General features: G+C 70.2%; 54 protein-coding genes and 1 pseudogene (1 of these 55 cut by a window edge). 25 read left to right on the forward strand and 30 right to left on the reverse strand.

The features are described 5' to 3' along the window. From Amac_RS19840 to Amac_RS19870, 7 genes are all read right to left on the reverse strand, one after another. A partial coding sequence (locus Amac_RS19840) for an FAD-dependent monooxygenase (protein ID WP_174900194.1) occupies positions 1–285 on the reverse strand: 285 nt, incomplete at its 3' end. Between the two features lie 369 nt (positions 286–654). After that, positions 655–2130 carry an MFS transporter gene (locus tag Amac_RS19845; RefSeq protein WP_155355870.1) on the reverse strand — a complete coding sequence of 492 codons (1476 nt, stop codon included), beginning with the start codon at positions 2128–2130 and terminating at the stop codon, positions 655–657. A gap of 25 nt (positions 2131–2155) precedes the next feature. After that, positions 2156–2893, reverse strand: a complete 738-nt coding sequence (locus Amac_RS19850) for an SRPBCC family protein (protein WP_155355871.1) — start codon at positions 2891–2893, stop codon at positions 2156–2158. 11 nt (positions 2894–2904) lie between these two features. Further along, the gene (locus Amac_RS19855; protein WP_218041180.1) at positions 2905–3219 is read right to left on the reverse strand and encodes a hypothetical protein; all 315 of its coding nucleotides are present in this window, start codon (positions 3217–3219) and stop codon (positions 2905–2907) included. Positions 3220–3313: 94 nt separating this feature from the next. Continuing rightward, positions 3314–3886 carry a PadR family transcriptional regulator gene (locus tag Amac_RS19860; protein WP_155355872.1) on the reverse strand — a complete coding sequence of 191 codons (573 nt, stop codon included), beginning with the start codon at positions 3884–3886 and terminating at the stop codon, positions 3314–3316. Positions 3887–3899: 13 nt separating this feature from the next. Next, positions 3900–4622, reverse strand: a complete 723-nt coding sequence (locus Amac_RS19865) for a DUF8817 family protein (protein WP_155355873.1) — start codon at positions 4620–4622, stop codon at positions 3900–3902. Positions 4623–4852: 230 nt separating this feature from the next. Then, the gene (locus Amac_RS19870; protein ID WP_155355874.1) at positions 4853–6034 is read right to left on the reverse strand and encodes an FAD-dependent monooxygenase; all 1182 of its coding nucleotides are present in this window, start codon (positions 6032–6034) and stop codon (positions 4853–4855) included. 57 nt (positions 6035–6091) lie between these two features. Here Amac_RS19870 and Amac_RS19875 point away from each other — a divergent pair, with 57 nt between their 5' ends. The 3 genes from Amac_RS19875 to Amac_RS57360 all read left to right on the forward strand — a co-directional run bounded on the left by Amac_RS19875 (position 6092) and on the right by Amac_RS57360 (position 12695). Beyond that, positions 6092–6649 carry a TetR/AcrR family transcriptional regulator gene (locus Amac_RS19875; protein ID WP_170322565.1) on the forward strand — a complete coding sequence of 186 codons (558 nt, stop codon included), beginning with the start codon at positions 6092–6094 and terminating at the stop codon, positions 6647–6649. Between the two features lie 172 nt (positions 6650–6821). Continuing rightward, positions 6822–7943 (forward strand): HupE/UreJ family protein, encoded by a 1122-nt coding sequence (locus tag Amac_RS19880; RefSeq protein ID WP_170322566.1) that lies wholly within the window; start codon positions 6822–6824, stop codon positions 7941–7943. 33 nt (positions 7944–7976) lie between these two features. Beyond that, positions 7977–12695, forward strand: coding sequence for an outer membrane protein assembly factor BamB family protein (locus tag Amac_RS57360; RefSeq protein WP_155355877.1), 4719 nt, complete (start codon positions 7977–7979; stop codon positions 12693–12695). 105 nt (positions 12696–12800) lie between these two features. On the opposite strand, the gene Amac_RS19890 is transcribed toward Amac_RS57360, so the two are convergent. The 3 genes from Amac_RS19890 to Amac_RS19900 all read right to left on the reverse strand — a co-directional run bounded on the left by Amac_RS19890 (position 12801) and on the right by Amac_RS19900 (position 18336). Next, positions 12801–15956 (reverse strand): FG-GAP-like repeat-containing protein, encoded by a 3156-nt coding sequence (locus tag Amac_RS19890; protein WP_155355878.1) that lies wholly within the window; start codon positions 15954–15956, stop codon positions 12801–12803. 289 nt (positions 15957–16245) lie between these two features. Then, positions 16246–16752: a ricin-type beta-trefoil lectin domain protein gene (locus Amac_RS19895; RefSeq protein ID WP_170322567.1), complete on the reverse strand. Its 507-nt coding sequence runs from the start codon at positions 16750–16752 to the stop codon at positions 16246–16248. Positions 16753–17769: 1017 nt separating this feature from the next. Continuing rightward, complete coding sequence (locus tag Amac_RS19900; protein ID WP_155355880.1) at positions 17770–18336, reverse strand: TetR/AcrR family transcriptional regulator; 567 nt, start codon at positions 18334–18336, stop codon at positions 17770–17772. 123 nt (positions 18337–18459) lie between these two features. Here Amac_RS19900 and Amac_RS19905 point away from each other — a divergent pair, with 123 nt between their 5' ends. Beyond that, complete coding sequence (locus tag Amac_RS19905; protein ID WP_155355881.1) at positions 18460–19575, forward strand: saccharopine dehydrogenase NADP-binding domain-containing protein; 1116 nt, start codon at positions 18460–18462, stop codon at positions 19573–19575. Between the two features lie 28 nt (positions 19576–19603). Here Amac_RS19905 and Amac_RS19910 read toward each other — a convergent pair whose 3' ends face one another. Further along, positions 19604–20806 (reverse strand): benzoate/H(+) symporter BenE family transporter, encoded by a 1203-nt coding sequence (locus Amac_RS19910; protein WP_246268502.1) that lies wholly within the window; start codon positions 20804–20806, stop codon positions 19604–19606. A gap of 86 nt (positions 20807–20892) precedes the next feature. Here Amac_RS19910 and Amac_RS19915 point away from each other — a divergent pair, with 86 nt between their 5' ends. Both Amac_RS19915 and Amac_RS19920 read left to right on the forward strand, forming a co-directional pair. Continuing rightward, the gene (locus tag Amac_RS19915; protein ID WP_174900195.1) at positions 20893–21444 is read left to right on the forward strand and encodes an XRE family transcriptional regulator; all 552 of its coding nucleotides are present in this window, start codon (positions 20893–20895) and stop codon (positions 21442–21444) included. Positions 21445–21496: 52 nt separating this feature from the next. Then, positions 21497–22069 (forward strand): DUF302 domain-containing protein, encoded by a 573-nt coding sequence (locus Amac_RS19920; protein WP_155355883.1) that lies wholly within the window; start codon positions 21497–21499, stop codon positions 22067–22069. On the opposite strand, the gene Amac_RS19925 is transcribed toward Amac_RS19920, so the two are convergent. Together Amac_RS19925 and Amac_RS19930 are read right to left on the reverse strand one after the other, a co-directional pair. Beyond that, the gene (locus Amac_RS19925) at positions 22021–23247 is read right to left on the reverse strand and encodes a TolB-like translocation protein (protein ID WP_155355884.1); all 1227 of its coding nucleotides are present in this window, start codon (positions 23245–23247) and stop codon (positions 22021–22023) included. The genes Amac_RS19920 and Amac_RS19925 overlap by 49 nt on opposite strands. After that, on the reverse strand, positions 23244–23774 hold the full coding sequence (locus tag Amac_RS19930; RefSeq protein ID WP_155355885.1) for a SigE family RNA polymerase sigma factor: 531 nt from the start codon (positions 23772–23774) through the stop codon (positions 23244–23246). The genes Amac_RS19925 and Amac_RS19930 overlap by 4 nt, the downstream gene beginning before the upstream one ends. Positions 23775–23980: 206 nt before the next feature. Here Amac_RS19930 and Amac_RS19935 point away from each other — a divergent pair, with 206 nt between their 5' ends. The 3 genes from Amac_RS19935 (at position 23981) to Amac_RS19945 (ending at position 25443) form a co-directional block, all read left to right on the forward strand. Beyond that, positions 23981–24490 (forward strand): DUF5994 family protein, encoded by a 510-nt coding sequence (locus Amac_RS19935; protein ID WP_155355886.1) that lies wholly within the window; start codon positions 23981–23983, stop codon positions 24488–24490. Continuing rightward, positions 24487–24810: an STAS domain-containing protein gene (locus Amac_RS19940; RefSeq protein WP_155355887.1), complete on the forward strand. Its 324-nt coding sequence runs from the start codon at positions 24487–24489 to the stop codon at positions 24808–24810. The genes Amac_RS19935 and Amac_RS19940 overlap by 4 nt, the downstream gene beginning before the upstream one ends. 156 nt (positions 24811–24966) lie before the next feature. Next, positions 24967–25443, forward strand: a complete 477-nt coding sequence (locus tag Amac_RS19945; RefSeq protein ID WP_155355888.1) for a hypothetical protein — start codon at positions 24967–24969, stop codon at positions 25441–25443. A gap of 114 nt (positions 25444–25557) precedes the next feature. Here the strand turns inward: Amac_RS19945 and Amac_RS19950 are convergent, their stop codons facing one another. After that, the gene (locus tag Amac_RS19950) at positions 25558–26970 is read right to left on the reverse strand and encodes an amidase (protein ID WP_155355889.1); all 1413 of its coding nucleotides are present in this window, start codon (positions 26968–26970) and stop codon (positions 25558–25560) included. A gap of 208 nt (positions 26971–27178) precedes the next feature. On the opposite strand from Amac_RS19950, the gene Amac_RS19955 reads away from it, so the two are divergent. After that, the gene (locus Amac_RS19955) at positions 27179–27889 is read left to right on the forward strand and encodes a class I SAM-dependent methyltransferase (protein WP_155355890.1); all 711 of its coding nucleotides are present in this window, start codon (positions 27179–27181) and stop codon (positions 27887–27889) included. Positions 27890–27957: 68 nt separating this feature from the next. Further along, positions 27958–28488 (forward strand): hypothetical protein, encoded by a 531-nt coding sequence (locus Amac_RS19960; RefSeq protein ID WP_218041181.1) that lies wholly within the window; start codon positions 27958–27960, stop codon positions 28486–28488. Between the two features lie 31 nt (positions 28489–28519). On the opposite strand, the gene Amac_RS19965 is transcribed toward Amac_RS19960, so the two are convergent. Then, positions 28520–29095: a PadR family transcriptional regulator gene (locus Amac_RS19965; protein WP_155355892.1), complete on the reverse strand. Its 576-nt coding sequence runs from the start codon at positions 29093–29095 to the stop codon at positions 28520–28522. A gap of 31 nt (positions 29096–29126) precedes the next feature. Between Amac_RS19965 and Amac_RS19970 the strand changes: the two genes are divergently transcribed. Further along, positions 29127–29273 carry a hypothetical protein gene (locus tag Amac_RS19970; RefSeq protein ID WP_155355893.1) on the forward strand — a complete coding sequence of 49 codons (147 nt, stop codon included), beginning with the start codon at positions 29127–29129 and terminating at the stop codon, positions 29271–29273. Here Amac_RS19970 and Amac_RS19975 read toward each other — a convergent pair. Further along, positions 29221–30261, reverse strand: coding sequence for a DMT family transporter (locus Amac_RS19975; protein ID WP_155355894.1), 1041 nt, complete (start codon positions 30259–30261; stop codon positions 29221–29223). The two genes, Amac_RS19970 and Amac_RS19975, sit on opposite strands and share 53 nt — an antisense overlap. Before the next feature lie 269 nt (positions 30262–30530). Beyond that, positions 30531–31457 carry an SDR family oxidoreductase gene (locus Amac_RS19980; RefSeq protein ID WP_155355895.1) on the reverse strand — a complete coding sequence of 309 codons (927 nt, stop codon included), beginning with the start codon at positions 31455–31457 and terminating at the stop codon, positions 30531–30533. Positions 31458–31587: 130 nt separating this feature from the next. On the opposite strand from Amac_RS19980, the gene Amac_RS19985 reads away from it, so the two are divergent. Then, positions 31588–32172: a TetR/AcrR family transcriptional regulator gene (locus Amac_RS19985; protein WP_155355896.1), complete on the forward strand. Its 585-nt coding sequence runs from the start codon at positions 31588–31590 to the stop codon at positions 32170–32172. 324 nt (positions 32173–32496) lie between these two features. On the opposite strand, the gene Amac_RS19990 is transcribed toward Amac_RS19985, so the two are convergent. Genes Amac_RS19990 through Amac_RS20000 form a run of 3 tightly spaced genes read right to left on the reverse strand, consistent with a single transcriptional unit; the run spans position 32497 to position 35668 of the window. Continuing rightward, positions 32497–33273 (reverse strand): ABC-2 transporter permease, encoded by a 777-nt coding sequence (locus Amac_RS19990; RefSeq protein WP_155355897.1) that lies wholly within the window; start codon positions 33271–33273, stop codon positions 32497–32499. Continuing rightward, the gene (locus Amac_RS19995; RefSeq protein ID WP_155355898.1) at positions 33270–34751 is read right to left on the reverse strand and encodes an ABC transporter permease subunit; all 1482 of its coding nucleotides are present in this window, start codon (positions 34749–34751) and stop codon (positions 33270–33272) included. The genes Amac_RS19990 and Amac_RS19995 overlap by 4 nt, the downstream gene beginning before the upstream one ends. Further along, complete coding sequence (locus Amac_RS20000) at positions 34748–35668, reverse strand: ATP-binding cassette domain-containing protein (RefSeq protein ID WP_155355899.1); 921 nt, start codon at positions 35666–35668, stop codon at positions 34748–34750. The genes Amac_RS19995 and Amac_RS20000 overlap by 4 nt, the downstream gene beginning before the upstream one ends. 119 nt (positions 35669–35787) lie before the next feature. On the opposite strand from Amac_RS20000, the gene Amac_RS20005 reads away from it, so the two are divergent. The 4 genes from Amac_RS20005 (at position 35788) to Amac_RS55275 (ending at position 38230) form a co-directional block, all read left to right on the forward strand. Next, positions 35788–36999 carry a sensor histidine kinase gene (locus Amac_RS20005; RefSeq protein WP_218041182.1) on the forward strand — a complete coding sequence of 404 codons (1212 nt, stop codon included), beginning with the start codon at positions 35788–35790 and terminating at the stop codon, positions 36997–36999. Beyond that, on the forward strand, positions 36996–37673 hold the full coding sequence (locus Amac_RS20010) for a response regulator (protein ID WP_155355900.1): 678 nt from the start codon (positions 36996–36998) through the stop codon (positions 37671–37673). The genes Amac_RS20005 and Amac_RS20010 overlap by 4 nt, the downstream gene beginning before the upstream one ends. 182 nt (positions 37674–37855) lie before the next feature. Beyond that, complete coding sequence (locus tag Amac_RS55270; RefSeq protein WP_281356314.1) at positions 37856–38032, forward strand: glycoside hydrolase; 177 nt, start codon at positions 37856–37858, stop codon at positions 38030–38032. Next, positions 38033–38230: a hypothetical protein gene (locus Amac_RS55275; RefSeq protein ID WP_218041184.1), complete on the forward strand. Its 198-nt coding sequence runs from the start codon at positions 38033–38035 to the stop codon at positions 38228–38230. It begins immediately after the preceding gene. Between the two features lie 137 nt (positions 38231–38367). Here Amac_RS55275 and Amac_RS20020 read toward each other — a convergent pair whose 3' ends face one another. After that, complete coding sequence (locus tag Amac_RS20020) at positions 38368–39381, reverse strand: fibronectin type III domain-containing protein (protein WP_155355901.1); 1014 nt, start codon at positions 39379–39381, stop codon at positions 38368–38370. Positions 39382–39613: 232 nt separating this feature from the next. On the opposite strand from Amac_RS20020, the gene Amac_RS20025 reads away from it, so the two are divergent. Both Amac_RS20025 and Amac_RS20030 read left to right on the forward strand, forming a co-directional pair. Continuing rightward, entirely contained in the window at positions 39614–40705 is a 1092-nt protein-coding gene (locus Amac_RS20025; protein WP_155355902.1) for a MerR family transcriptional regulator, read from the forward strand. Between the two features lie 6 nt (positions 40706–40711). Further along, complete coding sequence (locus Amac_RS20030; RefSeq protein ID WP_155355903.1) at positions 40712–41971, forward strand: MFS transporter; 1260 nt, start codon at positions 40712–40714, stop codon at positions 41969–41971. A gap of 10 nt (positions 41972–41981) precedes the next feature. Here Amac_RS20030 and Amac_RS20035 read toward each other — a convergent pair whose 3' ends face one another. After that, a complete protein-coding gene (locus Amac_RS20035; protein WP_155355904.1) occupies positions 41982–42911 on the reverse strand; it encodes a sulfite exporter TauE/SafE family protein in 930 nt (309 codons plus the stop codon). Positions 42912–43066: 155 nt separating this feature from the next. Here Amac_RS20035 and Amac_RS20040 point away from each other — a divergent pair, with 155 nt between their 5' ends. Then, on the forward strand, positions 43067–43471 hold the full coding sequence (locus Amac_RS20040) for a VOC family protein (RefSeq protein ID WP_155355905.1): 405 nt from the start codon (positions 43067–43069) through the stop codon (positions 43469–43471). On the opposite strand, the gene Amac_RS20045 is transcribed toward Amac_RS20040, so the two are convergent. From Amac_RS20045 to Amac_RS20060, 4 genes are all read right to left on the reverse strand, one after another. Beyond that, the gene (locus tag Amac_RS20045) at positions 43464–44465 is read right to left on the reverse strand and encodes an alpha/beta fold hydrolase (RefSeq protein ID WP_155355906.1); all 1002 of its coding nucleotides are present in this window, start codon (positions 44463–44465) and stop codon (positions 43464–43466) included. The genes Amac_RS20040 and Amac_RS20045 overlap by 8 nt on opposite strands. 100 nt (positions 44466–44565) lie before the next feature. Continuing rightward, positions 44566–46410, reverse strand: a complete 1845-nt coding sequence (locus tag Amac_RS20050; RefSeq protein ID WP_155355907.1) for a helix-turn-helix domain-containing protein — start codon at positions 46408–46410, stop codon at positions 44566–44568. A 1-nt stretch (position 46411) separates the two neighbouring features. Next, positions 46412–46822 carry a hypothetical protein gene (locus Amac_RS20055; protein WP_155355908.1) on the reverse strand — a complete coding sequence of 137 codons (411 nt, stop codon included), beginning with the start codon at positions 46820–46822 and terminating at the stop codon, positions 46412–46414. Then, the gene (locus Amac_RS20060) at positions 46822–47067 is read right to left on the reverse strand and encodes a hypothetical protein (protein WP_155355909.1); all 246 of its coding nucleotides are present in this window, start codon (positions 47065–47067) and stop codon (positions 46822–46824) included. The genes Amac_RS20055 and Amac_RS20060 overlap by 1 nt, the downstream gene beginning before the upstream one ends. A gap of 447 nt (positions 47068–47514) precedes the next feature. Here Amac_RS20060 and ribB point away from each other — a divergent pair. Both ribB and Amac_RS20070 read left to right on the forward strand, forming a co-directional pair. Continuing rightward, positions 47515–48114 (forward strand): annotated as a pseudogene (ribB, locus tag Amac_RS20065) (3,4-dihydroxy-2-butanone-4-phosphate synthase); the annotation flags it as partial. A 20-nt stretch (positions 48115–48134) separates the two neighbouring features. Next, on the forward strand, positions 48135–48788 hold the full coding sequence (locus Amac_RS20070; RefSeq protein WP_170322568.1) for an HAD family hydrolase: 654 nt from the start codon (positions 48135–48137) through the stop codon (positions 48786–48788). A gap of 168 nt (positions 48789–48956) precedes the next feature. On the opposite strand, the gene Amac_RS20075 is transcribed toward Amac_RS20070, so the two are convergent. Beyond that, on the reverse strand, positions 48957–49532 hold the full coding sequence (locus Amac_RS20075; RefSeq protein WP_155355912.1) for a hypothetical protein: 576 nt from the start codon (positions 49530–49532) through the stop codon (positions 48957–48959). A 263-nt stretch (positions 49533–49795) separates the two neighbouring features. Between Amac_RS20075 and Amac_RS20080 the strand changes: the two genes are divergently transcribed. Further along, positions 49796–50467 (forward strand): response regulator, encoded by a 672-nt coding sequence (locus Amac_RS20080; RefSeq protein WP_155355913.1) that lies wholly within the window; start codon positions 49796–49798, stop codon positions 50465–50467. A 63-nt stretch (positions 50468–50530) separates the two neighbouring features. On the opposite strand, the gene Amac_RS20085 is transcribed toward Amac_RS20080, so the two are convergent. Next, complete coding sequence (locus Amac_RS20085; protein WP_155355914.1) at positions 50531–50962, reverse strand: hypothetical protein; 432 nt, start codon at positions 50960–50962, stop codon at positions 50531–50533. A 117-nt stretch (positions 50963–51079) separates the two neighbouring features. After that, positions 51080–51448, reverse strand: a complete 369-nt coding sequence (locus Amac_RS20090) for a VOC family protein (RefSeq protein ID WP_155355915.1) — start codon at positions 51446–51448, stop codon at positions 51080–51082. 105 nt (positions 51449–51553) lie between these two features. Between Amac_RS20090 and Amac_RS20095 the strand changes: the two genes are divergently transcribed. Both Amac_RS20095 and Amac_RS20100 read left to right on the forward strand, forming a co-directional pair. Further along, positions 51554–51919 carry a YciI family protein gene (locus tag Amac_RS20095; RefSeq protein WP_155355916.1) on the forward strand — a complete coding sequence of 122 codons (366 nt, stop codon included), beginning with the start codon at positions 51554–51556 and terminating at the stop codon, positions 51917–51919. Further along, positions 51916–53151, forward strand: coding sequence for an RNA polymerase sigma factor (locus Amac_RS20100; RefSeq protein WP_155355917.1), 1236 nt, complete (start codon positions 51916–51918; stop codon positions 53149–53151). Before Amac_RS20095 ends, Amac_RS20100 begins: the two co-directional genes overlap by 4 nt. Before the next feature lie 5 nt (positions 53152–53156). On the opposite strand, the gene Amac_RS20105 is transcribed toward Amac_RS20100, so the two are convergent. Continuing rightward, positions 53157–56119, reverse strand: the 3' portion of a protein-coding gene (locus tag Amac_RS20105; RefSeq protein ID WP_170322570.1) for an ATP-binding protein. The gene runs 136 nt beyond the window's last position; only the last 2963 of its 3099 coding nucleotides appear in the window; its start codon lies beyond the right edge, outside the window; its stop codon occupies positions 53157–53159.

A 56119-nucleotide genomic window follows, 5' to 3' on the forward strand; every position in this document is an offset into this window, starting at 1 on the left:
TTTGGGGATGGCGGCGAAGATACCGCCGACCGGACGCCGTCTTCCGCGTTCGAGAATGCGATCCATCAGCTCGAGACTGCGAATATGCAGACCGACTATGCGGACGAACGAGGCGGGCTCGGTTTCCTTCTCCAGGACGAGTACCCGCACATCGTGCAGCCGCAGTTCGGCGGCCAGCATCGCACCGGTCGGCCCGCACCCGGCAATGATCACATCGAACACGGGGACGTCGCGCTCGACCCTGTCGTTCGACGACGGCTCGGCGGTGACCTGCGGAAAGTTCATAGGTGTTGCCTTTCGGGAGTGCCTTGTTGGCGAGGCGCTCCCGGCGACACCTACGTCAATCGCCCGACCGTGACGGGAAGGGGGAGCACCCACATCGATACAGCGTTCATGGGTCTCACCTCCTCGGGCGATGTCTCGGTCAACTGCAAGCTACAAGCCCGGGCATCACCCCGTCCAACCCTTTCCCAGCCACGTGATCACGACTCCAAACGGGCCCGTTCGACCGCACGTCTCGGCATGGGACGCGTTCGGGAGCGGGGGTCGCTGCGATTGCCGAGCCGGTCGCGAATCCTGTGGAGCGCGTAGTCGTGACCCGCGACAGTGCCGCCTCTCCAACCGGGTGGGGGAGGCGGCATTGTGGAGAACTCGTCAGGCGTCGACGGTGACCGGCGCCGGTTCCGTACGGAGGGTGACCGCGGCGGCGACCGCGAGGCCGAGAAAGATGACCGCCCCGACGGCGCCGACCACGTTGAGCCCGCTGGTGAAGGCGGTCCGCGCCGCGTTGAGCAGCCCGGGCACGTCGTCGGCGATCGCGACCGCGGCGGTCAGGCTGCTCTTGGCCGCCGCCGGGGCCCCGTCCGGCAGGTCCAGCACCGAGCGGTACACCAGGGTGCCGAGGCTGCCGAGCGTCGCGATGCCCACCGCGATGCCGAACTCGCCGCTGGTCTCCGAGATCGACGCGGCCGAACCGGCCTTCTCCGGCGGCGCGGCGGCGAGGATCAGGTTCATGGTGAGCGCCATCGGGAAGGAGATCCCGGCCGAGGCGAGCACCAGCCCCACCACCAGCAGACCGGCGTCGCCGCTCTCGACCTGGGTGACCACGAGCAGGCCGAGGCCGGCGAGGGTGAGCCCGAGAGCGGTGACCGTGGCCGACGGCAGCTTCCTGGCGAGCGCCGGGGCCACCATCGAGCCGATGACCATCGCCACGTTCTGCGGGATCAGCCGTACGCCGGTCGCGAGCGGCGACAACCCGGCCACGTCCTGCAGGAACAGGCTGGACAGCAGCGACAGGCCGGCCATCACGACCCCGCCGAGGAGCATGATGCCCAGGGCGGTGCTGAAGACGCGGTTGGCGAACAGCCGCAGGTCCAGCAGCGGCTCGGCCAGGATGCGCTGGCGGCGGACGAACACCGCGCCGAACGCGACGCCGACGGCGACCGCGGCCAGCGCCGGGGCGTGCCAGCCGTCGCGGGCCAGGGCTTTCAGGCCGTAGATGACCGGCAGGATCGCGGCCAGCGACAGGGCCACGCTGGCCAGGTCGATCGGGTGCTCCGGCCTGGCCGGCTTGTATTCGGGCAGCAGGATCGGGCCGGTGACGAGCAGCAGCACCATGAACGGCACGCCGAGCAGGAACGCCGAACCCCACCAGAAGTGCTCGAGCAGCAGGCCGCCGACGAGCGGGCCGAGCGTCATGCCGCCCATGAAGCAGCTGAACCAGACGCCGATGGCGACCCCCATGCGCTTCGGGTCGGGGAACATGTTGCGGATCAGGGCCATCGTGGACGGCATCAGCGTGGCGCCCGCGATGCCGAGCAGGGCGCGCGCGGCGATGAGCAGGGCCGGGCTCGTCGCGTACGCGGCCACGATCGACGCGACGCCGAACGCGGCGGCGCCGATCAGCAGCAGCCGGCGGCGGCCGATGCGGTCGCCGAGGGCGCCCATCGTGACGAGGAAACCGGCGAGCATGAACGAGTAGATGTCCAGGATCCACAGCTGCTCGGTGGCGTCGGCGCGCAGGTCGGCGCTGAGTTGCGGCAGGGCGACGTACAGGACGGAGACGTCGAGGGCGATCAGCAGCGTGGGCAGGGCGAGGACGGCCAGGCCGACCCAGGGATTGGTCTTCACCGGTCTTCTCCGTTTTACGTGCCGGCTATGCCAGCGCCGCGGCGAGCCAGTCGCCCCAGATACGTTCGGCGTCAGCCTGGTCCACGTCGCGGAAGATGTGGTGGCCGGTGAGCACCATCCCGCCGCCGCCGACGAACCGCAGCAGCGCGTCGTCGGTGCGCACGCCCAGGAACGACGGCTCCAGCACGGTGTCGACCACGCCGTCGATCGCTTCGCCGTCGACCGTAAAGTGCACCTCGTCGCCCTCGCGGACGTCCTTGGACAGCCCGGTGGCGCGGGTGACGGCCGCCCAGACCGTGTCCTGGTCGGGCTGCTGCGGGCCGAACGCGGCGACCGGCACCGCCGTACGGCCCGGGAAGTGCTTGACGTACTGGGCGAGGGTCCGCAGGTAGAGGGGGTTACCCTTCTTCAGCGCGTCGTACTCGGCCTCCCAGTCGCCGGTCAGGATGCCGCTGTGCACGAACCGCAGCGTGGTGGTGCCGTCGTCGCGGCCCTCGATGAGGTACTCCATGGCCATGAACGAACCGTCTTCCGCGGCCTTGCCGCGATAGGCGAAGCGGCGGCCCGGTTCCCAGGCGGTGACCGTGGACTCGCCCGTGAAGCCGGGCATCGTCATGGTGGCGACGCCGCCCTCGCGGGGTTCGACCTCGTTGCGGCCCATGAACCAGGAGTCGATGCCCGGTCCGGTGGCGATGGCGGCCCACACCTGCTCGGGGGTGGCTTCGAGGTCGATGTCGTGGGTCAGCTGGAATTCGTGCGACATGTCGGGACTCCTTATTTTTCGTTGGTCTTCTCGAGGCCTGCCGGGCTCTCCGGCTTGGCTCTCGGGTGGATGGCGACGATGACCCGGTGGTCACGGCCGTTCTCGTCGTGGTAGCGGCTCACCAGGGCGGTGATCTCGGTGGTGAGCTCCTGGACGAAGGCGGCGCGGTCGGCGGCGGAGGCGAACCGCACCGTGCCGTCGAGCGCGAACGTGGCGACCGGCTTCCCGGCACGCGAGGCGCCGGTGATGAGCTGGCCGACCTCCTTGACCAGCCGTGCGGCGATGGCCAGCAGCCAGCGCGCGGAGAGCCGGTCGGGGTCGAACATGCCTTCACGCTAGCCACCGACAACTAGAACTGTCAAGGACGAAAAAAATTGTCGGTTCTAGGCAGCGCCTGGCGCGGCACGGGGGTTCGAAAGATCACGCCGAAGGTAGGTCGTCGGCCATGTGGTAGGCGCCCTCTTCGAGGCGCGCGATGAGCCGGTGCATCCAGGCGGTACGGCTGTCGGCGGTGTGCAGCCAGAGTTCGATGACGGCGCCGACCGGCCCCCAGGTCTCCAGGTCGGTGCCGGGCGGGAGCTCGCTGGTGATGCTGTCGCGCCACTGGTCCATCACGAGGGCGCGCCGCCGGAGCAGGTCGATCGCCTCGGCGCGGGGGAGGTCGTCGATGAGGCCGACGGCCGCGGCGAGCAGGTCCAGCCGGGGGTCGCGGCTGGAGAGCGCCTCGCGGAGCAGGGTGAAGTAGGTCTGCTCGCCGTCCTCGGTCAGCTCGTACTCCATGCGTGGGGGCCCGCCCGCCTCGCTGGGGGAGGTCTCATGGGCGAGGAGCAGGCCTTGGCCGGTCATGGATTTCAGGGCGTGGTAGATCGAGCCGGAGGTGGCGCTGGACCATTCGTGCGCGCCCCAGGACTCCAGGTCGGCGCGTACCAGATAGCCGTGGGAGCGGCCGCGCCGCCGGACCGCGCCGAGCACCAGCAGCCGGACCACGGACATGCGCTGTTCCCTTTCAGGCCGGAGGCAGCGTGGCCGCCAGGTCGTCGAGGCCGGCGAGAGTGCCGGCGAGCGTTTCCCGGTCGGCGTCGGACAGGGGGACCTCGCCGGCGCTGGCGAGGAGGTCGCGGGCGAGTGCCGGATCCTCGGCCCGCAGCGCGAGTTCGGCCCGGTAGGCCAGGGCTTCCAGCAGGTCGGCCGGTGACGCGGTGTCCTGCTCCCGGCGGAGCGCCGTGTCCAGAATCCTGGCCGCCTGGAGGTGGTCGCCCTTGGAGTCGCCCAGGACTACGGCGTTCCGCAGTGTGGTGGCGAGCTTGCCCAGGGCCGGTTCCGGTTCAGCCGGCCCGGCCGAGGCGGCGAAGATCCTGATCCAGTTGCCGCCCGGGTCGACGATCGTGAACCCGGCCATGTCGCCGGAGTTCTTCCGCTTGCGCGGCCGGGTCATCCGGGGAATCCCGGACACCAGGAGCTTGCCGTAGGCCGCGCGCATCCCCTCGGCGAACGCCGCGTACAACGCGCCGGTGTCAGGCACCAGCACCAGGCACGATCCGTAAGAGTCCTCGGGCTTGAAGTCCGGCATGCCGAAGAAGCCCAGCTGGAGATCCTCGCGCTTCAACGACACGTACGGATTGGGGCGTACCTGGTAGTAGGTCTTGACGAAGCCCAGCGCGCCGTAGAACTCCACGATCTCGTCGACGGACCGGCAGGGCAGCAACGGCACGGTCTTCTCGTGAGCCATTCATCCCCCAACTAGCCAAATTTGGCTACTGCGCTTCCAGCGTACCAGGGGGGGTCGCTAAGCACCCAGAACTCGCCTGGGCCGTCGTACAGGCTCCAAGCAAGACGGCGCCGGCGGTCGCGATCGATCCGGACAGCAACGTCCGCCTCGATCATGGGATCAACGCTAGGAAGCCAGCGTTCGTAGGGCGACGCTCCGCGGACTGATCTCCAAACGCCGGGCTGTACGACTCAGGTCTGACGTCGGTCCACCCGCGGGGTGTACTCGGGCAGGGCTGGGGGCTTGGCCTGCACCAGGCGTTCCAGCGTGCTCATCACCCGCATCAGCGGCAGCCGGGCGACGGTGTCACGCAGCCGCCTGCCGCCCGAGGTCCTGGGCACCATGAGGCGGACGTTCGTACCGATCCGCTGTTTCTTTTCGACCAGGGCGCGGTGGCCGGCATGGTAGGCGGGGAAGGCGATCCGGTGATCGCCGCCGGCCGCCGCGAGCTCTCCGGCGAGCCGGTAGGCGCCGATCAGAGCCAGTTCGGCGCCCGCGCCCGAGGCGGGGGAGGCGCACCAGGCGGCGTCGCCCACCAGCGCGACCCGGCCGGTGGACCAGGAGTCCATCCGCACCTGGCTGAGCGCGTCGAAGTAGAACTCCGGGTCGGCCAGCGCGGCGCCGAGCAGTTCCTGGACGTGCCAGGAGGTGTCGCTCGCGAACGCCTGGCTCACCAGGCGCTTGTGCCGGCCGACGTCGCGGAAGTCGTAGCTCAGGGGCGCGGAGCGGAAGATGAAGTACGCCTTGGCCTGGGCGTGGTTGCCGGAGCGGTAGATCCCGGCCATCTTGCCCGGCGTGTTGTACATCGTCACCCACCGGTCCTCACCCAGCGCGGCGTCGGCGTCGGCGAAGGCGAAGTAATGGTCCTTGAACCGGACGAACCGCTCCTCGGGGCCGAAGGCCAGCCGCCGGACGTTGGAGTGCATGCCGTCGGCGCCGATGACCAGGTCGAAGCGGCGGCCGCCGGCGTGGTCGAAGGTGACGGTCACGCCGTCGCTGTCCTGCGCCAATGCCCGGATGGAGTCGCCGAAGAGGTATTCGATGTCGGTGTGCCGGTGCAGGAGCGCCACCAGGTCGCCACGCATGAGCTCGACGCCGCCGGGGTCCTGGATGCCGATCCGGGCCACCGCCCGGTCGCGGGCGTCGACGAACTTCATGCCCCGCACGTCGGTGGCGGCGGCCCGGATCTCCGGCAGGATCCCCATGCGCTCGGCGACGCCGATGGCCTGGTCCCGTACGTCGACGCCGTTGCCGCCCGCGCGCGGCCCGCACCCGGATTCGACCACGGTGGGCTGGAAGCCGTGCCTGGCCAGCCAGTGCGCCAGGGTCAGCCCCGCGATGCTCGCTCCCGAGATCAGGATCCGCTCGTTCATCGGGTGTCTCCCATGAAGTAGAATGCCTATTCCACTTATATGGAAGGCGCATTCCAGATGTCAATGCCGGGCCGCCGGGCCGATGCCGTACGCAACCGACAGCTCGCCCTGGAAGCGGCCACCGCGTTGCTGGCCGAACCCGACGCCGCACTCACCGTCGAGGCCATCGCCAAGAAGGCCGGCCTGGGAGTGGGAACCGTCGTGCGCGCCTTCGGCGGCAAGGACGCACTGCTGGACACCGCCGTCGCGCACCTGCTCGAACCGGTGGTACGGCGGGGCCGCGATCTGCTCCAGCAGTACGGCTCCGAACAGGCACTACGCGCCTTCCTCACCGAACTGATCGCCTTCCAGGCCGCCCACCACCCCATCAGCGACCAGCTGCGCGGCCTGACCACACCCGCCACGACCGCGCTGCGTGCCGACCTCGTCCAGGTCGTGGCGGAGATGCTCACCGGAGCCCGGCAGGACGGCGTCATCCGCACCGACATCGACCTCGCGACCACCACCGCCCTGATCAGCCACCTGGCCTTCGCGATCGCCCGCGCGCAACCCGGGAACCCGCAACTCGCCGACGCCTTCATCACCGTCGTCATGGACGGACTCCGACCCTCGTAGCCGGGCCCAGAAAACCGGATTTCGCCGCCCAGAAACCCATCTTTCGGCCAGCGGGTAACCGCCAGCGGAAGGGTCGGTGAATTGGATCGTCGCGTATTGCCGGGTGTGGAGCGATCACTGCAGGGTTGGGGAACGACCGCCGTTTTCCCCCCAAAGACGGAAGTGCTTCCCCGTGCGTCTACTGGCGTTCCTCGCCGCCCTTGTTGTCACGCTCCTCGCCGCGGCTCCGGCGCAGGCGCACGTCCGCGCGACCACGGTCGCGGTCGACCTGCGCGGCCAGGGCGACGGCGTCACGGCCGTCGTCGACGTGGAGTACGACGTCCTGGCCCGGCTGCTGGGTCTCGACGGTGTCCTGAGCCCGGACGCGGACGGCGCCGCCGTCGAGGTGCCGACCGAGGTGCGGCGCGGTTCGCTGGACGCGCACGCGAGCGACGTGGCCGGGTACGTCGGCGAAGGGCTGCGCCTGAGCCGCAGCTCGATCGGGTGCACCGCGGCGGACGGCGCCCGCGTCGAACTCGCCGACTCCGGCGCGGTGCGGATCGCGCTTGCCTACGACTGCCCGGCGTCCGGCGCGCTCACCGTCCGCAGCGACATCTTCCGCGCCTCCGACGGCGTCGTCGACGACACCCGCACGATCGTGGCCTACGACGTCGACGGCCTCCGCGGTTCGACGTTGCTCGACACCGCCCACACCAGCGTCACGGTGGGCAACACCGACCTGCTCAGCGAGATCCCGCGGTTCGTCCGGCTCGGGGCGGAGCACCTGCTCTTCGGGCTCGACCACGTGTTGTTCCTGCTGGCGCTGCTGCTGGGCGCGAAGCGGCTGCGCGACGTGGTCGAGGTCGCCACGGCCTTCACGGTCGCGCACTCGGTGACCCTGGTGCTGGCCGCGATCGGCTGGGTCGGCGTGCCCGGGTGGATCGTCGAGCCGCTCATCGCGCTGTCGATCGCGTTCGTCGCGCTCGACAACCTGCTCTCGCCGAGGACGAGCCACCGGCTGCCCGTGGTCTTCGGCTTCGGGCTGCTGCACGGGCTCGGCTTCGCGGACGCGCTCAGCGTCGACGGGCCGCTGTCGGCCTCGACGCTGGCCGGCCTGGTCTCCTTCAACGTCGGCATCGAACTCGCCCAGTTGACGATCATCGCGCTCGCCTTCCCGGCGCTGCTGTTCCTGCGCAGGGCCGCGACCAGGCCGGTCGCCGCCCGCGCTCTGACGCTCGGCACCGTCGCGGCGGCCGTCGCCGTCGCCGGTGCCGGTCTGGTCTGGTTCGTGGAACGCTCCCCGCTTCTGACCTGACACCCACCTCTCCTCACCCCCCGAAGGATCCTGATGTCCGCGTTAACATGGACGCGCGCGCGCCTGCGCGTCGTCCTGTACACCGTCACGCTGGGGCTCGCCGCCAGTGTCGTGGCGGGCCCGCTCACGTCGTACGCGGCGCACGCCATCGACCCGCCAGAGGCCACCGTCAGCGGCGTCGTGTACGTCGACGCCAACGGCGACGGCCAGCGCAACCCCGGCGAGGCCGGCCTGGCCGGCGTGCGCGTCTCCGACGGCGCGGCCGCCACCACGACCGCCGCCGACGGCTCCTACTCACTGACGATCTCCACCGACCGTCGCACGACGGACATCGTGTGGGCCGGCCAGCCGCGGGGCTACCGGTTCGGCCTGGACCAGTACAAGGAGCCGAGATTCTGGGCCAACCTCGGCCAGCTCGCCGACGACGCCACGCCGACCGCGGACTTCGCGCTCGTCCGTGACCGCCTCTCCGACGGCGACACCTTCTCCTGGGCCAACATCGCCGACCCGCACGTCAACGCACAGCTGCCCGACCAGATCCGCGAGATCAACTCCACCGGCACCGACCTGCGCTTCATCGCGGTCAGCGGCGACCTCACCAACGACGCCAGCCAGGGGCAGTTCGACACCTATCGTCGCGGCACCCAGCAGTCGGCCGTCGGCGTGTGGCCGGCCGTCGGCAACCACGAGTACGCGAGCGGGTCGGCGTACGCGGACAGGATCGACAACTACCGCAAGAACGTCGGTCCGGAGTGGTACTCGTTCAACTACGGCAACCGGCACTTCGTGGTGCTCGAGAACAACGGCTCCGCGCCGTTCGACGAGGAGCTGAACTGGCTCAAGGACGACCTCGCCGCGAGCGTCCCGCTCGACGACGACCCGAGTAACGACATCGAGGTCGTCGTCCTCACCCACCAGCCGATGAACGTCCCGTTCGGCTCGCCGTCGACGTACGACGCCTTCGGTGACGTGCTCGAGCAGTACAAGGCGCAGCTGATCCTGGTCGGCCACGAGCACTCCAACCACGTCGAGAACAACTCGGCGTTCGCCTCGACCGCCAAGCACATCCAGACCGTGTCGAGCTCGTACACGATCGACAACGCGCCCCGCGGCTTCCGCTACATCCACATGGCGGGCCCGGGCTTCGACAACCCGTTCCGGATGTACGGCGAGAACGAGCGCATCACCATCGTCAACCCCGCGCCGGGCTCGAAGGTGCCGGCCGCGGGGATGCCGGACGTCCAGATCAACGCCTACGACACCGGCGACGAGGTCGTCTCGGCGCGCTTCCAGATCGCCGGCGACAAGAACTGGAGGCCGCTGTACCGCAGCGGTGAGTTCACCTGGCGCGGCAACCTGCCCAACAGCCAGCAGACGCCCGGTGCGCACAGGATCGACGTGCAGGTGGTCGACGCGACGGGCAAGACCTGGACCAAGTCGGCGGACTTCACCCTCACCAGCGAGCCAGAGCTCAAGCCGGTCGCCGGTGGTGACTGGGACCAGCACCACGGCGACCAGTCCCACTCCGGTGTCGCGCCGGCGCAGGAGGCGGGCCGCCGCCTCGCCTGGAGCTTCCGCACCGAAGGCACCTTCCTCACCGGGTCGCCGGTCATCCACGACGGCGTCGTCTACGCGGGCACCCGCGACGAGAACGGCGACGGCAACAGCCGGATCCACGCCGTCCGGCTCAAGAACGGCAGGGAGCTGTGGAACGTCGAGGTGCCGCAGTCGATCCACGGCAGCCTCGCCTACGGTGACGGCCTGATCTTCGCGCCGACCCTCGGCTCGGAGCTCTACGCCGTCGACGCGGAGAGCGGCAAGCTGCGCTGGAAGGCCGTGCCGGAGCAGGCGCCGGCCCCGAACAACCAGCGCACCTACGGCTACTACTCGCCGGCAGTCTCCGGCCACACCGTGCTCTGGCCCTACCAGACCCGCTTCGGCATCGGCAGCCAGGGCGTCCTCAAGGCGCTCGACACCCGCACCGGGCAGCAGATCTGGGCCTCCCCGATGTCCGGTGCGACCATGAGCGACGGCACGCCCGCCGTCCTGGACGGCACCGTGTACGTCGGCAACGAGACCGCCGACCGCGTGCTCGCCTACGACCTGGCCACCGGCGCCCGCAAGTGGACCGGAGCCGAGTCGCTCGGCAGCTGGCAGGACGGCGTGCCGACCGCGGCCGAGGGCAAGGTCTTCATCGGCGCCAACAACGGCATGGTCGCGCGTGACGCCAAGACCGGCGCGACGCTGTGGACCTACCAGAGCCCGCGTTCCTCGCTCGTCTCGAGCGGCTCGACCCCGAGCGCCGCGGCCGTCAAGGACGGCGTCGTCTACATGGGCTTCCCGAGCGGCGCCGTCGTCGCCCTCGACGCCCAGACCGGCAACGTCTTCTGGGAGCGGGTGCTGCCCGGCGACATCTACCACGGTGGCGTCATGTCCAGCCCGGTCGTGGCCGGCGACACGCTCTTCGTCGGCGCCAACAACGGCAGGTTCTACGCCCTGGCCACCGACACCGGCCAGATCCTGTGGAGTCACGAGATCGGCACCTGGGTGGGCGCCGGCCCGGCCGTCAGCGGCAACACCGTCGTGGCGGGCGCCTGGGACGGCAACCTGTACGCCTACGTGCCGGGCGGCGAGTCCGCGCCGCGCTGGGCGACGGTGACCGGCACGGTCAGCGACGCGGAGACGGGCGCTCCGATCGCCGGCGCGAAGGTCACCGCCGTCGCCGCCGGTCAGGACACCGCGGTGACCAGCACCGACGCTAAGGGCCACTACCGGATCGGCCTGCCGGTGTCGACCTGGACCGTCACGGCGGCCAAGCGCGGCCTGATCGCCGACGACCGCTCGACGGCCGGCGTCACGGTCGGCGCCACCGGCAACACGACGGCCGACCTGAAGCTGATCAAGGTGACCCACCCGGTCGCCGGCAAGTCGACGTACGCGCCGGACTACGGCAACGGCAGCACGCGCACGGACGTCGTCACGGGCAAGGAGTACTACTACCTGGCCAACGACAAGATCCGGGCGTCCGTGACGCCATACGCCGCCGGCAACAACGGTGTCGGCGGCAACAACGGCGTCGGCGGTCTGGGCCAGGGCGCGCTGTCGGACCTCATGCTCAACGACGCCAACGGCGCCGAGACCCTGGACTGGGGCGAGATGCTGCTGCGTCCGAGCCTCACGCCGCCCGACTCGTGGGACCGGCCGAACGACCAGCTCGACCTGCCCGACCTCGTGGTCGACGGCACCGCCGTGGTGGGCAACGGTCAGTACCGGGCGAACCCGGCCATCAAGGCGCAGGTCCGCTACGAGACCCTGCCCGACGCTCCGATCGTGAAGATGACGGTCACGCTGACCAACACCGGCACGGCGGGCTACCAGGGCTACTTCAACTACATGATCGACCCCGACAGCTCGGTCGACAACGGCCGGATCCCCGGGTTCAGCGGCGTCAACCCGGGTCTGAAGACCTCGGGCTGGACCGGGAACTACGTCTACGTCGGTGCTGACGCGGCCACCACGAACGGCCAGGCCGCCCACGGTCTCGCGTGGGCACTGGACACGCCGGCCGCAGTCGGCGCGTACGGCTACGTCGAGGGTCTCTACTACGACGCCACGATGGCGCCCGGTGCCACCAAGCAGTTCAGCTTCTACCACCTGACCGACTACGCGACCGCCGGTGGCGACCCCACCCGCACCATCGCGAAGTGGGCCGACGAGATCGACCTGCACGACGCGGCCGTCCCGGACGCCGCCCGCGCGGCCGGCACGATCACCGCGGGCGGCGCCGCCGTCCCCGGCGCCCGGGTCGCCCTCGAGCAGGCCGGCACGGTGGTCGCGACCACGAGCACCGACGCCCAGGGCAAGTACCTCGCCAAGGCCCCGACCGGTCAGTACGACGTCCGGGTGTCCAAGCTGGGCTACCAGACGGCCACCGGCACGGTCACCGTGCCGGCGACGGGCAGCGGCGTCGCCGACGTCGCGCTGAGCCCGGTCACGGTCGAGGCGAGCTACGGTAAGCAGATCGGCTCGGGTCTGGTCGAAGCGGGCTCCAGCGACGTCATGCTCGAGAACGACAAGCTCTCGATGGCGATCGCCGACGCCTACAACGATTCGCAGCTCTCCGGCGGCACCCGCGGCAAGCCGGTCGACATCGCCGTCCGCGGCATGGCCGACCAGTTCGACTGGATCAACCTGCCCTACGTCTCGGCGACCCAGCCGACCGGCGGTAGCGCGTGGGACATCCGGTCGGTGGCGGCGACCGGTGTCCAGATCGTCCAGGCGACCGGCGACAAGGCCGTCGTCCGGGTGTCCGGGCCGGTCAACGGCTTCACGGGTCTGACGGCGACGACGACGTACACGCTGAAGCCGGGCGACAATTTCGCCACGGTCTCGACGGAGTTGAGCAACTCCGGCTCGGCTCCACTCAGCGTGTGGACCGGTGACGCGATGGACCACGACGCGGCCGGCCAGGCCAGTGTCATCCCGGGCGCCGGCATCGTGACGCCGGGTGCGACGGCGGCGTACGCCCCGACCAAGCCGTACATCGGCATGACCGGAACCGACCCGCAGGTCTTCGGTCTCGTCTACGGCACGCCGGCCAGCGCCTTCGACGTCTACGCCGCGGGCAACTGGGTGATGACCCGGTTCAACGTCGACGTGCCGGCGGGCGGCTCCTACACCCTCACCCGCAAGCTCGTCGTCACCCCGGGCACCGACGCGGTGAGCATCCTCGACGGAGTGTCCGCACCGTAACGCGCACCCACCCCACCACATGGCCGGCCCGGAATCCAACCGGGCCGGCCATGAGCCGTGGAGCGGGCGGCCGACATGAGAGAACGAGTACTCCCCCTGACGTCGTCAGCCCTTGCGGACCTGCCCATTGCCGTGCCAGGCCGTCACTGCACCGGCGGAGGTGGAGACCAGATAGTCGAAGCGGCGGTCACCGTTGACGTCCTCCAGGAAGACCTGATCACGGGTCGCCCCGACGCCGGTCGCGATCTCACCCTGGATGAGCCAGTTCGGACCCCCGCTACCCCGGTTGTTCCGCCAGGCCCAGATCCGCCCTCGATCGTTGACCGACAGGTAGTCGTCGCGGCCGTCACCGTCGATGTCGGCAAAGGTGATCATCGAATTGTGCAGGCCGATGCCCGAGGCGATCTCACCCCATTCGGTCCATATCTTGGAGGGGAAGGCGTTGCCCCAGGCGCGTACCTGTCCCTGGGGCCCGACCATCAGGTAGTCGTCGCGGCCGTCGCCGTCGATGTCGGCGAACCGTAACCCTTCCCGTGTCCCGCCCGGTACACCGGCGGCGACCTCGCCCCATGGGGTCCATATCTTGGAGGGGAAGGCGTTGCCCCAGGCGCGTACCCGTCCCTGCGGGTCGACGAGGAGGTAGTCGTCGCGGCCGTCACCGTTGAGGTCGGCGAACCGCAACTCCTCCCGCGTCCCGCCCGGTACACCGGCGGCGACCTCGCCCCATTCGGTCCAAATCACGGAGGGGAGTCTGTTGCCCCAGGCGCGTACCCGTCCCTGCGGGTCGACCATCAGGTAGTCCGCCTTGCCGTCAGCGTTGAGGTCGGCGAACCGCAACCCCTCCAGCGTCCCGCCCGATACACCGGCGGCGATCATGCCTTGAGGATCCCAGCGCTCGGGCCCGGCGAACCGCTCGCCCATCCACGCCCAGACCTGCCCGGCGGCGTTGATCGTCAGATAGTCGGCGTTGCCGTCGCCGTCGACGTCCGCGAACTCGACGTTCTCCCTGGACACCCCGGCACCGGAGGCGATCTCACCCTGGACCAGCCATGGCTCGCCACCGGACTGGCCGAAGGTGTTGAGCCAGGCCCGCACCTTCCCCTGCGCGTTCACGACCAGGTAGTCGTCGCGGCTGTCACCGTCGAGGTCGGTGAACCGCACCTCCTGAGGGGTCGCTCCGACACCCCAGGCGACGACGCCCAATTCGGTCCATATCTTGGAGGGGAGTTTGTTACCCCAGGCGCGTACCTGTCCCTGCGGGCCGACCATCAGGTAGTCGTCTGCGCCGTCACCGTCGATGTCAGCGAACCGCAATCCCTCTCGCGTCCCGCCCGGTACACCGGCGGCGACCTCGCCCCATGGGGTCCATATCTTGGAGGGGAAGGCGTTGCCCCAGGCGCGTACCCGTCCCTGCGGGTCGACGAGGAGGTAGTCGTCGCGGCCGTCACCGTTGAGGTCGGCGAACCGCAACTCCTCCCGCGTCCCGCCCGGTACCCCGGCGGCGACCTCGCCCCATTCGTTCCAAATCACGGAGGGGAGTTTGTTGCCCCAGGCGCGTACCCGTCCCTGCGGGTCGACCATCAGGTAGTCGTCGCGGCCGTCGCCGTCGATGTCGGCGAACCGCAACTCCTCCCGCGTCCCGCCAGGCACCCCGGCGGCGATCATGCCCCCAAATCGCTCAAATCGGTTCCAGCCGTCCATGCCGGCGACCGAAGGGTCTTCAGGGGGCGTCGAGCCGCACGCTCCGGGAACGCCGTTCTTGGCGGTCAGGAAGCCGCCCGACCGTAGGACGGCGCTGATCGTCTTGTCGAAGGCCACGGCCATCTTCCGGTAGCCGTTGGCGTTCGGATGCAGGGAGTCGGTCATGTCTCCCGGTGTGACCGCGCTCATGTCGACCAAGTGCACGCCCCGGCCCGCGGCCTGGAAGTCGGCGACGATGCCCGGGATCGCCGCGTTGTACTGCTGGATGCGATTCATGATCGCCGGTGTCGTCGACGGAATGAGAGTGGAGACCAGGACCGTGGTCTCCGGGCCGGCGGCGAGGATCTGGCGGATGAGGCCGCGCAGCCGTTCGGGGGCGCCCGCCACATCGATGTTGCGGTCCATGTCGTTGGTGCCGATGTGCAGCGTGACGACGTTCGGCCGGTATTCACGCATCGTGCAGGACGTGATTCCGCTGATCTGGCTGATCGTCCAGCCCTGATGCCCCTCGTTGTCCCGGTCCGCCAATTGGCCGGTTCGCTGGGCGCCGACGTAGTCGAGACGGTCGACGTCATCGGCGAGGAGAAGACCCCACAACTGGGCCCGGTAGCTGGAGCTGTCCGGCGTCCCGTCTCCGTAGGTGATCGAGTCACCCAACGGCAGGACCCGGAGATTCACCGCGGGAGGGCCAAGCTGGCTCAACGCGTCGAGGAGACCTTGGCCGAACGTACGGGTTTCGGTGACCATTTTCGCGCCGAATTGCTGCATCTGACGGCCGACTCCCTCCCAGAAGCCTGTGAACGATCTGCCTGTCGCGACGATCCACGCGCCCGCCGACCCGAACCATCCCGGTAACACCGTCCCGGCGAATGTATTGATCCCTCCCTCCCAGCCGATCGCTTGCACCGCCCCGAACATGGCCTTCCCAAGCGCGTTCCCCCAGGCTCTCCAGTCCGTCTCACGGCCCTGGGTGAAGATCACGATCGCCTGGTAGACGAACGTCTGCATGAAACCGCCCATGGCCGCGCAGAACACGATGGCGGGGAGAGCCGCCGTGCCGCCGCTGCCGGCGGCGAAAGCGCCGACGCATATGGAGCGGAGCACGATTCCCAGGAGAAGGGTGGCACCGTAAACCAGTACGTCCTCCCACCAGCTCAGGTCGTTGGCCTGAACGGCGTCGGCCTCGATGGTGAGCGACAGCGTGGGACCCGACAGGGAGAGGTAGCCGTCGAAGTCCCGCTCCACCATGAAGTCCGGGCCCCCCGGAAGAACAAGCGGGTAGAGATCGGACTGCTCCCGCATCGCGTCGCTCAGGAGAGCATGACGGTTGTTGAGATCGTCCAGCAGGCCCTGGAGTTGGGCGCGGTCGACGTTATCGGACAGCCGGTAGGTCATCGTGTAGGTGGTGGGCAGGCTCTCGGCCGCTTGAGCCGGCTGCGCCAGATTCACCACCAGCGAGACCATGACCATGATCGCGACCGCTAATCGACGCCACCCGCGAGATCGGGGCGGCCGCCAATGTCCCCGCGCTCCGACGTTGCCGACCAAACTGACAGCCATGCTGCCTCCATTCATGAAATCAAAGCCCATCGACGGAAATCGGGGGCTCTCGCGTAAACCTCAAAGGAGCACCGTGTGGTTTCCTGACAGCCCAGGCCGGGCCGACGGCCTGCTCCTTGTTTCGGCGGGTACCGCCCGGTCACAGCCAGGCTGATGTGATTACTCGATCGTGACCGCGGCCTCGCCGGGGGCAGATGCAACCTCTGTCCGCCCCCGGCGAGGCCGGAGTCAACACATCTTCACGCTCGTGCGACTCACCATGAGTTGCGCGGGGATCTCAGGCGGGTGTTTACCAGTCGAACTGCCAGTGCTCGTTCTGGTAGTTGCCGGTGATCTGCGAGTAGACAGCGCCGGATACATCGGTGAACAAGGTCCACTTCTTGCTGGGATTGCCGTGCCACTGGTAGAAGACGACGTCCCTCCAGCCCGTGCCCTGCGCATACCACTCGGGGTCGAGAGCGGAATTGGCGTTGCTGCACTCGGAGGTCGTCTTGATCCTGGAGCCCGAGTAAACGAACGCGAGACACATCTTTGTCGCCTTGTTCTTGAGGGCGACGATGTCATATGCGGGGCCGCCGGGGCCGCTGCGCAGCTGAAGGAGCGGCTCCCAGATCTGGTGGTCGTTGGTGCCGCGGGCGCTGCACGGCAGCGTGTACACCTGCCCGGCGAAATTGCTGTCCAGGCACTGCTTGGTCAACCTGCTCCGCAGGATGCTCTCGCCGACGTACCCCGCGGCCTGGGCGGGCGCGGGCAGCGTCACACCCGCGGCCAGCGCAACGGCGGCGGCCGCGATCACCCTCCGGACACGGTGATGAGCCGGCCGGCTCATCACCCAGTTGATAGCGCTACCAGACATTTTCCCTCGCTGTCGGTTCAGGAAGGACACCCCCTGTGGGTGTCGCGGATTCCCTAAACGCGCATACAAGCCGGGCTGGAGTGCCGTGTGGTGTACGGCAGATGAACGATTCATCAGCGCTAGATGACGATAAAGACGATTGATGCCGAGATTTCGCGATGAGTCGCCATTTGACTGCTTTGAGTGATCATGCTTCCGGTAGGTTAAATGGCGTCGCCAAAACGCAGGAATCCGCTCCTGTCAACATGAGAATGACTCGCCGAACATGAGAACATCACCAAGCCCGCTCGTCACTTCCGAGCGTTAATGAACGATCACCATGCGCAGTCTGCCGCGTTGCCATAACGGCTCTACCGGGCAGATTTCCCGGTGTCAATGTTTGAGATCTTACAGCGTCCTTACGGCTTCCTCACCAGCGGATTCTGTCGTCAACTGGGGCACTTCACCACAGCGACGACAAGGCGAAGCCGCAGTGACATCCAATTCAGGCAAAAGGCGGAAAAGAAAAGCCGCACCGGACTGGCGGCAAACTCCGCGCACCAAATCGGCGGCAACCATCAACCGATGCCACCGCGACACTGATTTCCATCACATTTGGCCGGAGTGGCGGAGTCCACGCCTCGGCGACCACCTGCGACCATGCTGATCGACCGGAATTTCGCGCGGACATTCCGTTCATTTTCAGGGAGGAAAACGGCGGGGCAGGCACTCGCAGCGGTGAACGATCCGACCGGTGCCTTTCCCGCGTTCTACACGGTCGTTTCAGCACGCCCGTCGCGATACTGCTGAAGCCCCCTTTCGTCTTCCTCGCGGGGTCGGCTCCTTGCCGGTGGAGCCGGGTGGTGCCGGCATGCCTCAGGTCGTGCGGACGCCGACTGTCGAGGCGCCCGGCCCGGGTGGCGAAGTACTCACACGCCTGCACCGCCCCCGACGGCTCCTGGATGACCAACCTGCCTCTCACGTCCCGGCGAGGGCGGCCCGCAGTTCGTCGGTCGCCGCGTCCAGGCAGCGGCCGAAACTCGCATGTCCCTTGGCCTCGATCCAGTGCCGGAAGGCGTTCTGGAAGGCCACCGTGGCCAGTTGCGCGACCAGTTCGGCCGTCCCGGCGTTCACCTGACGCCGCTTCAGGGCATCGCGGATCGCCTCGGTGATCGCTGCCGTCTTGGTCCGTTCACGTTCCTGCAGCTCCGGGCTGGCGTCGATCACCGCCCGGCGCTCCGCCGCGCCGTCCACCTGCTCGACGAGCTGGGCACCGACTCGCGCCAGCGCGTCGAGGGCGGCAGCGAGCGGAGCCGCGTCCGGGTTTGCCGTCAGGACCGCCTCCGCCAGCGCCGGGGGCAGGCGCTCCGAGCCGGCGAACAGGACCTCGCGCTTGTCCGGAAAGTAGCGGAAGTAGGAGCGCCGGGTGAGGCCGGCCCGCTCGGCGATATGGGTCACCGTCACGTTGTCGTAGCCGCGCTCCAGGCACAGCTCCAGAGCCGCCCGCTTCAAGCGCTCCTCGGCACCCGGATCCCACCTCGCCATACGCCGACGGTACCAGGTGATGTCCCGCTGTGCCATCAGTGCTAGCCTGCAATCACGACACACTGTGTCATCACTGGGGCACCCGTTCCCGGTGCGGCCCGGAGCAGGCAGGGTGAGGTTCGCATGACCGAGACCAGCGAGACCGGCGGGACGACCGGCGAGAGCAGGACGAACGACGAGGTATGGATAGTCGGGGCCACCGGCCGTGTCGGCCGAGGCGTGACCGCGCGACTGGCCGCGCGGGGACTGAAGGTCGTGCCGGTCGGCCGCAGCCGGGAGCGGATGCTCGCCGCCGGGGCCGAAGCCGGTCTGCCCGGGGACGCGAAGGTGGTCGTCGCCGACTCGGCCGAGCGGATCGCGGACGAGATCGTCCGCAAGCGCCCGCGGGTGGTGGTGAACACGATGGGCGCCTTCGCCGCCACGGCACCGGTGCTCGCCCGTGCCTGCATGCCCGGCGGCCACTACGTCGACCAGGCCAACGACGTGGTCGCCGTGGAGGGGCTGCTCGCCCTGCACGAGGAGGCGGTGCGGGCGGGCAGCACCCTGGTCACCGGTGCCGGATTCGGCGTGCTGGCGACGGAGGCGGTGGTGGCCAAGCTGTGCGAAGGCCGGCCCACGCCGCACCGGGTGCGGGTCGACGCCGTGGCCTCGGTGGCCGTCGAGGCGGGCGCGCTCGGTGCCGCCTTGGCGGCCAGCGTCGTGGACGTGCTCACCACCGGCGGACGGCGATACGAGAACGGGCGGCTGATGACATCGCGCCTCGGCGCGGATCCGCAGCAGCTCACCTTTCCGGACGGGGAGTCAGCGAAGTCGGCAGGTGTCTCGTCCGGCGAGCTCGTCGCGGCGCACGCGGTGAGCGGAGCACCGTTCGTCACCGCCACGTCCGCTCTCGTGCCGACCGCTCCGCTGATACGTGCCCTGCTCCCGCTGTTCGGCCGCCTGTTGTCGGTTCCGGCGCTGCGACGCCTCGCCGTCGACCGGCTCGGCCGGGTCCCGGTGAAAGCCGCGCCCCGTCCGCGCGAGCACTCCTGGGGACACGCCGTCGTGGAGTGGGGGGACGGCACCCGGCACGAGGGATGGCTCCGCGCCGCCGATGGCATGGACTTCACAGCCGACGTCACCGCCACCGTCACCGAACTGCTGGCCCGTGGCGTCGGCAGGCCCGGGGCCTGGACACCGGCAGCCGCCCTCGGGGCGGACCTGGCGACGGCCGCGGGCGGCACCTTCATACTGGACTGAGGACTCCGCCGTCCCCAGGCCCAGTGCACTACTGGGCGATGCCAACGGGTCGTGAATGGTTGGCGGCCGGAGTTTCCGTACCGGCTGGTGGCGTGCGGCGGTGCAGTAGGAGGGCGGTCAGGGCGCCCGCGACCAGGCCCCAGAACGCCGCGCCGATGCTCAGGATTGTCATGCCGGACGCGGTCACGACGAAGGTCACCACCGCGGCCTCGCGGCCGTCCGGCTCGGTCACGGCGCTGGCGAGGGATGAGCCGAGGGCCGGTAGCAGCGCCAGGCCGGCGACGGCGATGACCAGGACCGGCGGGGACAGCAGGACCAGGGCCATCGCCAGGCCGGCGCCGAGGCCGAGGGTCAGCTGGCCGGCGCCCAGGGCGACCGTCGCGATCCAGCGGCGGCGCGGGTCCGGGTGGGTGTCCGGGCCCGCCGTGAGCGCGGCGGTGATCGCCGCCAGGTTGAGGGCGTGCCCGCCGAACGGGGCCGCCGCCGCGCTGGCCAGGCCGGTCGTGACGAGGACGGGGAGCAGGGGCGGGGTGTACCCGTAGGTCGCCATGACGGCCATGCCGGGGACGTTCTGCGCGGCCATGGTGACCAGGAACAGCGGAATGGCGATGCTCACCACTACCGAGAGGTTCAGCGCGGGGGCGGTCAGCTCGATCGAGGGGCGCAGCGCCACGCCGGAGAGGCCAGGGCCGTGCGCCACGATCCCGATCACCGCGGCGACGAGCGCGCCCGGGACGGCCCACTGCCGTCGGTAGCGCTGGAGGATCGCCCAGGTGAGGACGACCGGGATCGCCAGGAGGGGGATGTCGACGACGGCGCGGACCGGTGCGGTGCAGAGGTTGAGGATGACGCCCGCCAGCATGGCCCCGGCGATCGGGCGCGGGATGGCGGCGATCGCGCGGGCCAGCCACGGCGACAGTCCGGCGAGCACGATGAGGGCGGCGCACACGAGGAACGCGCCGACGGCGGCGGGGAAGCCGCCGGGGACGGGGCCGGTCGCGGCGAGCAGCGCGGCGCCCGGGGTGGACCAGGCGATGCTGATCGGCATGCGGTAGCGCAGCCCGAGGAAGATCGCCACCGCGGCGATGCCGACGCAGAGGGCGAGCAGCCCGGACGCGGCCTGGCCGGGGGTGGCCCCGACGGCGCGCAGGCCGGCGAGGACGACGGTGAACGAGCTGGCGTACCCGACGACCGCGCTGACCAGCCCGGCCACGATGGCTTGCATCCGCATGCGCACTCCCTCCGCCGGGCGTTCCGTTTACGGAACGATAGGGTACGCGGAGGTGCCGGACAAGCCCGCCATGTCACGATGGCCCGGTGGACGAGCGTGAGGCGGGTGTCGGGAGCCGGCTGCGGCGGTTGCGGGAGGCGCGCGGGATCTCGCTGTCGGCGCTGGCCCGCAGTGCCGGGATCGGCAAGGCCACGCTGTCCGGCCTGGAGCTCGGCTCCCGCAATCCCACGTTGGAGACGCTCTACGCGGTGGCGGGGGCACTGGGCGTACCGCTGACGGCGCTTGTCCTGGAGCCCGGCGCGCCGCCCGGGGACGCCGCCGACGTGCGCGGCGCCGCCGTGACGGCCACCCTGCTTGAGGTCTTCGAGGAGCAGGGCGTGACGTTCGAGCTGCTGCGCGTGCGGGTCCGCCCCGGCGTCGTCCAGCAGTCGCCGCCGCACGCGCCAGGCGTCACCGAGCACGTGACGGTCTATGAAGGCGTGCTGCGCGCCGGGCCGGCCGACGCGCCGCTGCTGGCCGCGCCGGGCGAGCACATCTCCTGGCGGGCCGACGTGCCGCACGTGTACTGCACGGTGGGCCCCGATGAGGTGGTGGCGACCCTGCTGATCCGCTCGCCCAGGGGTACGCTCGAAGAATAGCTTTCATTGTGAAAGCCAGTCCCCCCGCGTACGAACCGAAGGGGGAGATCCGATGGCAAGCCCCGTCGCCGACGTGGCATACGAGGCCCACCGGCTGATCGTCGACACCGGCGCGCCGTTCGAGGAGTTCCGGGAGCGATACGAGCGCGCGGTCCCCGCCCTGGACACGCCGCTGTTCGAGCAGTTCATGGAAGAGGACGCGGACTGGTCCACCGTGCAGCGCGCCACCGACCAGAACGCGCCGCACGGCTTCATCATCTACTGGAGTTTCGACAACACCGCGCTCCTGCGCCTGGCCGGTGACCGGTGGCGCAGCGTGCAGTACCTCATGGGCAACCACACCATCGCGCAGCGGATGTTCCACCACGACCCCGCCGTCATGCTGTACGCCCCGCTACGGACGGAGATCTACCAGGACGCGGAGGGCGTGACGCGTTTCGCCATCGACCGGCCGAGCGCCCAGTTCGGCGGGTTCGGCGACCCCGCGATCACCGCCGTCGGGATCGAGTTGGACCACAAGGTCGCCGCCCTGCTGGAGTTCCTCGGCGCCCCGGTGCCCGAGCAGCTCACCGACGGTCACAGCGCTCCCGGCGCACCGGGGAGCACCAGGCCGAACAGCTCCTGAACGCGGTAGGTGGCGGGGAGCTTGCGCGCCTGGCCGGTCTGGACGTTCAGCGCGTACGAGGTGACCGTCTCGTACGGCGGGTCAGGACGAGGATTGGGCCCGTCGGGGACGGAGGGTTTGCCGGTGCGGCAGAACTGGTTGGGCTCCGCCAGGGCGGTCACCTCGGTCGGGCTCAGCCAGGTGCGCAGCGAGATGTTGTGCGTGTTCATGGGCAGGCCGCGCACCTCGACCTTCCGCAGGATCCGGCCGGTCTTGGCGTCCATCTGAACAAGCGGGGCGGGCACGCAGGAGTCGGACTGCGTCACCCGGTTCTCCATCGCGGCGATCATCGTGCCGCCAGGCGCCAGCGGGCTGAAACGGTAGTTCTTCGGCAGGTTGACCGTGCGGCTGTTGCCCGCGGTGGCGGTCTTCCAGAGCCGGGTCATCGTCTGCAACCGGGATTTGGGGGAGTAGTCCACCATGGTCATGGTGTCGCCGTCCGCGGTCAGGCCGACCGGGTTCCAGCCGTTGGGCAGCGGGCGGACCATTCCCTCGCGCATATCGATGAGCATGGCCGGGTCGTCCAGCGCGGGCTTCTTGGTGAAGGCCAGGAAGCGGCCGTCGGCCGACAGCAGCAGGCTCATGATGCTGCCCAGCCAGGCCCGGGGGACCTTGACCGGAGCCGTCGTGAGCTGACCGGAAGCCAGATCGCGGACCTGGAAAGTGCCTGCCTTCGGGGCGTAGTAGGCGATCTTGCCCCCATCGGCGCTGATCGCCACCTGGCTGTCTCCGATGCCCGAGACACCGTCGTGGTAGTTGATGGCGGGCAGCGCCTGGTCGAGGTGGTAGGTCTGCCCGGCCGTCGTGACCACCCGCCAGGCGCCCACCCGGCAGTCGCCGGGGGCCTTGCCGGTGATCGGATTGCAGAAGGTCCGGTACGCGTGACTCAACGGCCCCACCCCCTTCGCGGGCAGGTTCTCAACCCTGCCCGGCGTGGACACCTGGTCCTTCTCGCTCCCGCCGGGCAGCAGGCGCACCGTGGCCGTCGCGCCCAGCACGATGACGGCGACCGTGGCCGCCGCGATCAGCGCGGCGCCGGTCCGCCGCCTGCGCTCGTAGATTCTGATCGCCTCGTCGGCGAGGTCCACGTGAGGGGAGTCGTCGGCGATGTCGGCGAGCACACCCCGCAGCCAGGTCATCGGCGTGCCTCCTCAATCGCGAGTTGATCCAGTTCCTCGAATTTGGGCGCCAGCTCGGGGGCGAGCTCGCGCAGGCGGGCCAGCGCGTGGTGGGCCTGGCTCTTGACGGTCCCGAGCGAGCAGCCCAGCAGGTCGGCGGTCTCGCGCTCGGTGCGATCCTCGTAGAAGCGCAAGATGATCACGGCACGCTGCCGGGGGGCCAGCCGCATCAGCGCCTGGCGCATCACGATCCGGACGACGGCGCGGTCCTCCGTCCAGTACGCGTGCTCGGGTGGGGCCGCGCTCGGTAATTCGCTCGCCGTACGGCGCCGGCGCCAGGAGATGTGCTGGTTGAGCAACGCCTTACGCGCGTAGGCCTCCGGGTGCTCCAGGCGCGCCACCTTCGGCCACCGCCCCACCAGTTTGGCCAGGACGCTCTGCAGCAGGTCCTCGGCCAGGTGGGCGTCCCCGGTGAGCAGGTAGGCCGTACGAATCAGCGACTGCTGGTGCGTGGCGACGAACTCACGAAAGCTGTCATTGCGATTCACCCTGTCTCCTCTCGCCCGTTACAACGCCATCCAGGACGCAAAAGGTTGGCTCAGCCCGGTGGCCATCACCAGGCGCAAGGAGCTTGACATATGGGCGAGGTATACTAGGGACACCGAGGACATCTCGTGCGTTGGCACTCAAGTCGGCGTCGCCCGCGGCGATAGACGGCATCGGCCCTATTCGGGCACGGACAGGTCAGACGACCATGACGCCCACGATTCTCTCGCATCTCAAGCCGCTGAGTTCCGTCACATCCGCGATCCCGGCCGTCGATTCCGCGATCCGGCTCAGCCTGAACGCCGTACCAGACCGGCGAGCGGCCGTGGACGGGGCCTGGTGGCCCTACTCCCGTGACGCCGCCGCCGAACTGCCCGGCCTCATCACCGCCGTCGATCAGCGGATCGGCCGGACCACGCTGCGCCTCAGCGTGTACGCGGACGCCTGGGACCACATCCCACGGCGCATCCCGGCCCGGGGACGTCAGGTCAGGATCGGCTCCTTCCAGAGCGGCGATCCGCACGTGATCACCTTGATTCTCGCGGGTGCCGAACCCATCAGGCTGCTGGTCATCCCGGCGGGCACCGCCGAGGGGGCGCTCAAACTCACCGGCTTCGCCCCGGCCGACCCTCCCACGATCGCGCACCTGCCCGCCGTCGTGACCGCCGAGGACGAGCCGCACCTAGCCTCTCTTTCTCCGATCGGAGAACCGATATGACCGTTATCGACATCGCGCCGCTCGCCAGAGCCGGCCCGTCGGCGCCCACGACCATTCGCCTGCACGGCGACATCGACATCTTCACCACCAAGGCCCTACGCCTGCGACTATTGAGCGCCCTGCGCTACAGCACCAGCATGCTGATCCTGGACATGTCGGACGTGTCGTTCTGCGATGCCTCCGGCCTGGGCGTGCTGGTCGGCATCCGGAACCGCGCCCGAGCCCAGGGCGTCACCCTCGCCCTGACCGGGATCCGCCCGTCCCTCACCAGGATTCTGCGCATCACCGGCCTGGACCGCAGCCTGCCGATCATGATGTGACCGGACTCTTAGGAAATATCCCTGCGTTCGTTGGGCTCTCTGTGACGTCAGCGGGAGTTCCACCGGCCGCTCCCGAAATGGAACGGGATGTCCTGCGGTGGGAACGGCGCGGAACGCCTAAGGAGGTAAAACGACTCATCCTTCTTAGGGGAACTCATGAACAAGAACATCTCGCGGCTCGGGCGCGGCGTCGCGCTCGGTGCCGTCATGGCCTTCGCCGGACTCGGGCTCGCCGTCACTCCGGCGAACGCCGCGGCCAACACGGCGGTCATCGCCATCACCAAGCAGCCAGGAGATTACTTCAAGGTCAACATCGATGTCGTGATTGGCATGACCCCATACCAGGCCCAGCAGTTGAAGAACACCGGCCACCCGATCGCCCTCAGGGTCTGGGGCGAGGACAAGATCAACGATGTCCGCTACGGGCCCGACTCCTTCAAGAACTACGACGTCACCTTCCGGGGCATGGAACTCCACACGTACTACTACTTCAAGCGCGGCACGACGCTCAACGAGGACTCGCGCTGGTACGAAGGCGACGTCGACGACATCTTCGTCGAGGCCCGCCTGCTCAACCTGTCGGGGAGCACCCTCCGGTCCGTGAACAGCAACACGGTGCACGGCGAGTTCTGACCCGGTGCGGGTACTTCCCGGGCCCTCGCTCCCATGAACAGGAGCGGGGGCCCGGCTCATATGCGATGGGAGGATCACCGTCGATGAGGTGACCCGCCCGGGAGCGGATCTCGGCTAGTGGTTCCTGATGGAGAAGCCGGGGACGCGATGGTCCCAGGGCATGGCGTGTTCCAGTTGGGTGGCGGTTTGGAAGAGGAGGTCCTCGCGGCCGTACGGGGCGATTAGCTGGACGCCGATCGGCAGGCCGGTGGCGCTGTGGCCCAGGGGCAGGCTGATCGCCGGGTGGCCGGAGACGTTGAAGACCATCGTGAACGGGCTGTAGTCGAACATCGAGTCCAGCCATGTGGTGAAGGTGTGGCTGGGGTCGTTGTAGCGCAGGGTGCCGTGGGGTGCGGGGAGCCGTCCCAGGGTCGGGGTGATGAGCAGGTCGTATCGGGTGAAGAATGAGGCCACCGATCTGGTCACCCGGTTCTGGGCGTCGAAGGCGTTCATCATGTCCAGCGCCGTGTACTCGCTCGCCAGGCTGAGCAGTTCCCGGGAGACCGCCTCGAGCTGGGCCGGGTCGGGTTGCCTGGGCGCCCGGAGCAGCATCGAGGCGATCGCGACCCCTTCGGCCACGCAGCTCGCCAGGACGTCGTTCCAGCTGAGTTCCGGCCGGTCCGCCATGACGGGATGGCCCAGCCGTTCCATCATGCGACCGGTCTGGATCGCCGCCTGGGCCACCTCGCCGTCGACGCTCGTGCCGGACCAGGGTTCGGTGGTCACAGCGACCCGCAGCGGGCCGGGCTCGCGTTCGTCGGCGTACCGGCCGCGTGGGGGAGGGGCGGTGTACTTGTCTCCGATGCCGGGCCCCTGGACCGCGTCCAGCAGGTGGGCGGCATCGCGGACGGTGCGCGTCAGCGCGAATTCGTACGCCATGCCCAGCATCGGTTCGCCCAGGTCAGGCCCGCACGGCACGCGCCCGCGGCTGGGTTTCAGCCCGACCAGACCGCAGCAGGAGGCGGGCACCCGGATGGAACCGGCGCCGTCGCTGGCGTGGGCGAGCGGGACGGCGCCGGCGGCGATCATGGCGGCGGCGCCGCCGCTCGACCCGCCCACCCCGCGGTTCCGATCCCACGGGTTGTGGGTCGGCCCGTACCGGAGTGACTCGGTGGCGAAGCTGAGCACCAGTTCAGGCACGGCGGTGAGGCCGAGCGTGACCAGGCCCGCGGCCCGGAAGCGGGCCATGAGATCCGTGTCGCGCTGGGCGAGGATCCCCGGGATGGCCCGGCTGCCGAGGAAGAACGGCACGCCCTCCGCCACCGGCCCGTGGTCCTTGATCAGGAACGGCACCCCGGCCAGCTGGCCGTCCGCGGCGTGGTGCAGCGCCGGGCTGAACGGCGGTAACGCCAGCCCGTTCAGCTCGGCGTTCGCGATCGCGATGGCTTCCCGCGCGACCGCCTCGACCTCACCGGCGGTGACCTCGCCCGCTCTGATCAGGTCGCGGAGGCCGACAGCGTCGTAACGCGCATATTCGTGAAGTTTCATGAAATGAGTCCCTTGTAAACACATCAGATCGATTGGAGGCGGCCTGAACAGGGGTGATGGTCGATGACCATCCCCTGTGGGATCGATGTGTTACTACGCTCGGGACATCGGGCTCATCGTGCCAGTGGCGATTCCCGACTGTCGAACGAATATCCGCCGTCAGGGGCTCAGCCTGATCCGCCCGGCGTCCGAGAAGTACCCTTTACTGGTGTTCTCGCCTCAAGGCCCCTCGCTGCGTGAACTGACGGTCCAGGCGCTGTCCTCGGTCGAGCGCGGCTACGACCTGCTCGCCCCGAAGTTCGACCACACGCCTTTTCGCACCTCCGATGGCGTTCTTGACGCAACCGCCGACGCGCTGCGCCCGCTCGGGCCCTTCGGGCGGGGACTGGACGTGTGCTGCGGCACCGGCGCGGGCATGCGGATCCTCGAACCCCTATGCCAAGGACGGATCACGGGCGTCGACTTCAGCACCGGCATGCTCGCGCAGGCGCGCCGAGCGCACCCGGACGCCGAGTGCGTCCAGGCCGACGTTCGGGCCCTGCCCTTCGCCGAGACCTTCGACCTCGCGGTCAGCTTCGGAGCGCTCGGACACTTCCTACCCGCCGAACGGCCCTCGCTCTTCGCCGGGGTGTACCGCGCGTTACGGCCTGGCGGGCTCTTCGCCTTCCCGATCGGCGCGCCGCTGCCCATCACATCGCGCTGGTACTGGGCGCTGCTCGGATTCGACCTGGCCATGCAGGTGCGAAATGCCGTGTGGCGTCCCCCCTTCGTCATGTACTACGGCACCTGCCGGCTGCAGGCGGTTCGCAACGACCTGACAGCAGCCGGATTCACCGTGACAACAGTCCCCTTGACGGCCCTGGGCCGACGCGAGGACGGCAGCCCGCGGTGCCGGCTTGTCCTCGCACGCAGAACTTAGGTGTACGCGCGGACGAGGGCATACTCGAAGCCATGCGTGTGGGGATAGCCCATCATCTCGGTTGGGCCGTGGCAGTCACGGCGTCGGCCGAGTACCAGGTGGTGGACCGCCGGCGGATCGCACTGATCGAGCCCGGCATGGCGGCGGCGCCCATCCACCACGAAGGCAAACCTCTCGACGATGCCGCGATTTCGGAGCTGGTAACCCAGGTGCGGCAGTCGGCAGCCCGGGCAACGTCAGCCTCGCTGGACGAACTCGCATCCGCGCTGCGAGAACCGATCGTCTCGGTTTCGCTCCGAGCCTGGCCTCTCGACTTCCCCGAAGACATCGCCGTCCAGCGACGCGCACCGTACGAGTCCCACGCCGACTCCATCATGTACCGCCAGATCCTGGCCGAGCTCGCACACGCACGTGGCTGGATCGTCCACGCCTATGACGCCAAGAACGTGGAGAACCTAGCGGCCAGATTCCTGGCTGAGCGGACCGACGAGGTCCTGTACGGCCCGCGGGCAACACTTGGGCCGCCCTGGGCGAAGGACCATCGAATGGCTCTCGCGGCGACAATCGTGGCCGGTCCGATGGTCCGACCCCGCCACTGACGCGCGCTCAACCTCATCGATGGGTGCCCGATCAGGGCCGTTCCCGTCCGGTGCGGGCGGCGCGTTCGCTCAGCGTGCGGGCGGTGTGCAGGCACCAGTCGCGTATCTCCCGCTCCAGACGGCATCCGCCCAGGCAGGACAGGTACGGCCCGATGCGGTCCCCCTCACGCAGGAACGACTCCTCGTCCAGGTCACCACGAAGGCGGCTGAGCATCTTCTCGAACAACGCGAGCTTGGCCGCGGCCTCCTCCGCCCGCTCGTGGAGCTGGGCGATCACGGGCGCGGGGTCGAGCAGGTCCACGGCGTGCACTCTGACGGCCAGGTCGTCACGGATGAGCAGCGGTTTCGGCGGCACCGCGGCGAAGGCGCCCAGCTCGCCGACACCGGCCTCGGTGACCGTGAACACCCGCTTGTTGGGGCGGCCTTGCTGGGCCACCTCCCGGCCCGCGACCAGGCCGTCGGCTTCCAGCTTGGCCAGCTCGGCGTACAGCTGCTGCGGAGCGGCATACCAGAAGTTGGAGACCCCCACGTCGAAGATCTTGGTCAGCTGGTAGCCGCTGTATTCACCGTCGAGCAGTGCCACGAGCACCGCGTGCCGCAAGGCCATCCGCTAGTCATGTCCATGAGTAGTCATAGACATGACCGTAGTAGGGAACACCGTCCCGGCGCAAGCAGCAGTGTTGACCCTGATGGTGCTCGACGGCGTGCTCATCGCGGTGCTGTTCGAGCGGGTCAGCCCGGAGCTGCGGGACCCGACGGCCGAGATCGTGGCAGCGGCCCGCTGAACACCACCGCCGCGAGCAGCACCAGCCCGCCGAGTACGGCCGCGACGGTGAGGCGTTCCCCGAGGAAGGCGACCGCGATGGCCGTGGCCACCAGCGGTTCCACCAGCGCGACGACCGAGGCGGTGGTCGAGGGGACCACCCTCAGCCCCGCGAAGAACAGCCCGTACGCGAGCGCGCTGGGAACCACGCCCAAGTAGGCCAGCAGCATTACGACGGTCACCGTGAAGCCTCCCTCGGGACCGAGTCCCGAACCCAGCGCGAACGGGAACAGGCACAGCGATCCCACGGCGAAGCCGATCAGCGCGCTACCGGCCGAGTCACCGGTGCCGATGGCCCGGCCAAGCAGGATGGTTCCCGCGTAACCGACCGCCGACAGCAACGCGAGCCCGATACCCAGGATCGGAACCGTGGCTCCCACGACCTGATCTCCGCTGGACACCAGCCCGGTGGCGGCCGACCGAGCCGAGGTGGACACGATGGCCGGATCTCCGCCGGATACGGGCGCAGTGGAGTCGACGGCTGGATCTCCGCCGGATACCAGCAGTATCAGGCCCGCCAAAGCCGAGCCGATGATCAGGGCTCCCCGGCCGCCCAGGCGCTCGCCCATCCACAGGCGGGCGCCCACGGCGACCAGGATCGGCCCCGAGCCCAGCGTCACCACGGTCGCGACCGCGACACCGGCGTGGTCGACCGCCGCGAAGTAGGCCGTCTGGTAGACGGCCATGCCCACCCCGGTCGCCAGGAACCTAGCTTTTTCCCGGCGGAACCGGCCGACTAGCGAGAACGTGCCTTCGCCGCGCAGCAGCGGCCAGGCCGCGGCGAGCGCGAGGGCGCCGCCGAGGAAACGCCAGAACGACACGGTGAGCGGGTCGAGCCCACCGGCCGAATAGAGCATCGCGGCGACCGCGCCACCCGTGCCCCACGCGCTGGCCGCGAGGGCGATGGCGAATATGGCCCTGCCGAAAGACAGGGGACTTGCCCGAAACATGATCATTCCCTGGGGGTCGTTGTCTCGACGAGAAAGGTCATCCGCGGACAACGACAGGACACGCCGGGGCACGATCGCCCGGCGTGCCAGAAAAGCGCCGCCCGCTAGCGGGCGGGCGGCGGGGAAACGATCAAACGCATGGCGCCGATCCTAGCAACCTTGCCCAGCAAGGGGCGGCCGGAATACGCCGGAAAGGGATCGTGGTAGACCGTTCTTGCAGGTCAACGCTGTGATCATCCACGCCCGGCCCAACGCTGGCCGCACCTTCCTCAGGACATGAAGTAGTGGCCCTTCTCCAGGTCCTCGATCAGGCTTGGCTGGGTCGGTTGCCAGCCCAGCAGTTCGCGGGTCAGTTCGCTGGAAGCAGGGCTGTCGAGGGCGAGGAAACCCGACAGCCAGGTGAAGTGCTCGGCCGCGTCGTCGGGGGAGACGGAGCGGGTCCGCAGGTTGAGGTGGCGGCCGATGGCCTCGGCGATCGAGCGGATCGGCACGCCCTGGTCGGCGGTCGCGTGCAGGACCGATCCGGCCGGGGCGCTCTCCAGGGCGAGCCGGAACAGGTGTGCGGCGTCGATACGGTGCGCGGCAGGCCAGCGTTGGGAGCCGTCGCCGATGTAGCCGGAGACGCCCTTGTCGCGGGCGACGCCGACCAGAGCCGCCATGAACCCGGGGTCGCCCTCGCCGTGCACGGTCGGCGGGAGCCGTACGACGGACGAGCGGATGTTGCGGTCGGCGAGAGCGAGGGTCAGGTGTGCGGTGCCCATCCGGGTCTGCGGGCCGCCGGTCAGGTGCGCGGGCAACGCGTCGGACGTGCGGCCGTCCTCTTCGGTGGCCACCCGGCCCGGGGCAAGTCCGGCCAGCCCGGAGGCGAGCACGAACGGCCGAGCGGAACCGGCGAGGGCCTCCCCGAATGCCTCGACGGCGCGGCGGTCGGCGTCGGCGGCGCTCTGGAAGCCTCCCTGGAAGGCGATGTCGTGCTTGAACGCGAGGTGGATCACCCCGTCCGACGCGGCGGCCGTGTCGCGCAGGACGTCGAGGTCGTCGAGCGTGCCGTGGACCACCTCGGTCCCGGCCTTGGTGAGGGCGGCGGCCGAGGCGTCCGAGCGGGCGAGCCCGACGACCTGGTGACCCGCGCCGATGAGTTCGGGTATGAGTGCCGAGCCGATCCATCCGGATGCCCCGGTGACGAAAACGCGCATGAGTAAGCCTCCAGCGTAGGCCGGTCGTCCTCGCGCCGCGGGTGGGCGCCGGGCGACCGAGCGATGTCAGTCACTGTCATCACACCGTAGCAGCTGATGTCAGTCACTGTCATCAGGTAGGATTCCGGGCATGGGTCGATGGGAGCCGAACGCGCGCGGCCGGCTCGAACGGGCGGCACTGGAGCTCTACCTCGAGCGCGGCTTCGAACGGACCTCGGTGGCGGAGATCGCCGAACGGGCGGGGCTGACGGAGCGGACGTTCTTCCGGCACTACACGGACAAGCGCGAAGTGCTGTTCGCGGGTTCGATGGCGCTGCAGGAGCTTCTCGTGGACACAGTCGCCCGTGTTCCCGAGCCCGCCACCCCGATGGACGCCGTGACGGCGGCCCTCGGGGCTGCCGCGGCTATGCTGCAGGAACGCCAGGAGCATGCCCGCCGGCGCCAGGCCGTCATCGCCGCCAACGCCGAACTGCAGGAACGCGAGCTGATCAAACTCGCCTCGCTGTCGGCCGCGCTCGCCGACGCGTTGCGGCAGCGCGGAGTCGACGACGCCTCCGCGAGCCTTGCCGCGGAGGCGGGCATCGCCGTCTTCAAGATCGCGTTCCGGCGTTGGGCCGGGCAGGCCGGGCAGGCCGGGCAGGCCGGGCAGAAGGACTTGTCTCAGTTCATCGGAGAGTCGTTCGCAGGGCTCAAGGCGGTGACCGCGGGCACCTGACTCGCGGTGCCCGGCCAGCTCGAATTCCGGGAGACCAAGCAACTCCGCACGTGGAGACGTTTGGTCAGGACGGAGTCCGGTGATTACTCGGCACGCCGATTCTCTGACGGAGCGCGACGATGTCGGCGCCCGGCACGCCGCAGCCACACGGCGTCCAGCGCAAACTTGGCAACCACCGGCCCGAAGTTTTCGTGCTTTTGCGCCTCAGTGTCCGCTATGACGAGGCTATGCATACGGCCGATCGCAAGCCGCGCCGAATGCACGACCTAGGTGACGAAGGCCGCACCCTCTACGGCCAACTCGAAGCCGATCACGCGGAGCTGATCAGACGTCGCGGAGGCGTACCAGGAGGCCTCCGGCCAGGAGCGCGGCCGCGGCCCAGGCGGCGAGGACGCCGAGTCCTGGCCACGGGCCGATCGGCAGCAGGTCCAGGTTCATGCTGGACTGGATGGCCAGCCCGGCGTTGGTTGGGGAGATCCGGAAGAGCAGCCGTTGCCAATCCGGGTCGGAGACCAGGTGGATGAGGATCGGGAAGAGGTAGAACAGGCCGAGCACGACGCCCATGGCCGCCGCCGAGTCACGGACGATCGCGGCGACTCCGAGGCAGAGCACGGCGATCAGGGTGAGGTAGAGAACCGAGCCCGCCGCCGCGCGGAGAACCAGGCCGTCGGTGAGGGACAGCAGCGGGTAGCCGTGCGCGGGCGTGAAACCCCGGCCGGGCAGGATGAGCCGCCCGGCCAGCACCGACCCGAGCACGCCGGCGATGGCCGCGACCAGGGTCGGACCGGCGAGGACGGCTGCCTTCGCGCCGAGGACGGTGAACCTGCGGGGCATCGCCGTGAACGTCGTGCGGATCAGGCCGGTGGTGTGCTCGCCGGTGATCGCCAGCACGGCGAGGACCGCGACGACCACCTGGCTCAGCTGCACGCCGGTGAGCGCGAGCTTGACGGCGTCGTGATTGCAGCGCGCCGACGCGCAGGTGGTGGCGGCACCGGCCGCGACGCCCAGGGCGACGGTCAGAACCGGGATCGCCAGCAGCACCCAGCCGGTGCCCGGGAGCGTGCGCAGTTTCGTCCACTCGGCATGGATTTCGCGCTTCACGCGTCCCTCCGGCGGAGCAGGAGGACGGCCAGGCCGAGAGCCAGCAGGGCATAGGCGCAGAGCACCGCGAACCCAGCCCAAGGCGCCAGCGGATAGTAGCCCATCTGCGGCACATAATGCCCTTCGACCTGCGAATATTCGGGAATGCTCTGCTGGATCGCGAACGCGGCGGCCGGGGTCACCCGCAGCAGCCACTGCGACAACTCCGCCGGCAGGACCGACGCGGTCGTCAGGACGTGCGGGACGACGATCACCGCGATGGCCGTGATGACGGCCACCGCGCTGCGCCGGATCAACGCGCCAATGGCGAGCGCCAGCACGGCGGCGACGGCCAGCAGCGCGGCGGTCCCGGCCACGACGCGCAGTTCGGTGGAGGTGCTCACCGGCAGGAGCTGGTTGCCGTTCGCGCGGAGAATCCTGCTGCACAGGGGAACCGCGATGACCGCGGCGATCAGGCCGACGACGAACGTGACCACGCCGATCACCAGAGACTTGGCGACGAGCACGCGCCCCCGGCGCGGGCTGGCCAGCAGGGTGGTGCGGATCAGCCCGCGCCGGTACTCGGCCGTGATGAACATGACCGCCACCACGATCACCACGATCAGCCCCGTGTACGCCCCCGAAAGGGTGCGCTCGACGATCTGCCCGCCCTCGATCCCGTACGGCCCGACATCGCCGGATCCGGACATGGTGAACGTGCCGCCGGACTCGCGGAAGGTGCCCTGGGAGAGCGCGGGCGCGCCGGTATGGCCGCCGAGGTCGTCGTAGGTCCACGGGTTCCCGGCCAGGCTGACGTGGTCGAAGACGGCGGTGGCCTGGGTGAGCCGGCACTTCCCGATGGTTCCGCCGAGGTCGCCTTGCGTCACGGTCAGATCACACGGAGAGGCGACGAAGAGCCCCATCAGGGCATTCTTCTGCAACCCGGTCAGGCGGACCGTGCTGACCGTGGTCCAGTGGGTGCCGTCGGCCGACTCGGCACCGGTGATCGTGTCGCCGGAGCGGGTCAGCCGCAGCCAGCGCGCCTCCCGGGAACCGGCCACGTCGTGCTCGTAGTTGTGCTGCATCCGCGCCCCATGACCACCGGTGAGCATCATCGCCGCGTACGCGGACCCCGGCCGGACGCTTTCCTTGATCATGATTCCGGCCTTCGCCCACGGCACCACGCCGGGCACGATCTTGTCGTGATCCGGCGGTGGATAGGTGATGATCCCGGTCAGCGACGCCACCCGGGCGGTGACGCTGCCGTCGCCCGCCAGCGGCTGGTGCGCGAAGGAGAACCGGTCGTTCACCGCCAGACCCTCGGGGCCGACCGGCAGGGCCGGGCAGACATCGCCCTCAGGACCCGAGCAGGAGCTGTGACTGCCGGACGCCGTGAACACCCCGAGCAGGACGGTGATCAGCACCGCCAGCGCCATCCCGAGCACCCAGCCGCGCACCGTCCTGAACTTGGTCCACTCCCCGCGCAGCAGGCCCGTCATCGCGCACCGTCCGCGCGAAACTCGACCGCGTCCCTGGTGAGCTCCATATACGCCTCCTCCAGCGTGGCCCGATGCCCGGCCACCTCCGAGAACGGCACCCCATGCGTGGTGAGCAGCGCCACCACACGCTCGGCCGCCAGCCCGGCGACGGTGAGCGTGTCACGATCGGTGACGGCGACGGTGGCCCCCGCGTCGGCCAGCACCGTCATCGCCTCCGGCCGCGCCGTGGTCCGTAACCTCACCCGGTCGCCGGACGCCGCCGCGATCAACTCCGCCACGCTCGCGTCCGCGACCACCCGGCCCCGGCCGACCACCACGACATGCCCGGCCGTGTCCTGAAGCTCGCTCATCAGGTGGCTGGACACCAGGACGGCCCGGCCCTCGGCGGCCAGCGACCGCAGGAACCCGCGCATCCACACGATCCCCTCCGGATCGAGGCCGTTGAACGGCTCGTCGAGCATGAGCACCGGCGGGTCGCCGAGCAGGGCGGCCGCCACGCCGAGCCGCTGCCGCATGCCCAGCGAGTAACCGCCCGCCTTCCGCCGCGCCGCGGATCCCAGCCCGACCAGCTCGACCACGGCGTCGACCCGGCCCGCGGTCAGGCCCTGGGAGTGGGCCAGCCAGAGCAGATGATTGCGCCCGGTCCGGCTCGGCTGCAGCGCGGCGGCGTCCAGCAGCGTCCCGACCTGGCTCAACGGTCTCCGCAGCGTGCGATACGGCTGCCCGCCGATCAGCGCGCGGCCCTCGTCGGCCGCGTCCAGACCGAGGATCACCCGCATCGTGGTGGACTTCCCCGCGCCGTTCGGCCCGACGAAGCCGGTGACGTGCCCAGGCGTCACGGTGAACGTCATCCCGTCCAGGGCCAGAACCGGGCCGAACCGCTTGCGCAGCCCGCTGACCTCGATGTTCGCTTCCATGCCAGGCAGACTAGGCAACGCCGTACGGTGCGGTCGTCACGCGGCGGAGCCATCTTCCCCGCCCGGCCATCCCACGCGCGGGGGATGCCAGCGGCTCCCGGACCAGGGACAATGCTGGGGTGGACCGAACGTACGACCCGCGGATCGTCATGGTCGGGGCGCCTCTGGTGCTGCTGGCGGTGATCGAGTCGATCGGGCATGTCCGGGGTCCGGCCGGTCCGGACCTCGCGTTCGTGCTGTTCGCCGTGGCGACCACGCTGCCGCTGGTGCTGCTGTGGACGCAGCCGTTCGCGGCGGCCCTGGTCGTGTCCGCGGCGGCGGTCCTGTCGGTCACGGGTTTCCAGGCCTTGACGGTAGCGGGGATGGGCGCGCAGCTGGTGGCCGGCTACCGGCTCGGGCGCACCGGCTCGCCCTGGGCGGCGTTGCCGCTGGCCGCGCCGTTCCCGATCCTGGCGCTGGCGGGTGTGGAGGCGCGGACGATCACGATGGTGCTGGCCTGCCTGGCCCCGGCGGCGGCGCTGGCCGGGATCGCCCGGCGGGCCCACGGTGACGCGGCCGCGAACACGGCGGCCCGACAGGTGATCGCCGATTCGCTGCTGGAGCACACCGCGCGGGGTGAACGCGCGCGCATTGCCCGCGAGCTGCACGACGTGGTCGCGCACCATATCTCCATGGTGGCCGTGCAGGCGGAGAACGCCCGGCTGACCACCCCCGGCATGCCGCCCGCCGGGGCCGAACGGCTGTCCGCGATCGGGGACACGGCCCGGGCGGCGCTGACCGAGATGCGGCGGCTGCTCGGCGTCCTGCGCGAGGACACGACGGCGGGGGAGCGGCCCCGTCCGGAGCTGACTCCCCAGCCGGGGCTGCGCCTGCACGAGGTCAACGACCTGCTGGACGAGGCCAGGGACGCGTCCGGGACGGGCACCCGGCTCATCTTGCGCGGGTCACCGGTCACGCTCGACCCGGGCGTCGAGCTCGCGGCGTACCGGATCATTCAGGAAGCGCTCACCAACGCGCGGCGGCACGCGCCCGGCGCGGCCGTTGATGTGGAGCTGCACTACGCGGGAGACGCGCTGCGGCTGTTCGTCCGCGACAACGGCCCCGGCCCCGCAGCCACGAGCCACGGCCACCCCCATGAAGACGATCACGAAGGCAGCCGCAAAAACGGCCACAAAGACAGCTTCGGCCACAGAGCTGGCCACGAAGGGGGGCATGGCCTGGCTGGGATGCGGGAACGGGCCACGGCCGTCGGTGGCGACCTGCGCACCGGCCATGCCGCCGGCGGCGGCTTCCTGGTCGAGGCCAGCCTGCCCGGAGAGGCGGCCGGATGAGCGTGATCCGGGTCGTGGTCGTCGACGATCACCAGGTGGTGAGAACAGGGTTCGCCGGGCTGCTGGACACCCAGCCGGACTTCCAGGTCGTCGGCACCGCCGGGGACGGCGCCGAAGCCATCCGTGTCTGCCGCGAAACCGCGCCGGACGTCGTGCTGATGGACATCCGCATGCCCGGCATGAACGGCATCGAGGCGACCAGGCAGCTCACCGGCCCGCGCGTCCTCATCCTCACCACCTTCGACCTCGACGAGTATGTCTACGACGCGCTCCGCGCCGGAGCCAGCGGTTTCCTGCTCAAGGACGTCACCGCCGAACACCTCTTCGACGCCGTCCGCGTCATCGCCGACGGCCAAGCCCTCCTGGCCCCCGCCATCACCCGCCGCCTCATCACCGAGTTCGCCCACCTCACCCCGAAACCCGCGAAATCCTCAAAAACCCTGAAACCGCCCACTCCCAACACCCTCACCCCCCGCGAGACGCAGGTCCTGCGCCTCGTCGCGGAGGGCCTTTCCAACCAGGAGATCGCCACCCGCCTCATCGTCACCGAGGAAACCGTGAAAACCCACGTCAGCCGCGTCCTCGCCAAACTCGGCCTACGCGACAGAACCCAGGCGGTCATCGCCGCGTATGAGACCGGCTTGGTCGTCCCTGGTGCGCAGGACCCGGGGTAGGTTGCCGGGAGTCGAGATCTCGCCGCCCGCCGTTGTACGGTCTGCGGCGCGGTTGAGGGTGTCGGTCAGTTCGGTGATGCGCTCGGTCGTGGCCCAACGCCTGCCACAGCGGCGCGGCCTGATCGGGCGTGGTGCACGACTCGGTGATCAGCCTGGACCGGTGGGAGCTGGTCTACTAGAAGCTGCCCGACCAGCAGGTGGACAGGGCGCTGCTGGTGGTGCTGTACAACACGCCGCTCAACTTGGTCCTCGGCCCCGACACGCTGGGAGAGCACGGCGCGGATATCGCCGAGCTGCAGCGGTTCTTCGCGCCGCTGCACCAGGCCGCCGGCGCCGAGCCGATGACCGCCTTCCGCTGAGTGACCGCCGACCACCAGGTGCAGCAGACCCGCTTCGGCGGCGGGACGCCGGCCGTCACCGCGAACTTCGGTGACCAGGAGTACCAGGGTCTCCCGGGCGGCTGCGCCGACGCCCGCCTCCGCGGCGACAGCACCCCCCGCCAGCTGTGTCCGGGCAACAAGCCGAGGGCGACTGTCAACCCAAGTCTGTCGCTCTGATCTGGTCATTCGATCGACAACGATCCGGCGGTGACGCGATCGTACGGCAGGCACGAGGGAGGGCCGATCGCCACGATCAGCCCTCCCTCAACTGCCGTCGACCTCACCGCACGCGGGGTACGTGAACAACTTCCTGCTTATCCGCAGTAGCTGATCCCCCACTGGATGTTGTCGGTGATCGCGTTACTCGGCGCCGAAGCGTTCCCCGCAGCGTCGACCGCCACGATGGTGACGGTGTTGGGCCCGGAGATCTCCGTGTAAATGATGATTCTGCCCGAGATGCCCTGGAAGACATCGCTGATGGTGCCGTTGATCCGGATCTCGTACTCCACGCCCGTGGCCGGGGTGACGTCGTCAGTCGCGGCCGTATAGTTCACGAGCAGTTCCTCAGGGCACACACTGGTGCCGACGCCCCCGGCCTGGGTCAGGGTGGGAGTCGTGGGCGCCACGGTGTCGCTGGCGGCATCGGTGGTCACCGTGATCGGGGCGCTCGCCGCCGACGCGTTGCCGCCGCTGTCCACGGCGCGTACGGACAGGTTGTACGTGGTTCCAGGCTCAAGTTGCCGGACCCATGCCTTGGACACGGTGGTGACCGGGCTTCCGGCCGGCCTGGTGTCGAAGACGTTCGGGCTCGGCACCCCGTTGACCAGCACCTGGTACTTGATCGGTCCGAAGTCGTCGGTCGAGTTCGTCCAGGTCAGCAGGATCTTGGACGCGGTAAGGCCGTCGACGGGGGACCCGTGGACGCTGTTGGCCAGGGCGAGGCCGGAGGGAGCGGAGGGGGCGGCGACGTCGGGCTGGGTGGTGACGTTAAGGATGCTGCTCGGCCCGGACGCGCGGATGCCGTCCGAGGCGTGGACGCGGAAAGCGTACGTCGCCCCTGGGTGCAACCCGCTGATGGTCGCCGTTGTGGTCGGATGGTTGACGAGCACGACGGCGTCGAGTCCTGGCGCCCACACCGAATAGGAGACCACTCTGACATTGTCGGTGGAGGGGCTCCATGCCAGTGTCACCGCGGTTTGCGTCACTTGGGTCGCCCGTAGATTCCCGGGAATGGACGGCGGCTTGGTGTCGGGTGCGGCGACCGCCGGGCTCGTGGCCAGCAGGATCAAACCTGCGGCGACCGCGAACGACTTCAGGGCTGTGCGCATGCGTAAGCCTCTCTCGTGATGTCCGCGCGTATGTGTTACTTCTGCCAGCCCGTTACGGATTCACCCACTTGTAACAGCTTGGTAACACCAGCCTGAACCCCCCGTTTGCGGCGCTCCTTCCGTCCTGGTGTGCAGGGTTCGAGATAGTTCGGGGTGACGTATGGACCTTGCCCTTGGGTGAAGGCGCAGCATCGTGGTGCCGGTTCTTCCGACCGGTGCGAGGAGGGTTGGTGTGGGGCTGCTGACGATCGGGGCGTTCGCCCGGGCCGCGCGGTTGTCGCCGAAGGCGCTACGGCTGTATGACGAGCTCGGACTGCTCCCACCGGCCGCGGTGGACGGGGAGTCGGGGTATCGCTTTTACGATCCGGCCCAGCTGGAGCGAGCCCGGCTGATCGCGTGGCTGCGGCGGCTGGGCATGCCGCTGGCCCGCATCCGCCAGGTGTGCGAGCTCGAACCGGAGGCCGCGGCCGAGCAGGTCGCCGCCTATCGGGCGCAGATCGTGGCGGAAACCGCCGCACGCGAACAGCTGGCCACCTTCCTCGTCGACTACCTGTCAGGACGGGGCAGCGCCGTGGACAACACCAAAACCATGATCGGAATCCGGTACGCGGCCCGATCGGATGCGGGGCCGGTCCGCACGAGCAACGAGGACGCCGCCTACGCGGGCGCCCGCCTGCTCGCGGTGGCCGACGGAACGCGCGGTCCTGGCGGGAATCTCGCCAGCGCGGCCGCCATCGACGCGCTCAAACCGCTGGAGGCGCTGGAGACCCTGACCTCGACGGCCATGCCCGCCGGTGACCTGCTCGGCGCGCTCGCCGACGCCGTCAACCAGGCGGACAAGGTCATCCAGGGCATCGCCGAGGCGACACCCTCGGGTGAGGCGGTCACGACGCTGACCGCGATGTTGTGGTCGGGCTCCCGGCTCGCGCTGGTGCACATCGGCGACACCCGGGCATACCTGGTGCGCGACGGTGAGCTCTTCCAGATCACCCACGATCACACCTACGTGCAGTCGCTGGTCGACGACGGCCGCCTCAGCCCGGCGGAGGCCGCCTCGCATCCGCAACGTTCGCTGCTGGTCCGCGCGCTCACCGGAACCGGCGGGCCGCAACCCGACCTGTCCGTGCACACGGCCGAGCCCGGCGATCGCTACCTGCTGTGCTCGGACGGGCTGTCCACTGTTGTCGCGCCCGAGTCCCTGCGGCACGTGCTGACCGGCACGGCGGACCCCGAGCAGGTCCTCGACGAGTTGGTCGGACTGGCCTACGCCGCGGGTGCGCCGGACAACATCGCCTGCGTGGTGGCCGACGTGGTGACGCTGTAACCCGCAATGACCTACACAGTGGATCGGCGTCCCCTGAAGATCCCCGCCTTCCGGCGGTTGTGGGCCGCTTCGGTGGTCGGCGCGGTCGGCGGCTCGTTCAGCGTGGTCGCGGTGCCGACCCAGCTGTTCACGATGACCGGTTCATCCGCGACCGTCGGTGCGGCGGCCGCGGTGTCGTTCGGTGCCCTGGCCGTCGCCTCCTTATGGGGCGGAGCCCTCGCCGACATGGTGGACCGCAGGCGGCTGCTGCTAGCCGCGCACGGCGGTCTCGCCCTGACCTACCTGGCGCTGTGGGCGCAGACGGCATGGGGTGGACGCTCGGTCCCCGTCCTGCTGGCGCTGGTGGCATGCCAGGGCCTGACCTTCGGGGCGATCATGGTGACGTTGGGCGCCGCGGTGCCCCGGGTCGTCCCCATCGACCTGCTGACCGCGGCCAACAGCCTGAGTTCGCTCGTCAGGTACGGCGGATCGATCATGGGCCCGCTCCTGGCGGGATTGCTGATTCCGGTCGCCGGGCTCGGCACGCTCTACCTTTTCGACGCCGTGGCATTGCTGGCCGTGCTGTGGGCGGTCGCCAAGCTGCCACCGATCCCACCGAAACCCCGCCAGGCCACGGCGCCGGGGGACCGGCGTCCGGCCACGTTCGGGCACGTGCTGGCCGGGTTCCGCTACCTGCTCACCAGCCGGGTTCTGGTCGCCGTGCTGGCGGTGGACCTGGCCGCGATGGTCTTCGGGATGCCCGTCGCACTCCTCCCCGAGCTGGCGGAACGCACCTACGGCGGCCCGGCCGGAGGAGGGGTGGAGCTGGGCCTGCTCTACGCCGCGTACCCGGCCGGGGTCTTCGCGGCCGGGCTGATGTCGGGAACGTTCACGCGCGCCCGCCGTCACGGCGCCCTGATGGCGTCCGCCGCCGCCGTCTGGGGCGCGACCGTCGTGGTCCTCGGCCTCGCGCCGCACCTGTGGCTCGCGCTCGCGGCGCTGACGCTCGGCGGCGCGGTCAACTTCGTGCTCAGCACCTTCCGCAAGGCCATCTCCCAGGCGTACACCGACGACGCCCTGCGCGGCCGGATCCAAGGCTCGCTCACCGTCGTGCTCCAGGGCGGCCCGCAACTCGCCCACCTGCTCCACGGAGCCGCCGCCTCGGCGTTCGGCCCTCAGCTGACGATCTGCGCCGGCGGCCTGCTCACCGTGACGACCGTCGCCGCGATCGTACGGCTGTCGCCGCACCTGTGGCACTACATCGCCGACGACCCGCAGGGCCGTTGAGATTCGGAAGTCAGGCGCGAGCGGTTTCCTCTTCCGGGGCAGGGCCCAGGAGTTCGGCGTCGGCCGCCTCGATGGCCTTCTCGCGGCGGTGCTCGCGGGCTGAGTAGGCGACCGCCGCCGCCCACAGCGCCGCGATGGTGACGTACGCCACGGTCTGGACGCCGCCGGGCGCGTCCACCCATTCACCGCGCAGCAGCGTACGCACGTTGGTCAGGACGATGACGCCGCCCACCGCGGAGCCGAGGATGCGCGGCGGGATGTGGCGGACCAGCCAGGCCGCGATCGGGGCGGCGATCACGCCGCCGAGCAGGAGCACGCCCACCCAGGCGAAGTCGATGTTCTCCGAGCCGAGGCCGACCAGGAAGCCGGCGCTGGCCGCGATGGCGACCAGGAACTCGCTGGCGTCGATGGAGCCGATCACCTTGCGCGGCGGGATCCGGCCGCTGGCCAGGATGGCGGGCGTGCCGACCGGGCCCCAGCCACCGCCGCCGGTCGCGTCCACGAAACCCGCCACCAGGCCGAGCGGGGCCAGGAACCGTTTGCGCAGCGGCTTGCCCAGGTTGCCGCGGGGCAGGCCGTACGCGGTGAAGCGGATCAGGACGTAAAGCCCCAGGGACAGCAGGATGATCGACATGATCGGGGCGGCGAACTCGGTGGACAGGCTGGACAGGAAGGTGGCCCCGGCGAAGGCGCCGAGCGCGCCCGGGACACCGATCTTGCCGACGACCTTCCAGTCGATGTTGCCGAACCGCCAGTGCGACAGGCCCGAGGCGAGCGTGGTGCCGATCTCGGCCAGGTGCACGGTGGCCGAGGTGGCCGCCGCGCCGGTGCCCGCGGCGAGCAGGAGCGTGGTCGAGGTGACCCCGTAGGCCATACCGAGGCTGCCGTCGACGAGTTGAGCGGCGAAGCCGACCAGCCCGAGCAGGATGAGCGACCGCACCGCATCACCTTTCCAGTAATTCCTACTTTCCCGATGGTAATTATTGTTTACACGCCCATATGTCCGTCAAGGCCCGTCTCAAATTCGCGTGTTGCGGAGCGGAACTGTCGGTGACGGAGCGTAGCGTGCCATGCAGACACCGAGAGGAGCAGGACATGCTGCGGGGGCTCGCCACGATCAGTTTCTTTACCGACGACATGCCGGCGGCGGTCGACTGGTATGCCGAACTGCTGGGCCTGGAGCCATGGTTCACCCGGCCGGGCCCCGACGGGCGGCCCGCTTACGTGGAGTTCCGGATCGGCGACCATCAGCAGGAACTGGGGCTCATCGACCGCCGCTACTCACCGCACGGCCAGCTCAGCGGCCCGGGCGGCGCGGTCGCCTACTGGCACGTGGACAACCTGGACGCCGCCTGCGAGCGGCTGCTGGCCATGGGCGCCAAGGAACACGAACCCAGGACCGAACGGCACCAGGGGTTCGTGACCGCGTCGTTCGTCGACCCGTTCGGCAACATCCTGGGCGTCATGATCAATCCGCACTACCTGGACATGCTCAGGTGAGGTGGGCGCCGAGCGCGGCGAGGAACTCGGCCGGCTTCTCCAGGTGCGGGCTGTGGCCGCAGTCGTCCAGGACGACCTCGCGGTAGTTGCCGTAGGCGGTGAGGGCGGCCCTGGTCTGGGTGACCATCGGCTGGCCGGGCGTGCCGGGGGAGCCGGGGATGACGCCAAGCACGCCCAGGTGGGCCAGGTCGAACAGCGAGGTGTCGGAGACGATCACGTCGTCGGCGCCGCGGATCCACAGGATGGGCGGCTTGGGGTCGATCTCGGTGAGATCCAGGCGGAAGTGGGTGGGCGCGAGGCAGTTCAGGACGCCGCGCGTGCCGGGGGCCAGGCCTGGCCACGCGGTGGAGGTGGCGGCGTCGCCCGGGTAGTGGCCCTCGCCGACCCGCGTGGTCAGCATCGAGTCGACGTAGAAGTCCTCGTCCTCGATGACCGCGCCCGGCTTGACGTAGGCGGTGCGGAAGACGTTGCGGGGAGCCAGCGGGGACTCCTCCGACCGGTCGCCCTCGGCCAGCAGCTTGACGAAGTCGGGGTTGGCGCCGCCCGCGCCGGACCCGGTCCCGTCGGCGTGGGTCAGCGTGCCGTCCGCTCCCTCGGTGCCGCCGAACCCGTACGGCGAGACGGGATTGACCAGCGTCACGCTCGCCACCACCGCCGGCCGATCCCGCAGCGCCTGCAGGACGACCCCGCCCCCCATGCTCCAGCCGACCAGGTGCACCCGGTCCAGCGCCAGCGCGTCGATCAGCGCCAGCACGTCGTCGGAGTAGTCCCGCAACCCCCGGGTGGCGTCGACCGGCTCGGGATCGGTCTCCCCGAACCCACGCAGATCCACCGCCATCGGCCGGTGCGTGCCGGCCAGCGCGCGCAGCGCGTCCCGCCAGAAAGCGCTCGATGACACGTTGCCGTGCACGAACAGCACGGCCTCACCCTCCGCTCCGGGCACCGTCAGGACGTTCTGGGTCAGGCGGGACGTGGCGATCCGCTCGTTTTTCATGCCACCGGCTCCTTTGTCGCGTGGGTTGGCTCACCGTACGCAGCGGACCGCCGCCGCGACTATGGCGATTCGGTACATACCTCACGCACCTGCCATGGGGTCAGGGGCCATCCCGCAGGCGGTGCAGGCGCAACGCCAGCTGGATCTCCAGGGCGCGCTCCGGCTCCTGCCAGCCCGCGCCGAGCAGCTGGCCGATCCGGTCCAGGCGCTGGGTGACGGTGTTGACGTGGATGTGCAACGTCTCGGCCGTACGGGACAGGGAGCCGCCGGAGCCGAAGTAGGCGGCCAAGGTCGCGCGCAGCTGGGTGCCGCGGCGATCGTCGTAGTCGACGACCGGGCCGATCGTGCCGGCCAGGAACGCGGGCACGTCGCGGCCCTCGCCGATGAGCAGGCCGACGAAGCCCAGTTCGGCCGCGCTGGCGCCGTCCCCGCCCCGGCCCAGCGCCCGCAGCGCGTCCGCGCACCGCTGGGCTTCCTGGTACGCCTCCGACAGCGGCCCGCCGAGCACCGCCGCCGCTCCTGCGGTGGCCGGCTGGCCGAGCGAGGCGGTCAGTTCGGCGGCGGCACGGCGCGCCAGGACGCCGGGTTTGTCGCCCGGCAGCAGCAGGATGACCTCGTGCCCGCGGGCGGCGGCCAGCCCGTGCGCGAGCGCCGCCTGCGCCGAGGCCCAGAACGCGGCGCGTTCCCGCTGGCCGTCGTGGCGGGCGACGACCAGGACGTGCGGCTCGTCCAGGTGCACGCCCAGGCGGCGGGCCCGGTCGTGCAGCCCGTCGAGTTCCGGCCGGAAGACGAGGTCGTCCAGCAGCTCGCCGCGTACCCGGCCTTCGGCGTCGGCGACGCTGCGGCGGAACAGCAGCAGCAGCGCGGTGACCTGCGCGGCCCGTTCCAGGATGCGCTGGTCGGCGTCGGTCGGCCGGGCCGCGGTGCGCAGCACCAGCGTGCACAGCGGGGCCGCGCCCACGTCCACCGAGGCCACGAACACCTCGCCGCGCCGGACCGTCCGGCCGAGCGCGCGGGACGAGCGCGCCGCCTCCGACACGCCCGCGTCCAGGTCGGCCGCGTCCCCCACCAGCGGCCGCCCCTCCTCGTCGAGCACGGTCAGCCGCCCGCCCAGCACCTCGGTGACGACCGCCGCCACATCCTCCACGCCGCCGCCGCGCAGCACCAGGCCGGTCATCCGGTCGTGCGCGGCCGCGGCCCGCTCGATCGCGTCGCTGTGCGCCCGGATGAGCGTGTTCGCCTCGCTCAGCTCGGTCAGCGCGGCCCGCGTCTCCTCCAGCAGCCGCGCCGTGTCGATCGCCACCGCCGCGTGCGCGGCCAGCGAGGACAGCAGCGCCACCTCCTCGGGCGCGAACGGCCGCGCGCTCCGGTTGGCCGCGAACAGCACCCCGATGACCTGCGCCCCCAGCCGCAGCGGCACGCCGAGAATGGCGACGAGCCCCTCCTCGTGCACCGCGTCGTCGATGGTGACGGTGTGCCGGAACCGCTCGTCGGCGAAATAGTCCGCCGTGTTGTACGGCACGCCCGACTGCGCCACCAGCCCGCCGAGCCCCGCCCCCATCGCCAGCCGCAACCCACGGAACCGCGCGGCCGAGGACCCGTCGGTCACCCGCATGAACGTGTCCCCCCGCTCGGGGTCGTTCAGCGTCATGTACGCGACGTCGGTGCCCAGCAGCTGCCGGGCCCGCCGCACGATCGCCGCCAGCACCGCGTCCAGATCCCGCAACCCCGCGAGGTCCCCCGCCGTGTCGAACAGCGCCGACAGCTCCGCCTCCCGCTTGGCCCGCCGCCGCAACATCCCCCGCACCCGCAGGGCCGCGACCTTGTCCCGCTCCAGCCGCTCCAGCGTCTCCGCCCCGGCCCCCTCGGCCCGCGCCCGCAGCACCGGCCCTTCGAACTCGACGGCCGAGGCCTCCCGTACGAGCAGCTCCAGGAACACGTCCATGTCAGGCGCTTCGGCGGGCCACGGGCGGGTTGGTACGGATCTGCTGGATGCGTTGCTTCGTCAGGCCGAGCAGCTCGCCGATATCGGCGTCGGACAGCCCGAGCCCGGCGAGCTGGTCCACGCGCGCCTTGGCCGTCCTGCTGTAATCCTCGGCGATCGCCGCCGCTTCCCGCTGCAGCCGCGCGAACGCCCGCAGATCCTCCTCGGTGAGACCCGGCAGGGTGTAATGGAAGACCGGAACGGGCAGCTGATCGCGATCACCGAACAGGAAGGGCAACCCTTCGGCGATGTCCGCCTGGAGCTCCTTGAGGGAGTGCGCGGACATGCCGCCCGCCACCCCGGACAGCACGGCCAGCCACAAACTGCCCGTTTTGGAAACATGAACATCAACATGAGGCTCGTAGGTCGTCATCAGTCCTCCAGCCAGTCTTCGCCGAACAGGGGCGCCAGACCGCGTTCGAGGGCTTCCACCAGAGCTGGCGTCTCGCCCGGATAAAGTGGCACGGCGGCACGGGCTGCGACACGGCCCTGAGCGTCCCACAGCAGCAGGAATCGCTGGCGTTTGGTCGATTCGGCCCAGTCACAGCGCAGCCCATGGGCACGGGCCAGCCCGACAATCCGATCCCGGATGGCCGCGTAGTCGTCTCGTTCCACCACACCCGGCAAGCTATATCTCTTGCCTCACACCGGCAACATCACTTGTCGATTCGGCATCAACCGGCAGCGGAATCACGATCGTGGACGACATCCGACTGGGTTCGGCCTCGGGCATGCTGATGGCGGCGACGTCGGCTCGCCGTTGGTGGAGAGACCGGGACAGAGGACGAGGTGGAGTATCTGACCGCTGGCCGTTGACAATGAGCCACCGCGAAAGCACCTCTGGTCGGTCGTCATCACCGATCGAGCCGGTGGGCTACCAACGGCCCAGACCCCACCCGGTTGATCCGCGCCGCAGCTCATGTGCGTGCTAACAGCCAATTATCACGTAAGTCTCCGGGAAATCAGCGGTCATGGGTTATCTCTCCCGGTGTGTCGTGACCTGCCGTACGGGTGGGGTCTGGCGTAGATCTATAACTACTGTGCGTTAACGCTTCGGGGGTTCTCATGCTCGACACCGTGGCCGCCGCGATCGAAGAGATCGCCGCGGGGCGTCCCGTTCTGGTCATCGACGATGAGGACCGGGAGAACGAGGGGGATCTGATCGCGGCCGGGTCGCTGATGACGCCGGTGCTGATGGCGTTCCTGATCCGGCACAGCGGTGGCGTGGTGTGCGCGGCCATGGAGGGGGCTGACCTGGACCGGCTGCATCTGCCGCCCATGGTGGCCCTCAACGAGGACCCCCGGGTCGGCGCGTTCACCGTCTCGGTGGACGCCGCCGACGGCACCACCGGCATCTCGGCGGCCAGCCGCGCCAACACCCTGCGCCTGCTGGCCGACCCGGCCACCGGGCCGCGCCAGCTGACGCGCCCCGGCCATGTCTTCCCGCTCCGCGCCGACGAGGGCGGCCTCGCCGCCCGCCAGGGCCACACCGAAGCCGGCATCGAGCTGGTACGGCTGGCCGGGCTGCCTCCCGTGGCCGCCCTCACCGAGGTGTTCAACCCGGACGGCACCCTGGCCCGCCTGCCCCAACTGCGGGTCTTCGCCGACGAGCACGGCCTGGCGCTGATCTCGATCGAGCAGCTGATGGCCCACCGCGCGGCCGTCCCGGCCGGGGTGTGACCCCGGTGCGTGCCGTCGTCTTCGACCTCGACGACACCCTGGTCGCCAGCGGCCACGTCTGGGACCGGATCTGGCGCGACTACCACGCCCGCAACGGCGGCCGGAACGGCGACATCGGCGCCCTGGTCGGCAGCGGCGACTGGGCCGCCCACCTGGCCGACGCCTGCGGCACCGACCCTGCCCAGGTGCACGCCGAATGCACCGAAGCCGCCCTCACCGCCCTGAACGACGGCAGGATCGGCCTGCTGGACGGCGCCTACCAGCTCCTCACCGCCGCCGCCCTGTGGGTTCCGGTGGCGGTGGCCTCGGCGGCCCCGCACCGCTACGTGCACGCCGCCGTCACCGCCCTCGGCCTGACCGGCCACGTCACCGCCGTCATCGCCGACGAGGACGTGCCGGTCTCCAAACCGGAACCCGACGCCTACCTGCTGGCCGCCGAACTCCTCGGCCTGCCCCCCGCCGAATGCCTGGCGGTCGAGGACTCCACCCCCGGCATCCGCGCCGCCCACGCGGCCGGCATGACGGTCCTGGCCATCCCCAACCGGCTCCGCCCGCCCGCCCTCGACACCCTCGCCCTCGCCGCCCACCAGGCCGGCACGGCGACCGCCGCCCTCCCCGTCCTCACCCGCATCATCGCCCACGGCGAAGTAAGTGTGTGACCCGATTCGACGTCCGCGGCCTCTGCAGGCGGTTGATCTCCTACCTGGTTTGCCCGCTTTTCCCGGGTCTGGAGTCGTGGGAGCCCATTGTGGCTTACGACCGGTGGGCGTATCGGCCTTTCCGGCGATCCGCAGCCGACCGGCGTTTTATTAAATCAGCGGGGGACGCTACTTCGACCAGACCGTGACTCGCAGAAACTCCAGGAAAGGCATGGAGATCAGGAGTACGCACACCAGGATCTGCAACGAGAAGCACAGAATCACCGGCCTCATTCCTATCCCCGGCCCCGCGCCTCTTCTCGCCAGCGACCACAGCGCGATGAGGGTGACCACTGAGAATATCAATGGCGCGAGCGGAGCGGCCGCCAGCATCGCCACGTTCGCCCCGTCCTCCGACATCAGTCCGAAGGAAGGAGTGCGCATCGTGTTCCAGAGGCCCTCTACTTCCAGGCCTTTCTCCCTGGCCAGCGGCACCACCGTGACGATGCAGGCATAGTACTGGGCGAGCATGAAGTAATAATATCCGCCAAGAAAAGAATAGAATATACTTGCCCCGATGAATATATGACTCGGCGGGGGCAGCCGGTGCGATCCCGTGGCCTGCCTCAGCTCATAAACAGCTGCGAATATAGCGAAAGTCGCCGTCAAGAAGAATCCGAGCAGATTCGAAACGAGCAACACCTCCAGGTGATTCGCGCGGCCCAGCAGAGGGGTTATCGGATCAAGCGGAGGAGTAGGAGACACCGGGAGCTCCCAATATTCGGGCAATGCGTCGCGTTGGGATGCGAACATATCACCACGAGGTGCCATGATTAGCGCCCACCGCTATCCGGACGGCCAAATCTGTAGCTTCCGGACATTTCTAAACCAGTAACATTCTCCGGGGGTTCTGCCAGGTGAACGTGGCCCAGCGGCATTCCCCGGACAGAGCAGTCCAGGGAACCCGCGTCAGCCGGTTCGCGAGGACAAGGTGGCTGGCGGGTGCTGGTGTGGCTACCGTGGCCCGCATGAGCGGACCGGTGGGCGTGCTGATCGTGGATGAGGATCCGCGGTCGCGGGCGGGGCTGCGGTTGGTGCTGGGGGCCGCGGCGGATCTGCGTGTGGTGGGGGAGGCGGGCGACGGGGCGCAGCTCGTGCCGATGGTGGAGCGTCATGATCCGGATGTGGTGTTGATGGACATCTGGATGTCGGCCTGGGATGGGCTGGCCGCGATCGTGGTGTTGCGGGAGCGGCCGGATCCGCCGGAGGTGATCGTGTTGAGCGCGGCCGACGCCGATGAGCGGGTGTTGCGGGCGCTGCGGGCGGGGGCGGCCGGGTTCCTGCGTAAGGACACCCCGGCGGCGGAGGTGGTGAGCGCGGTCCGCCGGGTAGCACGGGGGCAGCCAGTGCTGTCTCCGGCGGTCGCCCGGCGGCTGGTCGCGCGGGTCTCCGACTCCGATCGTGATCGGCGGCGGGCGGTGGCCCGGGCGGGACTGGCCTCGCTGACCGCGCGGGAGCACGCGGTCGCGGTGGCCGTCGGTCAGGGGCGCAGCGACGAGGAGATCGGAGTGCTGCTGTTCTTGAGCGTGGCGCAGGTCGAGGCGTACGTGGCGAGCGTGCTGGCCCGGCTGGGGCTCAACAACCGGGTCCAGATCACGCTGCTGGTGCACGACGCGGGCCTGCTGGACGGTCAGGGCTGAGCGCGCTACCGCGTCGTCCATCGTCCTGGTCTCCAGCAGCCGCAGCTTGAGGCGGTCCTTTTCTTAAACGCGGGTCATGATGGAGTCGTAGCCGCATCCGTCCGGGTAGACCCAGGCGCCCGCCATCGTGTCGTCGTCGAACTCGCCTTTGAAGTAGGCGGGCGAGCCCGGTTCCCCGGCCCAGATCGTCAAGGTGTCGCCGTCGAGTTCGTACACGTAGTCGAAGGTGTTGCCCTGGTTGTCGTAGTAGCGGGACCTGATGTCCCGGCCGGGCTGTTCGGCGCCGAACGGGCGCTCCCGGCCGATGATCTCCAGGCCGGTGACGGGCTGGCCGAACTGTGCCAGGCGCACGTCCTGGGCGAGGAAGAAGCCGCCCGCCAGCCACCGGTAGGTGACCGTGCCGGTCGCGCCGCCGGTCACCGTCCAGGTGCCGACCAGGCGGTCCAGGGCGCGCAGGGCGGCGTCGGGCGTGCGGGTCTCGTTGGAGTAGGTCATGGTCTGTCCCTTGTCTCGCGGTGTGCTTCACCCCACCGGCGCGAGACAAGGTCTAGCCGCCGCCAGACGCGGCCTAGCCGTGGCGGGCGCCGCTGACGGGCGCCCGCCACGGGTCGCCTAGTCCTCCTGCAGTACGGACAGGATGTTGCCGGCCGGGTCCTTGAACCAGGCGATGAGCGGGCCGCCCCGCCGGAAGACGCCGTCCTCGTCGACGCCTTCGTAGGTTTCGAAGGTGATGCCGCGCGCCCTCAGGTCCGCCATCGCGGATTCGATATCCGGGACCGGGAAGTTGAGGATGGTGAACGTCGCGGGCGTGTGCTGATCGCCCTTCGGGTAGACGAGGGTGTCCCGGTCCCCGGCCAGGTGCAGGAACAGCAGGCCGTTGCGCTCGCTGACGTTGAGCCCGAGCGTCTCGCCGTAGAACTTCCTGGCCTCGGCGATGTCGTCCACGGAGAACCCGCTGAACGCCTTGGTGTTCTCGAACATGATGTTCCCTCCTGCTCTCGGTCTGTTTCTCGATGGAGACGTAGAAACCAACGAGCCGGTTTCGACATGGTGGGTGTGGAAATGCCGCTACCCAGGAAGACACCGATGAAATATCTGATCCTGATCTACACTAACCCGGCCACCCGCGAGGTCTGGGACGCTCTTCCCGAGGCCCAGCGCGAGGCCGGCTACCAGGCCCATCTGGCTTTCCGGGAGAGCCTGGCCGACTCCGGCGAGCTGATCGTGGCCGAGGCGCTGGCCGATCCGGCCACCGCCCGGCGGATGACCACGACCGGGGGCCGGACGAGCACCGCCGACGGCCCGTTCGCGGAGGCGAAGGAGCTGCTGGCCGGTTTCTACCTGATCGAGTGCGAGAGCCTGGAACGCGCGATCGAGCACGGCTCGCGTGTCCCGGAGGCGGAATTCGGCCTGGTAGAAGTACGCCCAATCCTGGACCTCCACGCGCCGTGAACCCATCGGATTCTTCTGGTTCTTCCGGCGTCGAAGGGCTGCTCCGCGCGCTCGCGCCGCAGGCGCTCGGCGCCCTGGTCCGCCGGTACGGCGGCTTCGACACCTGCGAGGACGCGGTCCAGGAGGCCCTGCTGGCGGCGGCCGTGCAGTGGCCGCGCGACGGAATCCCCGCCAATCCGAAAGGATGGCTGATCACGGTCGCCTCCCGCCGCCGGATCGAGCTGTGGCGGGAGGACTCGGCCCGGCGCCGGCGCGAGGAGAGCGCCGCCGCGCTGACCCCGCCGGATCCCGATCCCGCGCCCGCCGCCGACGACACCCTCACCCTCCTGCTGCTGTGCTGCCACCCCTCGCTCACCCCGACCTCCCAGGTCGCCCTGACCCTGCGCGCCGTGGGCGGCCTGACCACCGGCGAGATCGCCCGCGCCCTGCTCGTGCCGGAAGCCACGGTCGGCCAGCGCATCAGCCGCGCCAAGCAGCGCATCAAAACCAGCGGCGCCGAATTCCGCCTGCCCCCCGAGGCCGAACGCACCGCCCGCCTCGACGCGGTCATGGAAGTCCTCTACCTGATCTTCAACGAGGGCTACACCGCCAGCTCGGGCCCCGACCTGAGCCGCGCCGACCTCACCGCCGAAGCCATCCGCCTCACCCGCCAGCTGCGCGATCTCCTCCCCGGCCACGGCGAGGCCGCCGGACTGCTCGCCCTCATGCTGCTCACCGACGCCCGCCGCCCGGCCAGAACCCGCCCCGACGGCGCCTTGATCCCCCTGGCCGAGCAGGACCGCACCCGCTGGAACGCCGACGCCATCGCCGAAGGCGTCGAACTGATCACCCGGACCCTCGCCACGGCCCCCATCGGCCCCTACCAGCTCCAGGCCGCGATCGCCGCCGTCCACGCCGAGGCGCCCCGCCCGCAGGACACCGACTGGCGCCAGATCCTCGGCCTGTACGACCTGCTGCACGCCCTGGCCCCCGGCCCGATGGTCACCCTCAACCGCATCGTCGCCACCGCCATGGTCGACGGCCCGCGCGAGGGCCTGGCCAGGCTGACCGAAGCCGAATCCGACCCGGCCCTGTCCGGCCACCACCGCCTGGCCGCAGTCCGCGCCCACCTCCTGGAACTCGCCGGCGACCTGCCCGCGGCCCGGACCTGCTACCGCCTCGCCGCCCGCCGCACCCTGAGCCTCCCCGAACGCCGCTACCTCGAGTCCCGCGCCAGCCGTCTCACCCGTTGAGGGGGTTATCGCGGTCCCGGGTCGTACCGGCAGGTGGTGCCCGTCCGCACGGTGCGGTCGAGGTGTTCGCCGAGCTCGGGCAGGACCTCGCCGATGCGGCGGATGGCGTCGCGGATCCGGGCGGTGACGGCCTTGCGGGCGCGTTCTGCGGCCGTGGCCGCGAGCGGGCGCGAGCCGCCGCCAGGGCGGGTGGCCCGGCGCAGCTCGGTGAGGAGTTGCTCGCGTTCGTCGGTGGCGCGCCGGGTGCGGCCCAGATCGGCGTTCGCCTGCGCGGTGGCGAGTTCGTCGTCGAGCTCCGCCAGCCGCCGCCGGTAGGCGGCCAGGGCCGTCCGGTCGAGGATCGGCTCGGGTCGATCCGCACCGGCGTGATGAACCGGGTCGCCGCCGGCCAGGTCCAGCGCGGGCCGGTCGTCGCCGGGCCGGGCCAGCAGCGCCGCGAGGTCGTGCAGTCCCTTGAGGTCGCGGAGGTAGGCGCTCTGCCCGCGGTAGGTCGCCTGCCACATGTCGCCGACGCGGCGAAGCCGCGGACCGCCGGTGTCTTCGTGCGCGGTGTGCTGCGGTGCGCCGTCGAGGGCCGCCAGGGCGCGCTGGGTCTCGGCCTGCCAGGCGTGGGCGCCGAGCCGGCGGTGCACCTTGAGCGCCCGGTCCAGCCACTGCCGGGCCGGTGCCGGCTGGCCGAGGGCGGCGTAGAGGAGCCCGACCCGGTGGGCGTGCGCGCCCATGAAGCAGACGAGGGCTCCGTTGACCGCGCAGCTGTCGGCGACCGGGAGCAGGTCGTCGAGGAGCCGCTGGCAGAGCGGGCGGTCGTCGAGCGCGATCGCGGCGACGGCCAGCTCGCCGACGAAGATGGACCACAGGTAGGAGCGGTCGGTGCGCCAGTCCCGCAGCGCGAGGACGGTGTCGAGCTCCCGGCGGGCGGTGTCGAGGTCACCGGCGCGGGCATGGAACCCGGCGGCGACGGCGTGCGCGTGCGCGGGGGCGCCGATCCACCAGCGGACCGCCTCGGCGGCCATGTCCCGCAGTTCGGCCGGATCGTCGCGGGCCCGGACGATTTCGAGGCGCTGGGACATGCGCACGTTGCCGGCGTCGCTGTCGCCGACGGCCCGGCCGAGGGCGTCGGCCTCGATGGACAGCCGCTCGCCGGTGGCGATGTCGCCGTCGAGCAGGGCGAGCGCGGCCTGCCGGGTGCGCAGCAGGTAGTCGTGGCGGGGCTGGCGCAGCCGTTCGGTGCGGTGCTGGTACTCGGCGAGGGTGGCGCGGAAGGCCGCCGAGGCGCTCTCCAGCTGGGCGGTGGCCAGCAGGAGCAGGGCCTGGGCATGCCGTTCCGGGTCACCGGCCTGGCCGGCCAGGCCGGCGATCTCCGCCGAGATCGCGGCCCGGTCGGTGGCCGTGCCCGGGGTCCACAGCGTGTCGTGGTGGGCGAGCAGGCAGCTGGCCAGCGTGGCCGGATCGTCCAGGGTACGGGCGATCGCGACCGCGTTTTCGGCCAGCGGCCGGGCTCGGGGACGGTCGGCGGGGACGGAGTGCTGCAACTGGCGGGCCAGCGCCGCGGTCACCTGCGCCTCAACCGGCGTGCTCGTGCCGGCGAGGGCCTGCCGGGCGGTGTCGAGGATGGCGATCAGGTCGGTGCGGGGCATGGCGAAGCGGGCGCCGACCCGGTCCAGGCCGAGCGCGACCGCGCCGAGCAGGTCGCCGCGGCCGGTGGCGGTGGCCCGGGTCCAGGCGGTGCCCAGCAGCGCGCGGGCCCGGGTGGTATCGCCGGCCCGCAGCCGCAGCTCCGCCTCCTTGGTGAGCAGGTCGACCTGCTCGTCCTCGGCCAGCGGCTGCCCGGCGTCGCTGACCGCCGACCGGACCCGGGCGAGATGGCCGGCGGCCTCGGCGAAAGCGAACCGGTTACTGTCGGCGTCGGCGGCCAGCCGCGCCCAGGCCATCGCGGGCGCCGGGCCGGTCAGCTCGACAGCGGCGGCGAAGTGGAAGGCCAGCTCGGCGGCGAACACCTGGCCGCCCCGCTCGTGGCGGCGCAGTAACGCCGCGGCGACCCGCTGGTGCAGGTCGAGCCGCCGCCCCGGCGGCAGGGTGGTGTAGATGGTCTCCCGGTAAAGGTCGTGGGTGAACCGGCCGGGACCGGCCTCGTGGGCCGGGGTGAGGATGCCCGCCCGGCTCGCCTCGGCGGCCAGCTCGACGATCCGGGTCGGGCCGGTCCCGGCCACGTCGGCGAGGACATCGGGCAGCACGACGCTGCCGGCGACGGCCGCGGCCTCCAGCAGCTGCGCGCACTGGCCGGTCAGGCGGGCCAGGCGGCGGCCGATGACGTCCCGGACCGCTGCCGGAATCTCGGTGGCGGGGCCGCCGGCGGCGAGCAGGCGGCACAGCTCCCGGGTGTAGAAGGGGTGCCCGCCGCCGCGGCGGTTCACCAGCTCGGCCCACCGGTCCGCTGCCGCCGCCCCGGCGACGGCCTGGATCAGGTCGGCGACCTCGCCCGGGGACATGCCGTGTAACGGCACGAGCTCGGCGGTGGTGGCCAGGTCGGCCAGCGCCGCGGCGACGTCCGCCGCCGGCTCCCGCGGCCGGTAGGCGCCCACCAGCAGCAGCGCGCCGGGATGGTGCTGGCCGGCCAGGAACCGCAGCAGGTCCACGGTGGACAGATCGGCCCAGTGCAGGTCGTCCAGGATCACCACCACCGGAGCGCCGGTGGCCGCGCCGGCCAGCAGGCGGCCGGCCGCCTCGAACACGCGTACCCGCGCTGTTGTGTCGGCATCCGCCGCATCGGGCGCGTCGGCGGCCAGTTCCGGGACGATCGCCACCAGTTCGGCGGAGGTGGTGGCGCCGAGCCCGTCGCGCCGCTCGAGCAGCGCCCGCAGCGCCTGCGTCCACGGCCACCACGCCGGCGCCTGGTCAGCGTCCCAGCAGGTGCCCCACACGACCGTGGCGCCAGCGGCCGCGGCCTCCTCCGCGAACCGGGTCAGCA

Origin of the sequence: Acrocarpospora macrocephala (genome assembly GCF_009687865.1) — a bacterium.
In the GTDB taxonomy this organism is placed as follows: domain Bacteria; phylum Actinomycetota; class Actinomycetes; order Streptosporangiales; family Streptosporangiaceae; genus Acrocarpospora; species Acrocarpospora macrocephala.

What these genes read in the sequence shown, in the direction of transcription:
- Amac_RS19850 (WP_155355871.1), bottom strand. Translation starts at nt 2,893, where the DNA reads ATGTCGCACGAATTCCAGCTGACCCACGACATCGACCTCGAAGCCACC.
- Amac_RS19855 (WP_218041180.1), bottom strand. Translation starts at nt 3,219, where the DNA reads ATGTTCGACCCCGACCGGCTCTCCGCGCGCTGGCTGCTGGCCATCGCC.
- Amac_RS19860 (WP_155355872.1), bottom strand. Translation starts at nt 3,886, where the DNA reads ATGTCCGTGGTCCGGCTGCTGGTGCTCGGCGCGGTCCGGCGGCGCGGC.
- Amac_RS19865 (WP_155355873.1), bottom strand. Translation starts at nt 4,622, where the DNA reads ATGGCTCACGAGAAGACCGTGCCGTTGCTGCCCTGCCGGTCCGTCGAC.
- Amac_RS19870 (WP_155355874.1), bottom strand. Translation starts at nt 6,034, where the DNA reads ATGAACGAGCGGATCCTGATCTCGGGAGCGAGCATCGCGGGGCTGACC.
- Amac_RS19875 (WP_170322565.1), top strand. Translation starts at nt 6,092, where the DNA reads ATGTCAATGCCGGGCCGCCGGGCCGATGCCGTACGCAACCGACAGCTC.
- Amac_RS57360 (WP_155355877.1), top strand. Translation starts at nt 7,977, where the DNA reads ATGTCCGCGTTAACATGGACGCGCGCGCGCCTGCGCGTCGTCCTGTAC.
- Amac_RS19890 (WP_155355878.1), bottom strand. Translation starts at nt 15,956, where the DNA reads ATGGCTGTCAGTTTGGTCGGCAACGTCGGAGCGCGGGGACATTGGCGG.
- Amac_RS19900 (WP_155355880.1), bottom strand. Translation starts at nt 18,336, where the DNA reads ATGGCGAGGTGGGATCCGGGTGCCGAGGAGCGCTTGAAGCGGGCGGCT.
- Amac_RS19905 (WP_155355881.1), top strand. Translation starts at nt 18,460, where the DNA reads ATGACCGAGACCAGCGAGACCGGCGGGACGACCGGCGAGAGCAGGACG.
- Amac_RS19910 (WP_246268502.1), bottom strand. Translation starts at nt 20,806, where the DNA reads ATGCGGATGCAAGCCATCGTGGCCGGGCTGGTCAGCGCGGTCGTCGGG.
- Amac_RS19920 (WP_155355883.1), top strand. Translation starts at nt 21,497, where the DNA reads ATGGCAAGCCCCGTCGCCGACGTGGCATACGAGGCCCACCGGCTGATC.
- Amac_RS19925 (WP_155355884.1), bottom strand. Translation starts at nt 23,247, where the DNA reads ATGACCTGGCTGCGGGGTGTGCTCGCCGACATCGCCGACGACTCCCCT.
- Amac_RS19935 (WP_155355886.1), top strand. Translation starts at nt 23,981, where the DNA reads ATGACGCCCACGATTCTCTCGCATCTCAAGCCGCTGAGTTCCGTCACA.
- Amac_RS19940 (WP_155355887.1), top strand. Translation starts at nt 24,487, where the DNA reads ATGACCGTTATCGACATCGCGCCGCTCGCCAGAGCCGGCCCGTCGGCG.
- Amac_RS19945 (WP_155355888.1), top strand. Translation starts at nt 24,967, where the DNA reads ATGAACAAGAACATCTCGCGGCTCGGGCGCGGCGTCGCGCTCGGTGCC.
- Amac_RS19950 (WP_155355889.1), bottom strand. Translation starts at nt 26,970, where the DNA reads ATGAAACTTCACGAATATGCGCGTTACGACGCTGTCGGCCTCCGCGAC.
- Amac_RS19965 (WP_155355892.1), bottom strand. Translation starts at nt 29,095, where the DNA reads ATGGCCTTGCGGCACGCGGTGCTCGTGGCACTGCTCGACGGTGAATAC.
- Amac_RS19970 (WP_155355893.1), top strand. Translation starts at nt 29,127, where the DNA reads ATGACCGTAGTAGGGAACACCGTCCCGGCGCAAGCAGCAGTGTTGACC.
- Amac_RS19975 (WP_155355894.1), bottom strand. Translation starts at nt 30,261, where the DNA reads ATGTTTCGGGCAAGTCCCCTGTCTTTCGGCAGGGCCATATTCGCCATC.
- Amac_RS19980 (WP_155355895.1), bottom strand. Translation starts at nt 31,457, where the DNA reads ATGCGCGTTTTCGTCACCGGGGCATCCGGATGGATCGGCTCGGCACTC.
- Amac_RS19985 (WP_155355896.1), top strand. Translation starts at nt 31,588, where the DNA reads ATGGGTCGATGGGAGCCGAACGCGCGCGGCCGGCTCGAACGGGCGGCA.
- Amac_RS19995 (WP_155355898.1), bottom strand. Translation starts at nt 34,751, where the DNA reads ATGACGGGCCTGCTGCGCGGGGAGTGGACCAAGTTCAGGACGGTGCGC.
- Amac_RS20000 (WP_155355899.1), bottom strand. Translation starts at nt 35,668, where the DNA reads ATGGAAGCGAACATCGAGGTCAGCGGGCTGCGCAAGCGGTTCGGCCCG.
- Amac_RS20010 (WP_155355900.1), top strand. Translation starts at nt 36,996, where the DNA reads ATGAGCGTGATCCGGGTCGTGGTCGTCGACGATCACCAGGTGGTGAGA.
- Amac_RS20020 (WP_155355901.1), bottom strand. Translation starts at nt 39,381, where the DNA reads ATGCGCACAGCCCTGAAGTCGTTCGCGGTCGCCGCAGGTTTGATCCTG.
- Amac_RS20030 (WP_155355903.1), top strand. Translation starts at nt 40,712, where the DNA reads ATGACCTACACAGTGGATCGGCGTCCCCTGAAGATCCCCGCCTTCCGG.
- Amac_RS20040 (WP_155355905.1), top strand. Translation starts at nt 43,067, where the DNA reads ATGCTGCGGGGGCTCGCCACGATCAGTTTCTTTACCGACGACATGCCG.
- Amac_RS20045 (WP_155355906.1), bottom strand. Translation starts at nt 44,465, where the DNA reads ATGAAAAACGAGCGGATCGCCACGTCCCGCCTGACCCAGAACGTCCTG.
- Amac_RS20050 (WP_155355907.1), bottom strand. Translation starts at nt 46,410, where the DNA reads ATGGACGTGTTCCTGGAGCTGCTCGTACGGGAGGCCTCGGCCGTCGAG.
- Amac_RS20055 (WP_155355908.1), bottom strand. Translation starts at nt 46,822, where the DNA reads ATGACGACCTACGAGCCTCATGTTGATGTTCATGTTTCCAAAACGGGC.
- Amac_RS20080 (WP_155355913.1), top strand. Translation starts at nt 49,796, where the DNA reads ATGAGCGGACCGGTGGGCGTGCTGATCGTGGATGAGGATCCGCGGTCG.
- Amac_RS20085 (WP_155355914.1), bottom strand. Translation starts at nt 50,962, where the DNA reads ATGACCTACTCCAACGAGACCCGCACGCCCGACGCCGCCCTGCGCGCC.
- Amac_RS20090 (WP_155355915.1), bottom strand. Translation starts at nt 51,448, where the DNA reads ATGTTCGAGAACACCAAGGCGTTCAGCGGGTTCTCCGTGGACGACATC.
- Amac_RS20095 (WP_155355916.1), top strand. Translation starts at nt 51,554, where the DNA reads ATGAAATATCTGATCCTGATCTACACTAACCCGGCCACCCGCGAGGTC.